The organism is Streptomyces sp. NPDC053474 (assembly GCF_044544845.1).
Lineage (GTDB): Bacteria > Actinomycetota > Actinomycetes > Streptomycetales > Streptomycetaceae > Streptomyces.
In genome coordinates, this window is the sequence record NZ_JBITXV010000006.1 from 112,571 (window position 1) to 169,353 (window position 56,783).

Consider the following 56,783-nt stretch of genomic DNA (forward strand, 5'->3'; position numbering starts at 1 on the left):
GATCGTCATCGGCGCCGTCATCGGGATCCTGGGGCGGCTCGTCGTCCCCGGGCGGCAGCGCATCGGCGTCCTGTGGACCATCGTCGTCGGCATCGTCGCGGCGCTCATCGGCACCGCCATCGCCTCGGGCCTGGACGTCGCCGACACCAAGGGCGTCGACTGGACGGAGTGGCTCATCCAGATCGGCCTCGCCGCGCTCGGCGTGGCGGCGCTCTCGCGGGTCAAGCTGCGGCGCTGACCGGCCCGGCACGCCCGCGGCCCCCCTTCCCGCCGGTCCACCCGGTGCCGACTATCCTGGGCGGACGGCCGACCCCGTACGCGGGGGACGGCCGCACGGCGGTGGGGCCCGCCGTACCCAACCGCGGTGACGACGCCGCCGACGGTCCCTGCTTGTGAGGACACGCGCCCGCACACTTCCGGGCGGCGCACGAGTGGGAGACGTACGACCGGATGACAGCACCGCGCGACCGGACCGCCGAGCCCGAACCCATCGACCCGGACCTCGACGTCCCGGCGCCCGCCGGGCACGCGGGACCGGCACCCGGCCAGGCGCCCGTGCTCGCCGCGGTGGCGGCGGGCGGCGCGGCGGGAGCGGCGGCCCGCTACGGCGCGGGACTGCTGTGGCCCACCGCGGCGCACGCCTTCCCCTGGACCACACTGGTGGTGAACGCGCTCGGCTGCGCGGTGATCGGCGTGTTCCTGGTCCTGGTCGCGGAGGCGTGGAGCGCCCACCGCCTGGTGCGGCCCTTCTTCGGCACGGGCGTCCTCGGCGGCTTCACCACGTTCTCCACGTACGCGATCGACATCCAGCGGCTGCTCGGGGACGGCCACGCCCGGATCGCGCTCGCCTATCTGGCCGCCACCCCGGCGGTGGCGCTCGTGGCGGTGTGGGCGGCGGCGACCACGACCCGCCGCGTGCTCTCCGGGAGGCGGCGATGAACTGGGTGTGCGTGCTCATCGGGGCCGCTGTCGGCGCGCCCCTGCGCTATCTGACGGACCGGGCCGTCCAGGGCCGCCACGACTCCGTCTTCCCCTGGGGCACCTTCACGGTCAACGTGGTGGGCTGTCTGGTCCTGGGCGTCCTCACCGGCGCCGTCACCTACGGCGCCGCCTCGCACTCCGTCCAACTGCTCGTCGGCACCGGCCTGTGCGGGGCGCTGAGCACGTACTCCACCTTCTCGTACGAGACGCTGCGCCTGGCCGAGACCGGCGCGCGGTTCCTGGCCGCGGCCAACGCGGCGGCCAGCGTGGCGGCGGGGCTCGGCGCCGCGGTCACCGGCGCGGCGGTCGCCCAGGCGGTCTGGGGCTGACGCCCGCGGGCCGGGCGGGGCCCCCCCTGTGAGCGCCCCGCCGATGGCCGGTGTCAGCAGGTACGGCCCACGTAGTGGGCGCCCTGGATCTTGTCGGCGGAGCCCAGCCAGGTCCTTCCGGGAGCGACGCACCGCTCGTAGTCCGGGGCCAGGGCGACCCTCACCTTGATCACCACACGGGAGCCGTCCGACGTGCAGTGCCGGTAGTAGGCGTCGGAGCTCGTCTCGTAGAAGCCGCACGGATCGGCGGCCGCCGGGCTCGCGGAGACGGTCACCACCCCGAACGACGTCAGCGCGAGAGCGGCCGAACCGAGGGCGCCGATCACCTTGCGACGGATACGCACCAGAGAACTCCTCAAGAGGAAGGGGCCGAAGAGGCCGGAGGAAGGGGGCCGGACCAGCCGCGCGAGCGGCCGCCGGACCCCGGTCGTCGGCCCCGAGGATCGCCGCCGCGCCCCGCGCCGGACGCCCGAACGCGAGGTGCCTCACCTGGAGGATCGTTTCCGCATGGGCCGTTCGAGTGATCGATGGGCTGGACGAGGAGCGGGTGTGGGCTCTGGCCAGGCCTCGTCGCGCGGTGGGGCGGATGCCCGCGGTGAGGTGAAGGCCGGTCAGCCGTACATCGCCACGCGGTAGAGCGTCGCCAGCGCGTCGTCGATGGGGTGGGGTTGCGGCTTGCCGGAGGAGTCGAGCCTGTTCCACCTCTGGAGGTTCACCGCGACCGCCATCCGCCGCTTGCCGTCGGCGCGGGTCATGGCCAGCGCCCCGCCACCCCAGACCGTGCCGCCATGGCCCCAGAAGGTGCTCTGGCCGGGGCTCTCCATCGGGTACAGGCCGAGGCCGTAGTCGATGGTCTTTCCCTCTTGGGAGACGACCGGGACAGTGCGCTGCATCTGCGCCAGTGACCACGGGCTGACGATCTCCCCGGCCAGCAGCATGCCGAAGAAGCGGTTGAGGTCCGTGACGGTCGATATCAGCGAGGCCGACGGCCCCACCCATGACATGTCGAAGACGCTGTAGTCGCGCGGCGGGTCGATCATGCCGAACCATGACTCGTAGAGCAGCGAGTGCGGCCCGTCGACGTGCGGTCCGGCGGGGAGTTCGGTGTCCCGGAGCCCGGCGCGCTCGATGATGTCCCGGGTGATGTACTGCTCGGCCGTGGAGGCGGTCACCAGTTCCAGGAGTTGGACGAGCAGCAGGTAGTTGGTGTTGGAGTACACGCCCAGTGCACCGCCCGGGGTGCCGACGGCGGGTGCGGTGACCCCCATCTCGATCAGTTCCGTGGGGGCGAACCGCGTGAACCGGTGGTCGTCCAGGCTCTGCGGCCCGGTGTCCGCGAGGGCGGGGAACGCCTTGAGGGAGGGGTAGGCGTACGGGAGGTACTCGGCGAGGCCGCTGGTGTGGTGGAGCAGCATCCGGACCGTGATGGCGTCCCCGCGCTCTCCGGGAACCAGCTTCGGAAGGTAGTGGCCGATCGGTGTGTCGAGACCGATCCGACCGGCCTCGACCTGCCGCAGGACCGCGGCGGCGGTGAAGGTCTTGGTGATGCTGCCGACCCGGTGGCGCAGGTCGGCGGTGACGGGGCGGCCGGTGGCGACATCGGCGACCCCGGCGGCGCCGCGCCAGACCTGCTCGCCGTCACACACCTCGGCGAACAGGCCCGGCACTCCGGCGCGGTGGACGGCTTCCATGGCGGCGTCCAGCGCCGCGGGATCCAGTGTGTTCCTCACGACATGCGTCCTTTCGCATGGCTCGGGCCGAGCTCCACGTCGGTCGCCCAACCCGGGTGACAGGGCATGCGCGGCACGGCGGCCCGCATGCTGCCGGGTCGCTCGGCACACTCATGTCCTCATTATGCACGCGGTGCGTGCAACACCAGGTGCATAAGTTAGAGTGAGCCCGACGAGAGGGGCGACATGGCAGGTCGAAGGCGCTGGTCAACCGAGGAAATCCTGGATGCGGCAGCGGAGTTGCTGCGCACGGGCGACACGGACTCGTTCAGCGTGCGCAAGCTCGCCGCGGCTCTGGGGACCGATTCCTCCAGCCTCTACCGGCACTTCCGCAGCAAGACCGAACTGCTGCGCGCGGTCGCCGACCGGATCCTCCTGGCCTCCATGGACGGCTACCGCCCCGAGGGCGACTGGAAGCAGCGCGTCACCGCCCTGGCCCTGCGCGTCAGAGAGGCGTTCGGCCAGCAGCCCCAGCTCGCCGCGGTCTGGGGACGGTACGCGTCAGGCGGCGCCGGATCCCGGCTTGTCGCGGAAGAAGTGCTGCAGGCCCTGCGCGCGTCGGGGCTGCCCGACGAGGAGATCCCGGCGCGCTACCACCGCCTCGCGGTGCTCATCGCCGCGCTGATCACCTCCGAGGCCGGAGTCAGCGCCATCACCCCGGAGGAGTACGAACAGGGCATGGAGCACTTCCGCGTCGCGGTACTCGGCGCCGACCCCGAGCGCTTCCCCGCCCTGGCCCACTTCGCCCGCGACGTCCGCCCCCTCGGCGCGGACCGCGGCGCCGCGTTCGAAGAGATCCTCGATGCCCAACTGGCCCACATCGAGGCCGCGATCCACCAGGGCTGATCCGCACCGCTCCCGCGCCGTCCGACCTCCTGGTCGCCGCCGACCGGCTCGCCGAGCGCGTCCTGCCGCTGGGCGGGGCCCCACGGCGTGGCCGATGGGTTTGTGGCTCCCGGCCGGTCCAAGCTGGTGACACCCCAGGAAAGGACAGCGCCATGTCGGAGCTTCTCGTCGACTTCATCACCTCCCTCGACGGCTATGCATCGGGAGAGGGATGGCCCGGATTCTGGGGCCTGGAGGGCCCGGAGTACCTCGCCTGGCTCGGCGAGCAGCCCCAGGCCACCTACCTGATGGGAGCGAACACCTACCGCCTGATGTCGGGCTTCGCCGCAGGCGAGGTCCCGGGTGGCCAAGCCGAGTTCAGGCCCGAAGAGGAGGCGTCCGTCGACGAGCTCACGCGAGCGCCCAAGGTGGTGTTCTCCTCCTCGCTCCAGGAGCCACTGACGTGGGCCAACTCCACGCTCGTCCGCGACGACGCCGTCGAGGCGGTCCGTGCCATGAAGTCGAGTGGCACGGGCCTCCTCAGCACCATCGGCAGCCTCAGCCTGTGCCGATCCCTGCTGCGGGCCGGACTCGTCGACCGCTTCCGGGTCGTGATGTTCCCGGTGATCACCGGGGCCACGGGCGAGGAACGCATCTACGACGGCTATCCGGACATGGCCCTGGAGATGACCGAGCACCGCACCTTCGACGGCCGCATCCAGCTGGTCGAGTACAAGCCCCGCGTGCTCGAGCACCCGCCGCTCGGCGCCCCTGCGTGACGTCGCCCCACCCGCCGCTGACGGGTCCGACGCGGGCGCTCACGACCCCGGTTCCCCTGGGGCGCCGACGGGGTCCGCGGTGGGGCCGGGCGCGTCCTGCGGGGCGGCGCGCAGCGTGCGGGCCGCGCCCGAGCGCGGCAGTGCGAGCGTGACCAGCAGGCCCGCGAGCATGCCCGCCGCCGTCAGGAGCACCACGAGGAACTCGCCGTCGGCGGTCGCCGTGCGCAGCGCGGCGCCCGCCTTGCCCTGGGTGCCGAGGTCGGCGACCACCGTGAACACGGCGAGCCCGATGGCGTTGCCGATGTTCAGGGCCGTGGAGGCGATGCCGTTGGCGACGCCCTGCTCGTGCGCGGGTGTGCCGGTGGCCGCGGCGATCCACATGGCCGTCCACACCACGCCCTGGCCCACGCCGGAGACGATGAGCCCCGGCACGAGGAGCGCGTAGCCCGCGTCGGCGTCGAAGCCGAGGGCGAGCACGGCCGTGCCGACGGCGCCGGTCACGAAGCCGGTCAGGAGCGTGGAGCGGGTGCCGAGCCGGGTGGCGGCGCGCTCGCCGAGCTGGGTGCCGCCGGCGATGGCGAGGGACGGCAGCAGGAAGCCGAGGCCGGTCTGGAGCGCGGAGTAGCCGTGGACGCTCTGCATCAGCACGGTCAGGAAGTACGGCAGGACGCCGAAGGTGGCCATGTAGACGAACGTGACGGTCATGCCGACGGTGAGGCTGCGGTTGCGGAAGAGGCGGAAGGGCATCAGCGGGTCGGCGCTGCGGGCCTCGATGGCCGCGAAGGCCGCCAGGAGCACCGCGGCGGCGGCGAAGGCGGCCACGACGAGCGGGTCGCCCCAGCCCAGTTCGGGCCCTTCGACCAGGCCGAAGACCAGGAGCGTCGACCCGGCGGTGACGCTCAGGGCGCCGGGCAGGTCGAAGCGGCGGCGCGCGCCGCGCGCCGGGTCGCGCGGGATGACGTACAGCGCGGCGAGCGCGATGAGCCCGGCGAGCGGCACGTTGACGTAGAACACGGCGGGCCAGCCGAAGCGTTCGGTGAGCGCGCCGCCGAGCAGGGCGCCGAGGGTGAGCCCGCTGGCGCCCGCGCCGCCCCACACGGCGAGCGCGCGGTTGCGCCTGGGCCCTTCCTCGAAGAGGTTGTTGATGAGCGAGAGCGTGGCGGGCAGCAGCAGCGCGCCCCCGACGCCTTGCACGGCCCGCGCGGCGATGATGACGCCCGCGCTGGTCGCGAGCCCGCCCGCGAGCGAGGAGACGGCGTACAGGCTCAGGGCGAGGACGAACATCCGGCGCCGCCCGAGCAGATCGGCCGCGCGCCCGCCGAGCAGCAGGAAGCCGCCCGCGAGGACGACGTAGGCGCTGACCACCAACTGCTGCGTCTGGCCCGGGAAGCCGAGGTCGGAGCCGATCTCGGGCAGGGCGACGAACACGATGTTCAGGTCGAGGGAGTAGACCGTCTGCGCGAGGGCGAGCAGCACGAGACTCAGGCCCAGGCGGCGCTTGTCAGACACAGGTGTGCCCCTTCAGTACGACAGTACGCGTGAATACGTACGATGGATGGTACGCATCCTTACGTACGATCGCTGGGGAGGGCAAGGCATAGTCCGCATATCCGCGTACGGAGGTACGGTGGGGTGATGAGCTACCGCCATCCCGAGCGCGACCAGATCCGCATCGACGACGTCCTGAGCGCCCTCGGCAATCCCCTGCGGCTCTCCGTGATCCGGCTCCTGGACGCGGGCGGGGACCACAACTGCACGAGCGTCCTCACCACGCTCGGCGTACCGGCCAAGTCGACCATGACCCACCACTGGCGCGTCCTGCGCGAGAGCGGCGTCATCTTCCAGCGCCCCTCCGGCCGCGAGAACCTGCTGACGCTGCGCAGGGACGACCTGGACGCCCGCTACCCCGGACTCCTCGACGCGGTGCTCGCCGGATCCCGCGCGGACGAACTGCTCGGCGCCTGACGCCATCTCCCGCGGGGCCTGCCGCGGGTAGGACCCCACCTCGCACCGCCCCCCGCCCGCGTCTTGGCGCAGGCTGCGCCCGGCTGGTGCCCGCTCGACCGAGTGCGCGCTATCTGGTCGGCGCGGACGTCACTGCGGTGCCCAGCGCACGGTCCGGGCGGTGGGCTGCGCTGGCACTCGCTGTGCTGACTGCCGCATCCGGTACAGGTACTGCACCTTGATGCAGAGGGCCAAGGGGTCGATCGGCTTCGTCAGGAAGTCGGCCACGCCGAGCTCCAGGGCCTGTCCGATCAGTGCCGTGCTGGTGTTGGCCCCCGTCACCAGCACGACGGGGATGGCGCGGGTCTGCTCAAGGCGGCTTAGGTAACGCGCGACTTCGAGTCCGCCGAGGTCTGGCATCAGTACGTCCAGCACGATCAGGGAGACGTTCCCGCGCAGGGTGGCGCGCAACGCCGCGTCGCCGGTGTCGGCACGCTCCAAGGGCAGGCGTAACGGAGCGAGCGCACTTTCCAGCGCGAACAGATTGTCTTTGTGATCATCGACCAGGAGCACTGTGGATTCCACGGTCATGACCCTTGCCTCGTGAGCAGATGACCGGTGCCTCGTGAGCAGATGACCGGTGCCTCGTGAGCAGATGACCGGTGTCAGCCTATGGCCCGCTCGCGGACGGCAGCCGGTTCGGCGGCCTGGATCACCCGTACGAGTGGTGCCCCATGGCCCCATGGGGAGGGCGCTTGTTGGCAGCCCTGACCACACGAGGCGGCCAGGAATTTCGGCTGCACAGGCGGCCAGGCTGCGGTAGAACCGGCTCATGGACGAGCAGCGGTTGCCCGGCGGCCGGACGGTGGGGGCGGTACGCCGTGGTGGCGCGGTTCACCGGGCCGTGCAGCCGTGGACGCCTGCGGTGCACGCGGTGCTGCGCCATCTGGAGGCGGTGGGGATGGACGGTGTGCCCAGGGTCCTGGGCATGGACGGGCAAGGGCGTGAGGTCTTGACCCATCTCGAAGGGGAGACGGCGGGGGAGGAGCTGCCCTGGCCTGCCTGGGTGTACTCGCCGCCCGCGCTGGAGGCCGTGGGGAGGTGGGCCCGGCGCCTGCATGACGCGACGGAGTCCTTCGTTCCGCCGCCGGACGCGCGCTGGCTCGCCAGGCAGCGGTGGCGGCCTGGGCTCGTCATCGGCCACCACGACGCCGCCCCTTGGAACGCGGTATGGCGTGACGGGGGCTTGGTGGGCTTCTTCGACTGGGACACCGCTGGGCCCTCGACGCGCGAGTTCGACCTGGCCTTCATGGCGTTGACGTGGGTCCCGCTGCACGCGCGCGGTTTCGCCGAGCGGACCGGATTCACCGCGTTCCAGGACCGGTCCCGGCGCCTCCATCAATTCCTCGACGCCTATGGATACGAAGGCGACCGGGCGGCGTTCGGGACCGTGGTGTCCACGCGGGCCCGGACCAACGCGGACGTCATCCGCCGCCTGGCCGCCGACGGCGATCCCGTCTACACAGCCCTGGAGCCGGTGGCCGGGGAGCTGGAACAGGCTGCCGTCGAAGTCGACGCGCTGCCCGCTTCCTTCTGGCGCTCGACCCGCTGAAGGTCTAGCTGGCGGCGGCCTCAAGGATGACCGCGGCGACTGCGTCGGGCTGCGAGACCATGACGGCGTGGCTGGCCCCGTCGATGAGCGTGGTCTTCGCACCCATCCGTTCGGCCAGCCACTGTTCCAGCGGTGTGCCGATGATCTGGTCGTTGCCCGCGACGATGAACCAGCTGGGGAATTCACGCCAGGCCGGAGGACCCGAGACGAACTCGAAGCGTGCCGCGTCGCTCGGCCCCTGCACCGCGGCCATGATCCGGGCCTGAACCGGATCGACGTCAGCGGCGAAGTACTGGGGGAACAGGTCCTGCGGCATGGTGAGCCGCCCCTGCGGGTCGACGTCGAAGTGCTTCGCCGACTCCAGCGGCTCGAACTGCTCGGCGTGCTGGGCGACGGTCTCGCCCTCGTCAGGCGCGAACGCCGCCACGTACACCAGTGCCTTCACGTTCGCAGCCCCGTGCGCGGCGTTGGTGATCACGCAGCCGCCGAAGGAATGGCCGACCACTACGGTCGGGCCCTCCAGGATGTCGAGAGCCTGCCGCACTTTGGTGACGTCGTCAGGGATGGACGACAGCGGCTGCTGCACCGCCACCACGTGGTGACCGGCGTCCTGCAGCTTCGGGATCACCCCCGACCACGACGAGCCGTCGGCGATGGCGCCGTGAACCAGCAGAACGTTGACCATGTGAACCTCCGGAACCGATGGAAGAAGCCCCCGCCCGGACTACGGAGCGCGTCCACGTCACCGACACGCACGACAACACGCTAAGCCGGTTGCCCATCCATCGCATTCCAGCCCGCCGGAACGCCGACGGCGTCGGGAGCGTCGAGACGCATCTCGGCCTCGGACGCGTACTCACGTGTCGGCGCCGCCTGAATCCATTCCCGTAGGTCTTGGGAGACGCTGCCGATCCAGTCGCGGTAGGCGCCGGTCCGAGTGCGAGCGTCAGGGAAGTCCTGGGCGCAAGCGATGCCCCAGCTGACTGGGTCGTTCACCCAGTCCCTGGCCCAGGTGGACTCCGCCGACTCCGCCCCGGGCCCGCGTCCGCCCCTCACAACAGTGCCTCCTCGTCGAGCAGGCTCAGCAGATAGCGCCCGTACCCGCTCTTGAGCAGTGGACCGCTCAGCGCGCGCAGGCGTGCGTCGTCGATGTAGCCGCAGCGCCACGCGACCTCCTCCACGCAGCCGATCTTCAGGCCCTGGCGCTCCTCGATGACGCGTACGTACTCCGACGCCTGGACCATCGCCGTGAACGTGCCGGTGTCGAGCCAGGCGGTGCCCCGGTCGAGGACCGTCACGGCCAGGGCGCCGCGGCGCAGGTACTCCTCGTTGACCCCGGTGATCTCCAGCTCGCCGCGCTCGCTCGGGCGCAGGCCCGCGGCGATGTCGACGACGCGGTTGTCGTAGAAGTACAGACCGACGGCGGCGTAGCGGGACTTGGGCTTGGCGGGCTTCTCCTCGATGGACAGGGCCGTGCCGTGCTCGTCGATCTCGACGACGCCGTAGGCCGTGGGGTCGGCCACGGGGTAGGCGAAGATGCGGCCGCCGTCGGGGGCGGTGTGCTCGCGCAGCTGCACGCCGAAGCTGCGGCCGTGGAAGATGTTGTCCCCGAGGATCAGGGCCACGGGCTCGCCGCCGATGAAGTCGGCGCCGATGAGGAAGGCCTCCGCGATGCCCCCGGGGCGGTCCTGCGTCCGGTAGGTCAGGCGGAGGCCGAGGTGCGAGCCGTCGCCGAGCAGCCGCCGGAAGTCGTCCTTGTCCTCGCGCGTGGTGATGACGAGGATCTCGCGGATTCCGGCCAGCATCAGCGTGGACAGCGGGTAATAGACCATGGGTTTGTCGAAGACCGGCATGAGCTGTTTGGAAACGGCCTGGGTGACCGGCCACAGACGGGATCCTGTGCCACCTGCAAGTATGATTCCGCGCATTGCTGACGGCGGGCCGGACGTGCTGCCGGACCGGCCCTTTCCTCCCTTCCTGTTCGGGGTCCCTACCGCGGTACCCCCGGCCGTGTGTATCTTTTCTCCATGCGGATTATTGTGACGGGCGGTGCCGGTTTCATCGGGTCCGAATTTGTCCGGTCCATGTTGTTGGCGCCGGGCGCGGCGCGCGACGTCCGTATCACGGTCCTGGACAAGCTGACGTATGCCGGAGTGCGGGAAAACCTGGACGCGGTCGCGGGCCATCCCCGCCACACCTTCGTGCACGGGGACATATGCGACGGCGCATTCCTCGACGAGGTGGTGCCGGGGCACGACGCGGTGGTGCACTTCGCCGCCGAGACCCATGTGGACCGGTCCATCACGGGCTCCGCCCCGTTCGTGACGACGAACGTCCTCGGCACGCAGCTGCTGCTCGACGCGGCGCGCCGGCACGGCGTCGGCCGGTTCCTGCACGTGTCGACCGACGAGGTCTACGGCTCCATCCCGGTCGGCTCCTGGTCCGAGGAGAGCCCGCTCGCGCCCAACTCGCCGTACGCGGCCACCAAGGCGGGCTCCGAGCTGCTCGCGCTCGCCTGCCACCGCACGCACGGCATGGACGTGGTGGTGACCCGCTGCTCGAACAACTACGGGCCGTACCAGTTCCCCGAGAAGGTCATCCCGCTGTTCATCACCCGCCTCCTCGACGGCGACAAGGTGCCGCTGTACGGCAACGGACAGCACGTCCGCGACTGGCTGCACGTGTCGGACCACTGCCGGGGCATCGAGCTGGCGCTGCGCCACGGCAGGGCCGGGGAGGTCTACCACATCGGCGGCGGCACGGAGCTGACGAACGAGCGGCTGACCGGGCACCTGCTCGCCGCGACCGGCTGCGGCTGGGAGCGGGTCGAGCGCGTCCCCGACCGCAAGGGGCACGACGCGCGGTACTCCCTGGACTGCACCAAGGCCGCCACGGAGCTGGGCTACGCGCCGCTCGTCGGCTTCGAGCGCGGCCTCGCCGAGACCGTCGCCTGGTACGCGGAGAACCGCTCCTGGTGGGAGCCGCTGAAGCGGCGCGCGGCCCTGCGGACGTCGGCGTAACCACCGCCGGGCCGCCGCCCCCGCCCGCCCGGTCACGACGGCATCCGGGCGGGCGCCCCCGCGGCGGCCAGCGTGCCCGTGATCCCGTCCGCGAGGCCGATCCGGGCGCGCCAGCCGATCTCCTCCCGGGCGGCCCTGACGTCCAGCCACACGTCCGACCGGTCGAAGCTCCGGGCGGGCTCGCGCCGCACGTCGAGGGCGCGGCCCGCCGCCCGCTCGAAGTGCCGGTGCAGCTCGTCGAGCGAGGTGGGCACGCCGGAGCCGATGTTCAGGGTCGTCGGCCCGGGCGCGGCCCGCAGCCGGTCGGCCCGCCGGTGCACCGCGAGCAGGGCGGCGCACACGTCGGCGACGTGCACGTAGTCCCGCCGGGCCCGGCCGATCAGCGTCAGCTCCCGGCCCGCCCGCACGGCCGCGGCCCAGTGCGGGACCACCCCGAACCCCGCGCCCGCGCTCTGCCCCGGGCCGTAGACGTTGGCGAGCCGGAGGATCACCGGCGCCGCCCACTCGGCGCTGACCAGGGCCCGCTCCTGGGCGAGCTTCACCGCGCCGTACGCCGTGACGGGCCGGGTGGGGGCGTCCTCCCGGTACGGCGCCCCGGCGTCGGGGTCGTAGACGGTCCCGCCCGAGCTCGCGAGGACCACCAGCGGCCGGTGGGCGGCGCCGCGCAGCCCCCACAGGAGCAGTTGCAGGTTCCAGTAGTCCTGCGCGGCGAGCCGGGGCTCCCGCTCCGCCCGCGCCGGTGTGACGCCGCCCGCCACGTAGAAGACGGTGGGCGACCGCAGCAGCGCGCGGTGCACCCGGTCGCCCTGCATGAAGGGGCGCCGCCGGGTGAAGGAGCACGTCCGCACGCCCGCCGCGTCGAGCGCGGCGCGCAGGTTCCTGCCGATGAACCCGCAGCCGCCGACCACGGCGACCGGCGCGGCCGCGGACGATCCGGCCGCACCGCCTCGGCTCGATGTCATGACGTGGCCCCCACATTCCTCGAAAACCGCTTCCTGATATTTCTTTCCGGGCGTGCCTGATCAACGGCTCCGGTTAATTCACGGGAGCCGGAAAGGGCTTCTCTTTAATTCTGGCCGCAGGTTGACAGCGCGTCGTACGGCGCTTAAAAATTGTGCCCGCATCCCCCTTTCTCGCGTGCTCTCCACGCGTCCGGCAGCCGTATTGACGAAGGAGGTCCGCCATGCGCGGAGCCATCATTGGATTCGGCACCATCGCCCTGGGGCACATGGTCGGCTATTCACGGGTCCAGGATTTATCCATTGCGGCGGTCGTCGATGTGTCGAAGGAACGGCGGAGCCATGCGGAGGAATCGTTCGGACTCCCCGCCTACAGCGACTTCGCCAAGCTGGTCGCGAACGAGGACCTGGACTTCATCGACATCTGCACACCGCCGAGCAGCCACGCCGCGTACTCGGCGCTCGGCCTCGCCCACGGACTGCACGTCCTGTGCGAGAAACCGGTCTTCCTGCCCGACGAGGACGGCTACGCCGGCCAGTTGAGCCGGATCCGCGCCAGCGACCGCGTCTACTACCCGTGCCACGTCTACAAGTACGCGCCCGTGCTCGCGGCGATGAAGGAGCGCATCGCCGCACCCGGCTTCGGCAAGGTCGTCGGCGCCCACTTCCGCACGCTGCGCGCCGGACACGCCAAGGGCGTGCCCGACTGGCGGCCGCACTGGCGGCGCGAGCCCGGCACCTCGCACGGCGGCATCCTGCGCGACCACGGCCCGCACAGCGTGTACCTCGCCATGAACCTGACGGGCCTGACCCCGGTGTCGGTGTCCTGTCTCACGGGGCGGCTGCGGGACGGCGCCGCGTACGCCGACACCGAGGACACCGCCCTGCTGCGGCTGCGGTGCGAGGACGGCGTCGAGATCGCGCTGCACCTGTCGTGGGCCGCCGGTCATCGCAGCACCGGATACTCGATCATGGGGACCTCCGGTTCCGTGGTCGTCGACGGCGACGACCTCACCTACGCGGCGGACGGCGACGTGGTCCGCACGTCCATCGAGTCCGGCTTCGACGACCCCTCCCACCAGGAGTGGTTTGAGCGGATGCTGCGCGACTTCACGGCGGTGGTCGCCGCCCCTGAGCGGGGCCGTGACCTCATCCGCGAGGCGCTGACCACCTCGTTCGTGATCGACGGCGGCTACGCGTCGGCGGCCGACGGCGGCCGGTGGGTCGACTGCCGCGTGCCCGAGGCGCTCCTGGCCCCTGCCTGACGGTTCGTCAAGTACGCCTGAGGGGACGTGCGGTGGTCCCGTGCCGGAGCACGGGACCACCCGCTAGCCCGCGCGGCGGGCGGCGAACATCGCCCGCACGTGCTGTTCGAGCCCCCGGTCCAGCTCGAACCCGAGCCACCGCCGACGCAGTCGCTCGGCGGCGAAGCAGGTCGCCCCGCTGCCCGCGAACGGATCGAGGACCAGGTCGCCCGGCTCGGTCAGGAGCTCCACGAACAACTCCGGGACCACCGTGGGCCACCGGTCCACATAGGGGTGCAGTGACGTTTTTGCCAGCGCCTTCTCGTACGCCTGGTCATAGACGCCCGACGTGTCGAACTCCAGCAGATTGCCCCGGACGAAGGGCTGCCGTGCCGGGTGCCGCAGCGCCGCGACGTCGTAGTGCACGTCGTGCGTGCGCGCCATGACCCAGATGGGCGTGATGGAGTCCGGGGCCCGTGCCGCGCCCTCCGGCTCCGGGTTGAGCAGCTGCGGGTTGTAGTAGTAGAAGTCCTGCACCAGGCGCCAGCCCGCCGCGGCCAGCGCGTGCACGGCACCGGCGTGCTGCACCGCCTTGCCCGGCGCGTCGGAGAGCCAGATGCCGCCCAGCTCGAACGCGACACAGCCGTCCGGGCGCAGCACCCGGTCGAACTCCTCGAAGAACGGCAGGATCCAGTCGAGGAACTCCGCGCCCGTGCGGTCCTCGTCAGCGATGAGCCGCGGCCCCTCGAAGGGCGGCGAACAGACCACCGCGCGCACGCCCGCGTCGGGCACCCCCTTCATCAGCGCGAGGCTGTCCCCCCAGTAGTAGGAGCCGTGTTCGGCCCCCAGAGCGCAGCGGTCTCCCGCCACGGTCGTCTGCTCGGTCACCACGGGATCCTCTCCCTTCCCTGTCGTCGTTGCGTACGGCGGCTGTCGGAGCGGCTCACTCCGAGGCCCAGGCGATCGCGCCCCGCTCCTCGGGGGCGACGGTCTCGCCGCTGTTGGAGTAGCCGCCCAGGTAGTAGCGGAGCGTCGCGCGCCCCGTGCACACCATCGGCTCCGCGCGCTGCACGAGGCGGTAGTAGAGCTTGTCGTCCTCGCTGACCAAACCGTCGGCGTCGGCCGCCGAGAACTCCTCCTCGAAGGGCACGTCGAGCAGCAGCTCCCGCGCGAGCAGCCAGGCGCTGGTGTCCACGGGCACCTCGAAGGTCCCCGGCCGGTCCTTGATGACGTTGGAGCCCGGCACGCAGATGCCCTTGGCCACGTAGTCCGCGTACATCCGCTCCGCCTCGGCGACGCTGTTCGCCCACGGCCAGCGCGGTTCGAGGTACGGGGCGCCGTCCTTGTCGAGGAGGCCGACCTCGCTGTACACGGCGCGTGCCGCGTGCGCGCGGGCCTGGTCGAGCAGGGACTGGAGGTGGTCGGGCGTCCATTCGTTGTCGTCGTCGAGGAAGGCGATCCAGGAGGAGTCGGCGAGCCGCACCCCCAGGTTGCGCAGGCGCGACGACCGGCCCGGACCCGACTTCTCGTGCGGCTCGCGCGGCACGTACCGGATCTCGCAGCGCGGGAACGCGTCCGTCACCTCGCGCAGCGCGGTCAGCGTCTCCTCGCTGTCGTCGATGAGGACGAGGTGGCGCACCGGCACGTCGGTCACCTGGGCGCGGACACTGCGCATGGCCCGCTGGACGAGCACCGGGCGGTAGCGGGTGAGGGTGACGACGGTGATGCCCTCACCGGGTCCCGCCGCCGAGGGCTTCTCGTTCCCTGTCACGTCAGGCTCCTCCCACCGGCGCCGACAGGGACCGCTCCACGCAGCCGTCGTCGGCGGTGATGTCGTCCTTGCAGACCTCGAGGAACGGGTAGTCGACCAGCTCCTCCAGCCGCTCGGTCACCTGCCACCCCGCGCGCGGCCGCTCCTGGTGGGGATGCAGCTTGCCGACGCTGCCCAGGCAGTTCCGGCAGGCCCGCAGCGGATCGGCACCGGTGAGGAAGCGGTGCAGGCGCTCCAGGAAGTCCGGTCCTTCCTCGATCCGCAGGCCGTCGACGTGCGGGTCCCAGCCGCCGTCGCGCAGCTGCCGGGGCATGAACACGCTCTGCGGGCAGCGGTAGAGCCAGCCGTCGTAGACCGTGTGCGAGTTCCAGAAGTGGGCGAGCTTGCAGGTGTCGAAGACGTCCCGCACCAGGCCCGGCGCGTCCGTGCCCGACTCCGAGTACACCGCGCGGAAGTGCCCGTAGTAGTTGACGAGCAGGGAGACCCCGTGGTCCCGGGCCAGCGCGCGGTACCGCTCGACCTCCTCGGGCGCGAGCGTCCGGCTCGGGTAGACCGAGATCTCCAGGGAGTCCACGGCCTCCCAGAAGCGCTCCGGCGCGCGGTGCAGGAGCGTGCCGTTGGTGGCCACGAGGATCGTGTCGGAGATCCCGGTGGCCCGCACCGCCTCGATCAGACCGACGACGTCCGGGTGCAGCAGCGGCTCACCGCCCATGATCTTCGCGTACGAGGCGTGGTAGCTCCTGGCGAGGACGCTCAGGGTGTCGTGGATCTCGGCGGGGTCGGCGTTCTCGCGGCGGTACAGCGGCGAGAGGTGGGCGCAGGACTGGCAGCGCATGTTGCACTGGAGGCTCGCGTTGACCTCGACGCCCTCCGGGTTGACCACCTTGCCGTCGGCCAGGCGCACGCTCATGCCCGGCCCCTCTCCGCCCCGTCTCCGAGCTGGTCGAGGTGGGTGACGACCTTCTCGACGGCGGTCGCGATCGCCGTCACGTCCCGCTCGGTGCCGAGCAGCGCCTGGTGGAGGAAGGCGAAGCAGGTGCGGTACGCGGCCGTCGCGGCGGGCAGGTCGAACCGGGCGGGGTCCAGGCCCCGCCGCGCGTCGTCCGAGCCGGGGGTGCGCGGGGACTTGAGCGGCACGTACAGCGGGTTGGCGTTCAGCGGTGCGTCGAGGGTCTCGAAGAACATGTTCAGCTCGGCGGACATGGCGTCCACCACGCGGTCGACGGGCACCGGGCCGAGCAGCTCCGCGTCCAGGCGGATGACGAAGTCGTAGTAGGTGCGCCGGGTCAGACCGGGCGGCGCGGGCAGCGTCGCCACGCCCGGGATCCGGGCGAGCAGCTCGGTGAGCGCGGCGGCGTTGCGCTCCCGGCGCACGCTCTGCTCCTCCAGGAACTCCAGCTGGCTGAGCGCGACCGCCGCGTGGAACTCGGACATCGAGTGGTTGTGGCCCTCGACCGCGCCGACGTCCTCCAGCTCCAGCTGGCCCGCGACCGGCCGGGCCGTGTAGCGCCGTCCGTTGGCGCGGTACTGCTGGAGCCGGTCGTGCAGCTCGGGTGACGTGGTGAGGACGACACCGCCCTCGCCGCAGGTGAGCACCTTGGTCTGCTGGAGGCTGAACACTCCGATCGTGCCGAAGGTGCCCACCTTGCGCCCGCGCCACTCCGCTCCGTGCGCCTGTGAGCAGTCCTCGATGAGGGGGATGCCGGTGTTCTGCGAGAGCTCCTGGAACGCGTCGACGTCGGCGGCCGAGCAGTAGGCGTGCACGAGCAGGATGGCCCGGGTCCGGTCGGTGACCGCGGCCTTCGCCGCGTCGGCCGAGATGCTCAGGGTGTGCGGGTCGACGTCCACCAGGACCGGCGTGGCGCCGAGCGCGTGCGCGGCCGACGCGCACGCCACCCAGGTCAGGCCCGGCACGATGACCTCCGTGCCGGGGCCGACGCCGAGGGCCTCCATGGCGATGGTGAGCGCGGCCGAGCCGTTGGTGGTGGGCACCGCGTACGGCGTCAGACCGGGGGCCGCGTGGTAGGCGGCGAAGGCTTCGGAGAAGCGCCGCTCGAAGCTCGGGGTGCCGGTGTAGACGCCGCTGACCGCCCAACGCCCGGACGTGGCAGCCGCGTTGAGCAGGGTCAGGGTGGACTCGGGCGCCTGCGGCCAGGCGGGCCAGGCGCCGTCGTGGACCGGGGCGCCGCCGAGCAGGGCGAGGGGTGAACTGCGTACCGCTGACATGTGTGTCCCCTTGGTCGTCAGGAACGGGGGTGCAGGAACGGGGGGGGGTACGGGAAGGGCGGTCGGACCGTTGCCGGGGGCGGGGCGGGGCGGGGCGGGGCGGGGCGGTCAGGCCCGGGCCGAGGCCGGGGCCGCGAGGATCTCCCCGCGGGCCGCCTCCACCTCCTCAAGGAGCTCCTCGGCGCGCGACGGCTCCCGTAGGAAGGCCACGAACGCCGCCATGCCGGTGTCCGAGAGCTCCCAGGTGGTGTCGAGGTCGTAGAACTGCCCCAGGTGGTCGGCGCCCCGGACGATCTCCATGCCCTTGGTGACGTGCCGCCCGCCCCGGGCCACGTCGACGTCGGTGCGGGTGGGCAGCGTGGTGAGCCGCTCGATCGTCAGCTGCTGCACCTCGCGCGACCCGAGGTGCGCGAGGAACGCGGTGGCCTCGGCGGGCGCCTGGCTGGTCCCGGTCACGAAGTAGCCGTCGACCGGGGTGTCCTCGCCGACGGGCAGGCCCGGGTCGATCAGGGGGAAGCGGAAGAAGTCGATGTCCGGCTCGCCGGGCGGGGTGTACTCGTCGGTCGCGTAGGCGCCCACGAGCGTCATGCCCGCCTCGCCGCGAAGGACCGCCGCGACGGCCTCCTCCTCGTCGTACGCCGCCGGGTCGCCGAGGAACCAGCCGCTCTCGACGAGGCGCTGCCAGAAGGCGAACACCTTGGTCACGCGCTCGTCGGTGTACGGCACGCGCAGCGCCATGAGGTCCTGGTGGAACGCGGGCCCGTTCAGCCGCATGTCGAGGTAGTCGAACCAGGCGGCGGCCGGGCAGCGGTGCCGGGCCCCGAGGGAGAACGGGGTGAGGCCCGCGCGGCGCAGCACGGCGCACGCGTCCGTGAGGTCCTGCCACGTCTCGACCGGCGTGCGGATGCCGAGCTCGGCGAAGACCGAGGGGCGGTAGTACACCGCCCACCAGTAGTGCGAGGTCGGCAGGAAGCACGACGGGCCCATGCCGCCGGTCATGGAGCTGAACCTCGGCAGGTACACATCGGCGAAGCCCTCCGCCCGCCACATCGCGGAGATGTCGAGCATCAGGCCCTGGTCCACCAGGGCGCGCATGCGGTTGCCCGCGAACCAGGTCATGACGTCCGGCGGGCTCTCGCCGGTGAGCCCGGCGTGCAGCAGGGCGCGCAACTCCTCGTGGTCCTGGACCGCCAGCTCGACCGGCGCATCGGGCCGCCGCTCGTTCCAGCGGGCGACGACCTCGTCCGCGAAGCCGCGCATGAGGGGCGAGGTGTGGTCGGTGAGGAAACTCAGGGGCATGTACGGACTCCTCGGGCCGGGGACGGACCGGACGCGGCGGCGAGGACGCGGCGGAAGACGTCGACCGCGGTGGACGCCTCGCGCGCGAAGTCGCCGAAGTCGTCCTCGATGGTGAGCCCGCCCCGGTGCCCCGCGGCGAGCAGGGCCGCCACGAACTCCTGCTGCGCGCCCTCGTGGAAGTCACCGCTGCCGCGCGGCACGGACGAGGTGTGCGCGTGCCCGATGGCCGGACCCGCGGCGGCCACCTCCTCGGCGACGGGCAGCTGCTCGCTCAGGATGTGGAAGCAGTCGGTGGTGATCCGCACGTCCGCCCCGGTGAGGCCGTCGACGACCTCCCGTGCCTCGGCGCAGGAGTTCACGAAGTTGGTCTCCGTACGGTTCAGGGGTTCGAGGGCGAGCGTCATCTCGCGCCGGGCGCACTCCTGGTGCGCCCGGGCCAGGAACTCCCTGAACTGCCGCAGGGCCCGGTCGGCGGCGAAGCCGGGCGGGATGGAGCGGGCCTGTCCGCTGCCGAGCACGACCGTGCGCACGCCGAGCGCCGCACCCCGGTCGCACAGGTCGCGGAACACCTTAAGGGCCGCCGCGTGGTCGGCCTGCGGGCCCACGACCCGGCATCCGTAGCGGCGCGGCAGGGGGGACGTCATGGCCTTGAAGGGCAGGCCCGCCGCGCCGAGGCGGGTGCACAGGGCGGCGAACTCATCGCCTTCGACACACAGCATGTCTCCTTTGATCTCCAGGTAGTCCAGCGGCAGCCGGGCGGCCTGCTCGGCCTCCGGGGCGCTGCGCACCACGCACCCGAGTTCCATGGCGCTCCTCATTTCTGCGTCATCGCTCCTTCCGCGTCATCGCCGCGTCGACAGCAGTGACCGCGTCGACCGGAAGACCGACTCGAAGGCCGCGAGCCCCTCGTCGAGGTGGTCCTCCGGGATGCTCAGCGGGGGGTAGATCCGGATCCGGCTGTCGTACGCCATGGCCAGGACGCCCTCGGCGAGGAGGTCCTGGAAGATCCGGCGGGTGACGTCCTTGGGCAGCGGCTGCCGGGTGCCGGGCTCGACGAGCTCCACGCCGACCATCAGGTCCACGGTCGCCGCGTTGCCCACGAACGGGAACTCCTCGGTCCAGGAGGCGAGGCGGCGCGCCACCGACTCCCCGAGCGCGCGGGCCCGTTCGGGCAGGCCCTCGTCGAGCAGGATCCGCAGGGTGGCCAGGGCGGCGGCGCTGGCCAGCGGGTTGCCGCCGAAGGTGGACGCGGCCGCGCTCGGCTGGCCGAAGGAGGTGCCCTCGACCAGCTCCGCGCGGCTGACGATCGCGCTGGCGGGGACGCCCGACGCCATCGCCTTGCCGAGCACGACGACGTCCGGGCGGACCTCGGGGTCGTGCTCGAAGGCGAACAGCGCGCCGGTCCTGCCGAAGCCGGTGATGACCTCGTCCAGGATCAGCAGGGCCCCGTGCCGGTCCGCGAGGCGGCGCACGGCCCGCAGATATCCGGCGGGCGGGATGATGTTGCCGTTCGTGCCCTGCACCGGCTCCACGATGATCGCGGCGATGTCCCCGACGGAGCCGTTCTCGATGGACTGCTCGGCGAGGTCCACGCAGGCTTGGCCGCAGCTGCTGTGCTCCAGCTTCAGCGGGCAGCGGTAGCAGTAGGCGTACGGCACCTGGTGGGAGCCGGGCGGGAAGGGGCCCGAGCGGTGCTTGCGGGGCCCGCCGTGCAGGCTCAGGGCCCCTTGGGTCTTGCCGTGGAAGCCTCCCCAGAAGCTGACGACCTCGTGCTTGCCGGTGGCGGCGCGGGCGAGCTTCACGGCGGCCTCGACCGCCTCGCTGCCGGTCGAGAACATGTGTATCTTGCCGAGCCGCTCCGGGAGTTGGGCGGCGAGCAGCTCGTAGTAGCGGGAGCGCGCGTCGGTGTAGAACGTGCCGACGGCGCACGCGCTCAGCTGCTCCCCGACCTCGGCCAGGAACCTGGGGTGGGCGTGGCCGATGTTGCACACGCCGACGCCGGTGAAGAAGTCGATGTACCGCTTGCCGTCCTTGTCCCACACCTCGGCGTTGCGCGCGCGGTCCACGACGAGACCGGACAGGTCCGTCATGGACTGTCCGCCCGGCAGCCGGTGGCTCCGCTCGAGTGCGATGGTGTGGTGGGTCGACGACGCGGGCATGGCGATGGGACTCATGCTTCCTTGGGCCTTTCTGCCACGATTGCGTCCGCTGCGCGGTGCCTCTCGCGCTATCGCTTTACGTTCCCTTGAAGTTCCGGGCGGCGGGTTTTGGGCCGCGCCTCAGCGGTTCTTGCCCGCTTCGCCGCCGAGTCCTTCGGGCGCGCACCGGGCGAAGACGCGCTGGAGGACGGCGATGTCCTCCCGTGCGTCGCGCGCATCGGTGAGCGGCGGTGTGCCCTCCACGACACAGGAATGGAAGGCCCGCAGTTCCTCGCGGAACGCCTCGTCGTACGAGACCTGGATCCGTCTTTCCACGAGTGCGCCGTCCTCCATGTGCTGGGCGACGACGGGAGTCGGCCAGTGCTTGAGGAAAGGCGAAGGGAACTGAATGCGCACCCGCTGGGCCGGGGAAAGCACCGCGATCTCTTCGAAGTAGTCGCGGACGTCGTCCAGATAGGTCCAGGTGTAGCTGGTGCGCAGGCCGCCCGGATGGGAGAGCACCGTCGTCACGGACGGGTAGCGGGAGTCCCGCGGCCAGATCTCCGTGAACAGCACGCCGTCCGGCTCTCCCACGAGGGCCCGCAGCGCGTTGACGTCGTGCACCATGCTGCCCAGGAACACGTCGTGGTAGACGAAGCGCAGGGCGTCGGGGACCGCGCCGACCGCCTCGTCGAGCAGCTCCTCCTGGGCCCGGTGGGCCCGCTCGGCGACCTGGCGCGGTACGTCGTCGAAGCGGCGTACGCCGTGCATGGAGATGTACTGGTCCTCGCTGGGGTGCAGGGTGTTGATCTGCGCGTACCGAGGCTCTTCGATGGTGCTGACCAGCTGTTTCCCATACAGGAAGCCGGGGTCGTAGCGCTTCATGTAGGCGACCATGAGGCGCACTCCGGCCCGGGTGGCGGCCGCCTCGATCTCGTCGGCCTCGCGGAGCGTGAAGCACAGCGGCTTCTCCACCAGGACGTGCTTGCCCGCTTCGACGGCGGCGAGGACCTGCGGCGCGTGACTGCCGCCGCTGAGCACGAGGACGGCGTCCACGTCGGTGTCGAGGAGCGCGCGGTGGTCCGTGAAGCGGCGCCCGGGCGGCACCCCGTACCGATCGCCGAGGGCGTCGAGGAGGCCGGGGGAGAGGTCGCTGAGCGCGGTGATCTCGAACTGGTCGGAGAGGCTCCGCAGATAGGGCAGATGCATGATCTGGGCGACGGTTCCGCAACCGATGACGCCCACGCGGACACGTTCTTTCTGCACGGCACCAACTTCTCTCGACAGGAGTGGAGGGGAGCGGCGGAGCGGGAAAGGGGGCAGCGCGAAAAGGCTGGTCCTGCTGTCCCGAAAAGGGGTGAAGCCAACGGCGCGCGGCGCCCGGAGGGACATATGCGATGACGTCTACTGGCTTACGTCACCGATGAAACTGGGCGGAATTCCACAAAGGTCTCCTCTGTGCCCGGACATCGTTCGGCTAACGAACCTGACTCAAATCCCCCGTGCTTGGGACGGCACCAAGGCACGTACACGGCAGGCGAGTTCTCGCGTGCCGACATGTGCTCGGCACGGCTCACACCCTTGGAACGACTTGGTGATACCTTTACATAGTCGCGTGTACACCACAAGGGGGTTGCCCATGTCTTTGGCACATGCCGAGGGCGGTGCCGCTTTACTCGAACTGGCCGTCAGGGCCGCGCGCGTGGCCGGTGACCTGCTGCTCGAAGGGGCCGCGTCGGGACCGCCCGAGGCGCGGGCCAAGTCGTCCCCCACGGACCTCGTGACCGCCTTCGACCGCGCGAGCGAGGAGCGCGTCGTCGAGGTCCTCAGCGCGGCCCGCCCGGACGACGGCATCCTGGGGGAGGAGGGCGGCGAGCGCCCGGGCCGCTCCGGGGTGCGCTGGGTGATCGACCCCCTGGACGGCACCGCGAACTTCGTCAGCGGATATCCGGCGTTCGTCGTGTCCGTCGCCGCCGAGCGCGACGGCCGCACCGAGGTGGGCGTCGTGCACGACCCGTCCCGCCGCGAGACGTTCACCGCGATCCGCGGCCGGGGCGCCGCCCGCGACGGTCGGCCGCTGTCCGTGTCCGGGCCCGACCGGCTCGAACAGGCCCTGGTCTCCACGGGGTTCAGCAGCGACCCGGCGGCGCGGGCCCGGCAGGCGGCCCTCGCCGCCCACGTGGTGCGCCACGTCCGGGACATCCGCAGCAGCGGCTCCGCCGCCCTCGACCTGTGCTGGGTGGCGGCGGGCCGCCTGGGCGCGTACTACGAATCCGGTACGCGCCTGTGGGACCGCGCGGCCGGAGTGCTGATCGCCGAGGAGGCCGGGGCCTGGGTCGGTGGCGGCGCGGCCGGGGAGCCGCCCGGCGACGCGCTGACGATCGCGTCCGCCCCGAAGGTGGCTCACGCGCTGTGCGCCCTGGTGGGCCATGCCTGACCCCGTGGAGTCCCCGGCCTCCGGCGTGCTGACGGCGCCGGACCCGGGTGCCGGGCGGGCCGTGCGGCACGGGTTCCGGCTGCTCGTCGGCTCCCACGTGCTCAACGAGACCGGGGCGGCGGCGACGCTCGTCGTCCTGCCGCTGACCGCCGTCCTGGCCCTGGACGCCTCGGCCTGGCAGACGGCCCTGATCGAAACCGCGTACTTCTTGGCCTACTTGGTGCTCGGGCTGCCCGCGGGCGCCCTCGTCGAGCGGGCGCGCCCGCGCCGCGTCATGATCGGCGCCGACCTGGTCCGCTGTCTGGCCCTCGCGTCGCTGCCGCTCGCCTGGGCGGCCGACGCGCTGTCCCTGCCCATGCTCTACGCCGTGGCGCTGCTGCTCGGCTGCGCGCAGCTGTTCGGCGACATCGCCGACCACAGCTATCTGCCGCGCCTGGTGCCCGACGAGCAGCTCGTCCAGGGCAACAGCACCCTCCAACTGGTGCGCTCCGGCGCCGAGTTGGGTGGCCCCGGGCTCGGCGGGCTCTGCGTGCAGTGGCTCGGCGCGTACTGGGCCCTCGCGGCGAACGCCGTCGGCTCGGCCGTCTCGGCGGTGCTGCTGTGGCGCATCAAGGTGCCCGAGCCCGAGCCGCCCGCGCTCGCGCACGGCCTGGCCCGCCAGACCTGGGAAGGCCTGCGCTTCGTGCGCCGCCAGCCGGTCCTGCGCATGATCGCGCTCTCCGCGGGCCTCAACAACCTCGTCTTCTCCGCCGCCTTCGCACTCGACGTGGTGTTCCTCAGCAAGGTCGTCGGCATCGCGCCGGGGCTCGTCGGCGTGCTGCTCGCCTCCGGCGCGGTGGGCGCGCTCGCCGGGGCCTGGCTGACGCCGCGCCTCGCCCGGCGCTTCGGCGACGCCCGCACCGTGGTCCTCGCGGTGCCCGTCGCCGCCCCCTTCCTGTTGCTCGCGCCGCTGACCCAGGACGACTGGCGGGTGCTGCTCTTCGCCCTCGCCCACATCGCCATCAGCGTCGGCGTCACCGTCTTCAACATCCTCCAAGTCACCTACCGGCAGCGGGTGTGCCCGCCGGGCATGCTCAGCCGGGTGTCGGCGATCTTCCGCTGCGCGGTGTGGGGGGCCGCGCCCCTGGGAGCCCTCGCGGGCGGGGCCCTCGCCACGCACCTCGGCGTCCGCCCCGCGCTGTGGACCCTCGCGGTCGCGCTGCTCGCCGTGGCGCCGCTCCTGCTCTGCTCCCCGCTGCGCCGGACGCGGGACTTCGACGTCAACTTCCCCACCCCGCACTCCAGTTGCTAGCGTGGAACAATGCAGAATCTTCCTGAAAAGTTCGATGAAACACGCCTATGGGAAGCTTTGCGGGCATTCGGGGTGTCCCCGTCGCGTGTCACCTACGCCCCGGTCGGATTCGGGGACTATCACTGGACGGTGACCGACGACGACGGCCGACCGTGGTTCGCCACCGTCTCCGACCTGGAGCACAAGGAGCACTGCGGGCAGGGCGCGGTGGCCGCGCTCAAGGGCCTCCGCCAGGCCATGGACACGGCACTGACCCTCCGGGAGCGCGACGGACTGCGCTTCGTCGTGGCCCCGGTGGCCGCCGCCGACGGCGGTCCGGTCCTGCCCCTGGACGCCCGGTACGCCCTCACGGTGTTCCCGCACGTCCCGGGCCGAGCGGGGGAGTTCGGGCAGCGCCTGTCCGAGGCCGAGCGGGACCAGGTGCTCGGCCTCCTCGCGGAGCTGCACGGCCGGACGCCGCCGGACACCACACCGCCCGCCGCGGTGGAGCCCCCTGGCCTCGACGGCGTCCTCGCGGCCCTCGACGCGTCGGAAGGGCCCTGGTCCGGCGGGCCGTTCGCCGAGCCCGCGCGGAAGCTCCTCCGCGAGCACGAGGCGATCCTCCGCGAGCGCCTGGCCGCCTTCGAGACGCTCGTCGCGCGCGTGCGCGGCCGGGGCGCGCCGCTGGTCGTCACCCACGGCGAGCCGCATCCGGGCAACCTCATCCTCGGCGAGGAGGGCTACCTCCTCGTCGACTGGGACACGGTGGGCCTCGCCCTTCCCGAGCGCGACCTCTCCCTGCTCTCGGACGACCCCGCGGCCCTCACCCGCTACACCGAGCTGACCGGGCGCACCCCCGACCCGGACGCCCTCGCGCTCTACCGGCTGCGGTGGAGCCTCCTGGACGTGGCCGAGTTCGTGGAGTGGTTCCGCGGCGAGCACCAGCGCACGCAGGACACCGAGTCCGCGTGGAAGGGCTTCACGGACACCCTGGAGCAGCTGGCGGCGGCGAGCGGCTGACCCCACGCCCGCGAACCCCGCGCTCGCCCCGATTCACCGGCCGCGCCGCTGGTCAGGCCCCATGAGAGGGTGTACGGACGGCCGGTGACCGAGCCGTGGGGACGGACGAGACAGGAGACAGGCAGATGAGTCGCACACCGGGCGCCCCGGAACCGGCGGAGGCGGAAGCGGAGGCGGCGGAGACGACGGAGGCGTTCGACCGGTTCGTCGCCCGGCTCGCGGCAGGACCCGTCGGGCCGGAGCACCCGGCGGACCCGGACGGCCTCGGACCCGAGCTGCCGTCGTGGCTCGCCCAGCTGGCCGCCGCCCTCTTCCGCGGCCAGGACGAACCGACGGCGCGGCGCTGGGCGCGGAGCGTGCACACCGCCCTCGGCCGCCTCGAAGGAGAGGTGCCCTTCGCCGTCGTCCACGACTGGCACGCCCACGCCGTGGCGCCGCTCCTGGCCGACGTGAGCACCCGGCGCGGCGGCGACGGCACGGCCCTGGAGTCCGTACGCCGCTTGCACGAGCGGGCCCTGGCCGGGGAGCGGGTGACGGAGGAGGAGTGGACCGAGGCGCTCGGCCCCGCCCTCACCCAGGTCTACGGCTACGCGTACGCGTACGCCGACGCCTACGCCACGGCCTCCGTCAACGCACGCGCGTACGCGATGGACAACGACTACGGCGAGGAGAAGGCCGCCGAGTTCGCCGCCATGTACGCGAAGCTCAACACCGACGCCAACGCCCGCTCCTACGCCGACGCCAACGCCCTGGCGCACACCCGGGCGCTGGCCGCCGCCTTCGCCGCGGCCGACGGGCGCGCCTTCGCGCGGGCCTATCCGTTCGCGTACGTCCACGCCTACGCGCTCGCCGACGCGGAGCGCGCGGAGCCGACCGGACGCGACGAGCGGTACCGGGCGGCGTGCGCGCGGCTCGCGGACGGGCTCGCCGCCGCCCTGGACCGCGCTGCGTAGGGGCGCGCGAGGACGCTCACGGACCCGTTGCGGAACGGACGAGGGGGCGGAGGCCAGAGCGGCCTCCGCCCCCTCGCGTCGTGCCTCAGGCCGTGGGCCGGTGACCCGCGATCGCGACGCGCTGGGCGTAGCGCGAGTACGGGAAGTAGTCCCAGATCGCGTGGTGCTGCACACAGCGGTTGTCCCAGAACACCAGCGTGTTCGGGGTCCAGCGGACGCGGCAGCTCAGCAGCGCGGTGTTGGTGATCTGCTTGACGATCATGTCGATGATCGCCCGGCTCTCGCCCTTGGAGAGCTGCTCGATGTGCGAGACGTAGATGCCGTTGATGAAGAGCAGCTTGCGGCCGGTGTCGGGGTGGCGGGCCACCACCGGGTGCGTGTTCACCGGCACGTCGTACTCGGGCGGCGGGGTGGCGCCCTCCCAGGCGAGCAGGCCGTTGTGCACGGCGGTCATCGGGTCCAGGAGCGCCTTCATCGCGGGCGACAGCATCTCGTAGGCGAGGTGCATGTTGGCGAACATGGTGTCGCCGCCGCTGCCGACCTCCGGGGTGCGCGTGACGTACAGCATCGAGCCGAGCGAGGGCCGCAGGTCGGCGGTGCCGTCGGCGTGCCAGCCGTGCCCGGCGACGTTCCGCGACTCCGCGTCGGCGCTGATCTCCAGGATGTGCGGGTCGGAGCCCTCGGGGGCGAGCGCCACCGGGTGCAGCTCGCCGAAGTGCCGGGCGAAGCGCTTGTGCTCCTCGCCGTTGATCTCCTGGTCGCGGAAGACGAGGACGTGGTGGCGCAGGAACGCCCGCTTGACCTCGGCGACCTGCTCCTCGGTGAGCTCCTTGGACAGGTCGAGTCCGGACACCTCGGCGCCGATCACCGGGGTCAGCGCGTCGACCGTGATGTGGTCGTAGACCTCGGGCGGCCGGGTGGTGATGGCCTTGATGGCGTCGAGCGCGAACTGTTCCATGGTGGTGTTCCTCCTGCGGATCGGATGAGTGGGCGGGGTGGTGCGGCGGGTCAGAGGCCGAGGTCGAGCAGCTCGGCCAGGATCAGGCGGCCGAAGGCGAGGCTGCCGTGGATCGCGTCGGTGGCCTCGCTGAACTCCGGGCGCTGGACGCCCGCCCCGTCGGTGACGCGGGCGCGCAGGTCCACGACCTCGACGCCGAGTTCGAGGAGCGCGCGGCGCACCACGTCCTGGGCCGCCATGAAGACCACCGGGTCGGACATGCCGGGCACCCGCTGCGGCGGCATCACGGAGACGACGCGGAGCCCCAGGTCACGCGCGTGGCCATAGAAGGCGAGGGCGTCGCGCACCGTGGCCCGGACGAGGTCGTCGAAGAGACGGCTCTCCAGGAAGCCGGGGACGAACGCGCCGCCGACGCGGTACACGTCCCAGTTCGCCGTCGTCGCGACGAAGTGCGCGCTGAAGCCGAACGTGCACACCAGCGGCACGGTGAGCTCGTCGAGCCCGCCGACGCCGATCTCCTTGAGGAAGCCCCGGTAGAGCGTGTCGGTCTCGGGCTTGCGGAAGGCGACGTCGTTCCCGCGCCGGTCGAAGAACTCCGCGTTGAACTCGCGCCCCGCGCCCACGGGACCGCCGCTGAAGGCGATGCCCGCGGCCTTGGCCGCACGGCCGATCACCCCCGCGTGCGAGTCGCCGAGCAGCAGGAAGCGGGCCGTGGCCGGGTCAGTGGGAGTTGTAGTAGTCGAGTACGGCGTCATCGCACCAGAAGTCCTCTCCGGCGTTCGGGGTGGTGGGGCGGTCGGCGGGCCGCGGCCGCTCGGCGGGGCGCGGGGCCCCGGCGAGGCCGTCGAAGAACCGGCCCATGACGAAGTCGACGCCCTCCGGCGTGACCGTGCGCAGGTTCGGCTCGAAGAACCCGGCCCGGAACGGCGCGCCGGTCACGATCTCGTACGAGGGGAAGTAGTCGACGTGGTCGAGCTCCTGCGCGAGCTGCCCGGCCACCGCGCGCAGGACGGACTTGGAGTACGTGGTGGCGGTGAGCGCGTGCGTGCCCGTCGCGGTCGCCGTCAGCGGGACCGGGGACACGGTCAGGAGCACCCGCAGCCCCGGGTTGACGCCCCGGGCGAGCTCGACGGCCCCGGCCAGGTCCCGGTACACCTCGGCGAAGGTGAAGTTGTGGAAGGCGTGCCGCTCGGCGTCGTAGGTGCCGCGCACGGTGCCCGGGCAGACCGGGTGGACCGTGCCGTCGACGCGGTCCAGCCACGCCTCCGTCAGGCCGAGCGTGAAGACGAGGCAGCTCGCCTCGGCGACCGCGCCCCGGATCGCCGCCAGGGTGTGCTCGCGCGCCCGCGCCACCTCCTCGGGCGAGGCGTGGCCCGTGGGCTCCACGGACGGGCGGAACGGGTCGAAGAAGCGGCCCTCGTCCTGCCACACCCCCGCGGGCGGGGCGCTCTCGCCCAGCGCCCACGACAGCCACTGCCGCAGCGTGGCGGCGGTGTAGATGTTGCCGGTGCGGAACGAGAACGCGCCGTACTGGCGGGCCTCGCGCTCGGCCGCGGTCAGGCCCGGCGGGGCCGGTTCGGCGTCGCGCCAGTTCATGCCGCGCTCCAGCAGGGCGCGGCCGATGTGCCGGGCGAAGCACGACCCGGCGGTGAGGATCACGTCGTCCTGCCCGAGGGCGAACTTGGGCGTCCACAGCTCCGCGATGTCCCGCGGGTCCGGCTCGGCCACGGCGGTGCGCCAGAAGGAGCGCGGCGGCAGCGATTGATAGGGGTTCATGAGGTCCTTCGATGGTGCGTCGGGCGGCGTCAGCAGGCCCCGGGGGCCGGTGTCGACGTGGCGTTGACGGTGTCGGCCACCGCCCGTACCCGAGGTGCCCGGACGATGTCGTAGTGCGTGGTGTCGAGCGGGTGGCACTCCCGCAGGGCGGGCAACCGCTCCTGCCACAGCCGCTGTTGACGCTCCGGCGCGCCGAGCGCGGGCAGCCCCGCCACCGGCCGCGTCGCCAGCCACAGCCAGGCGGGCGTCGCCGCGAGCACGGGCGGCTCGTGCTCCGCCATGCCCACGATGTTGGCCCGGCAGCAGCGCGCCAGGCGCTCCGCGTAGGCCGTCGCCCCGGCGCTCGCCCGCCCGGCGTCGCCGCCCTGGTTCAGCTCGTGGGCGAAGACCGCCTCCAGACGCGTGTCGTCGTACGCCTTGAAGTGCGGCCCGGCGTCCGGCGGCGGCGGGTCGAGCAGATAGAGCCCGGCGGCCGGGCGCCCGGCCGCCTCCGCCTCGGCGGCCATGGCCTGGGCCACCCAGGCGCCGAAGGACCAGCCCGCGAGCCGCCACCGCCACGTGCCGTGCGGGAAGCGCGCCTGGAGCGCGGCGTGGTACTGGCGGGCCCGCTCGGCGAGGGACCAGGAGGGCGGCTCGTCGCCGCGGAGCGCGGGGTCGGCGATCAGACAGACCGTCAGGCGGGGGTCGAGGGCCGACACCAGCGCGCGGTACGCCTGGATGTCGCCGCCGACCGGGTGCACCAGGCACACCACCTCGCGGCCCGTGCCCTCCTGCCAGACCTCCAGGGCGACCGGCTCCGTGGTGGCGGGCGCGGCCTCGCCGAGGTGCGTGAGCACTTCGTTGAGGCTCACCCGGTGGCTGAGCCGGGACAGCTCGATGTCGACGCCGAACCGTTCGTCCACCTCGGCGATCAGGTCGATGAGCGTGAGCGAGTCGGCGCCGTGGTCGTACAGCGAGGCGTCCGGGTCGAGCTCGTCGAGGCCGAGGGCGTCCCGGAGCCACCCGGCGAGTTCACCGACGTCTCCTGTGGCGCTCACCGGCGCGTCCCGCTCCGCGAGGGGCGGCGCGTCCTGGCGTACGGCCAAGGGCGCGTCGTCCGGCGGCGCGTAGAAGTCCCGCGCCCGCTCGATGTCCGTCGTGGAGACCAGGAGCTGCGGCAGCTGGAGGCGCAGCGCCCGCTCGAAGAGCCGCTGCCCCTCCTTGACCGCGAGGCCGCACGCGAGGTGGGCCTGGTGGCGGGCGTCCGAGCGCAGCGCGTCGCGCGCCATGCCGACCTCGCTCCAGATGTCCCAGTCGATGCCGATGCGCAGCGTGGCCTCGTCCGCGCCGGACCGGTGCCGGGCGAAGCCGTCGAGGAGGCCCGCGGACGCGGCGTAGTCGAACTGGCCGATGCCGCCGAACTGGGCCGCCATGGACGAGCAGTACACGGCGAAGTCCGGCCGGTGCCGCTCGATCAGGCGCTCCACGAGCAGCGCGCCGCCCAGCTTGGCCGCCGTCACCCACCGCGTCGCGGCGCCGTCACGGCGGGCGATCAGGCCGCCGCCCGCCGCACCGGCGGCGTGCACCACGCCGTCGACCCGGCCGGTGTGCCGCTCGATCCGGGCCAGGACGTCGTCGGCCGCGTCCTCGGCCAGGTCCGCCGCGACCAGGTCCACCCGGTCCGCCCACTGCGTCAGGTCGGCCGGAAGGCGTCCGCTCCGGGACAGCAGGACCACACGGCAGTCGGCGTGGGTGAGCAGCATGGCCGCGAGGGCGCAGCCGATGCCGCCCGTGCCGCCGAGGACCACATAGGTGCCGCCCGGCGCCACGGACAGGGCGGAGGGCGCCGCGAGCGCGGGCGCGGGCACCGGGAGCAGCGCCTGGCGCCACCAGTAGCCCTGCCGCAGGGCGAGCCGCCGCGGCAGGTCGGCCGTGGCGTCCGCGCCGGTCAGCAGGCCCGCGACGGCGCGCGCCCAGTCGGCGGGCGCGGCGCCGGGCAGGTCGAGCCAGCGGCCGTCGACGCCGGACTCCTGCGGCACGACCTCACCGGCGCCCGCGAGGAGCCCCAGCTCGGGCCGGTCCACGGCGCCCAGGACGGGCTGGGCGCCGTACGACAGCCACCAGGCCCGCAGCCGGAGGTGACCGGCCGCCTGCACGAGCGCGGCCGGAGTGTCCAGACAGGCCCACCGGGCGCGCTCCAGGCTCGCCCCGCCGACCGGTCCCTCGACGGCGAGCGGCAGCGCGTGCAGCCAGTCGACCCCGGCCCGGGTCGCGTCGCCCAGGGCGGCGAACAGCTCCCGCAGCGAGTCCGCGTCGGCCGGGTCCACCTCGTACACGTCGTCGGCGACGCGGGCGAAGGCGGCGGCCGCGTCGACCCGCACGACCCGCTCGTACGCCGCCTCGAAGACGCGCAGCGCCTCGGCGGGCAGCGGCCCGGTCGTCATGACCACGAGGAGGCCGGAGGTGGCGGGGCCGTCGGTGCGGGCGGCGCGGGCGAGGCGCACCCAGTGCGGCTGGTGCAGCCAGTCGGCCTCGGGCAGCCGCTGCGGCTCCGCGCCGGACTCACGGGATGCGGCGGCGCGCTCGAAGGCGTACGGGGTGAGGCGGAAGACCGGCGGGGGGAAGTCCCACGGCGCGGGGGCGGGGCCCTCGGGCCAGCGCACGGTCCGGCCGGACAGCCAGGCCTCGGCGAGCTCGGCGGCCGTGCGGCCCCCGGCGGGGCACGGCTCGTCGTCCGCGCTCACCTCGACACCGGACACCGTGCGCAGCCACGCGACCGCCGCGGCGGCGTCGGCGCACACGGCCGCGGCCCGCCAGCGGCGCGGCGTGCGGCCCGCCTGAAGGTGGCGCAGTACCTGCGCGTACGCCTCGGGCCGCGCCTCCAGGTAGGAGGCGACGCGGGCGGCGTCGGCGCGCAGGCCCTCCGCGCTGCTGCTGGAGAGCACCAGGCAGGGGACGGCGGGGGGTTCGGCGGCGGCCTCGTGCGCCTCGGCGGCCTCAAGGACCAGGTGCGCGTTCGTGCCGCCGATGCCGAAGCTGCTCACCGCCGCGACCCGGGGGCGGCCCGCGGGCCAGGGCAGCTCCCGCGTCGGCACGTAGAAGGGCGCGATGTCGGGGCCGAGCTTCGGGTTGAGCTGGTGGAAGTCCACGTTGGGCGGGATCACCCCGTGGTGCACCGCGAGCGCGGCCCGCACCAGGCCGACCACGCCCGCGGCGGCGCCCAGATGGCCGATCTGGCTCTTCACCGACGTCAGGGCGCACCGGTCGGAGCCGTCCAGGGCGAAGGCCTGGCGCAGCGCGCCGACCTCGACCGGGTCGCCGAGCTGGGTGCCGGTGCCGTGCGCCTCGACATAGCCGAGGTCGGCGCTGGTGCGGCCGCTGCGGCGCAGCGCCGAGCGGATCACCTCGCGCTGGCCCGGCAGCGAGGGCGCGCTGTAACTCAGCTTGCCCGAGCCGTCGTTGTTGAGCGCCGAACCCGTGACCACCGCGTACACGGTGTCGCCGTCGCGCCGCGCGAGCCGCAGCGGCTTGAGCACGACCACGCCGACGCCGCTGGCGCCGATGGTGCCGCTGGCGTCGTCGCTGAACGGCCGGCAGTGGCCGTCCTTGGAGAAGATGTGCTGCGGGCGGTAGCGGTAGCCGTCGGTGAGGAGCGTGTCGACGAGCACGCCGCCCGCCAGCATCACGTCGGCGTCGCCCTGGCGCAGCAGCCCGGCAGCCACGTGCACGGCCACCAGCGAACTGGCGCACGCCGCCTGGACGGTGAAGGCGGGACCCGTCAGGTCGAGGTGGTAGGCGACCTTGGTGGTGAGGAAGTCCTTCTCGTGGTGGAGGGCCATCTGGAAGCTGTCGGGCAGCCGCTCGGGGTCGGCCTCGCGCATCAGGCTCTGGTGGTACGTGTTCTCGCCGCACCCGGCGACGATGCCGACGCGCCGCCCCGCGGGGTCCGCGATCCCGGCGTGCGCCAGGGCCTGGACGGAGCTCATCAGGAGGTGGCGCTGCTGCGGGTCCATCAGCCGCGCCTCCTGGCGGCTGAGGCCGAAGTGCTCCGGGTCGAAGCCGAGGAGACCGGACATCTGGCTGCGGGCGCCGACCAGGCCTTCGGCGGCCTCGAAGTGCTCCATGCCGCGGCCCCCGGACCGCACCAGGTCCCAGAACGCCGCCAGGTCGTCGGCGCCGGGCAGCCGCACGGCCATGCCGATCACGGCGATCGGCTCGTCGGCCAGGCCCTCGGGCCCGGACTCCCCGCGCGCGGGCGCGGTGCTCGCGTCCGCCTCGGCCGCCCCCTGGTCGAGGAAGCGGGCCAGGCCGCGGATCGTCACGTGCTCGAACAGGTCGGGAATGGTGAAGTCGAGACCGGGCTCGGCGCCGCAGCGCAGATGGAAGCGCATCAGGTCCAGGCTGGTGGCCCCGGCGTCGAAGAACCGCTGCTCGGGCCCGACGGGACGGCCGAGCACCGCCTCGAACAGCTCGGTGAGCCGGGCCTCGCGCGCCGAGAGGACCGGCGCGGCCCCGCCCCGCGCCCGCAGCTCCTCACCGGGCGCGGTGAGCACCCCGCGGCGGTCCAGCTTGCCGCTCGGCGTGAGCGGAAGGCGCGCGAGCCGCCGGAAGCGGTCGATGCGCACGTGCGCGGGAAGCAGCGGCGCCAGATGGCGCGTCAGGTCCTGAGGCGACGGGACGTTCCCGGGGCACTCCAGGCACGCCACGAGCCGGGCGTCGTCGTCCCGGGCCACCACCGCGCCCGCGACGTCGGGGTGGCGCAGGAGCGCCGCCTCGACCTGGCCCAGTTCGAGCCGGTGGCCGCTCAGCTTGATCTGCTGGTCGTCGCGGCCCAGATAGTGCAGCAGGCCGTCGTGGTCGAAGCGGGCCACGTCGCCGCTGCGGTAGAAGGTGCCGAGCCCGGGCAGCTCGACGAAGCGCTCCGCGTTCAGGGCCGGGGAGTCGAGGTAGCAGGGGGCCACCGTCGGCCCGCCGATGAGCAGTCGGCCGGGGCAGCCCGGCGGCACCGGCTCGTCGGCCTCGTCGACCACGCGCAGCCAGAAGCCCGCCACGGGCGCGCCGATCGCCGGGCGCTCCGGCCAGTTCGCCGGGTCGCCCTCCAGGCACAGGGAGCTCACCACGTGCGTCTCGGTCGGCCCGTAGTGGTTGAACAGGCGCGCCCCCGGCAGTCCGGCGAACCAGGCGCGGATCGCGTCGGTGCACAGCAGCTGCTCGCCCGCCGTGATCACCTCGCGCAGGCGCGCGGGGAAGCGGCCGAGCCGCACCGCGTGCTCGGCGAGCACCTGGAGCGCCACGTACGGCAGGAAGAGTCGCTCGATGCCCGCGGCTTCGAGCTGGTCGAGCAGCGCGGGCGCGTCCTGGCGCCAGGCGGGCCGCACGAGGTGCAGGGTGCCGCCGCCGCACAGCGTGCTGTAGATCTCCTGGAAGGAGACGTCGAACGACAGCATGGAGAACTGCTGCGTGGCGGCGGGCGCCGTGAGGCCGCCGGTCGTGCGCTGCCAGTGGAGCAGGTTGGCCAGCGTCCGGTCGGACACCTGGACGCCCTTGGGGGTGCCGGTGGAGCCGGAGGTGAACAGGGTGTAGAGCGGCCGCGCGCCGTCGTGCGGCGGGAACTGCACCGCCGCGTCCGCGGCCGCCGGGCCCAGGACGACCTCGTGGCGCGGCAGCCCCTCCGGGGCGAGCGCGGCGAGCGCCGCCTCGTCGCCGGGCGTGACGAGCACGCACAGCGGCTCCACCTGCTCCAGGATCTGCCGCAGCAGTCCGGGCGGGTACGTCGGGTCGAGCGGCACCGCGGTCAGGTTGAGCCGGGCGAGCGCCAGGAGCGCCACCACGTGCTCGACCGACGGCTGGAAGTACAGCGCGACCTGGCACCGGCCCCCCACCGGCAGCGCGTGCCGCTCGCTCAGCTCGGCCGCGAGCGCGGCGGCGTGCGCGTCGAGTTCGGCGTACGTCACCGTGCGGTCCCCGGTGGCGAGCGCCGGGGCGTCGGGCGTGCGCCGCGCCTGCTGGGCGAAGCCCTCGGCGATGGTGGTGAAGGGCAGGGCGAGGGCGTCGGAGCGGCCCGGCTCCGGCAGGGCCCGGCGGTAGGGCGCGACCAGCTCGGCCAGGGTGGTGTCGGCGCCGTCGGCGAGCCGGTCAAGGGCGCGCCGGAACAGCTCGTCGAGGGCCGCCACTTGGGCGGCGTCGAAGTGGCCCGCATCGTACTCCCACAGGCAGTCGAAGCCGGTGCCGCGCTCGATGACCGACAGGGTCAGCGGGCACTTCGCCCGGTCCGGGACCGGCCACTCGGGGCGGGTCGCGCAGCCGGGCAGCGCGAACGCGTCGAAGTCGGTGTTCTCCAGGACGAAGAGGAAGTCGAACGGCGCGTCGCCCGCGCCCGCGCCCCGGTCCGCCAGGGCGTCGGCCAGGGCCACGTCCTGCCGGTCGAGGACCGCGCGCGCCGCGGCGCCGTGCTGGAGCAGCTGGGTGCGGAGCCGCTCGCCGGGCGACAGGTCCAGGGGCAGGAGCACGGTGTTGGCGAACATGCCGACGCTGGCCTCGAAGTCCTGCACCGGCCGGTTGGCCACGGGTCCCGCGATCCGGGGCCGGGCGCGGCCCGTGACCCCGTACAGGCTCCAGGCGTACACCCCGAGCAGGAGCTGGAAGCGGGTGAGGCCGAGATCGGCGCAGAGCCGGTCGAGCGCGGCGCGGCGGTCCGCGTCGAGCGTGGTGTGCAGCAGCCCCGCGCGCTCGTCCGCGCGGACCGGCTCCAGCGGCGCGCTGTCCGGCGCGGCGTCGGCCGACTCGGCGTAGTGCGCGCGCAGTTCGGCGCGCAGCGTCCGGTAGGCGTCGCGGGAGAACCACTCGCTCTGCCAGGTGGCGTAGTCGAGCGGCGTCGGCGCGGGCCGCGCCTGCGGGGCCGGGTCCGCGCCGTCGCGCGCGTAGTCGGCCGAGAGCTCCCGGAAGAGCACGTTGAGGGACCAGCCGTCGACCGCGATGTGGTGCAGGAGCAGCAGCAGGTCGCCGCCGCCGGGCCGGGGCAGCCAGCAGGCCCGCATCAGCTCGGGCCGCGCCAGGTCGAAGGGGGCGGCGAGGAACCGCTCGGTGAAGGCGCGGCGGCCGTCCTCGTCGCGCAGCGCCTGCGGGTCGGGCTCGGCCCACGGGTCGTAGGGCTCGGCCACCACCTGCCGCACCCCCTCGGGCGTGGCCTCGAAGGCGGTGCGCAGCGCCGGATGGCGCTCGACGAGGCGCCGCAGCGCGCGCCGCAGCGCCTCGGTGTCGACGTCGCCGTCCACGCGGAAGACCATCGGGACGTGGTACGCCCGGGACGCGGGGTCGCGCTGGTGGAGCAGCCACAGCCGCTGCTGCTCGGAGGTCGCGGGGGCGGAGCGCGCACCGGCCGGGGCGGGTGCCGCCGGGTAGGGCGAGCCGCCGGTGCCGTCCGCGCCGCCCGCCTCGACGGCGGCGGCAAGGTCGGCGAAGTCCGCGTGCAGGACCAGGGCCTGGGGCAGCTCGCAGCCCCAGCGGCGGCGCGCCTCGAAGCGCAGCCGCAGCGCCTTCAGGGAGTCGCCGCCGCAGGCGATCCAGCGGTCGGCGAGGCGCAGTCCCGCGAGGCCGAGGACCTCGCCCGCCAGGTCGAGCACCTCGCGCTCCAGGGCGGTGACGGCCTCGGCCGCACCGGGCTCATCGGCACGCCGCCAGGGCGCGTCGGGGCGCCGCAGCAGGGCCGCCTTGTCGACCTTGCCGTTCGCGTTGAGCGGCAGCGCGTCCACCAGGTAGGCGCGGTGCGGCCGCATGTACGCGGGCAGGCTCGCCGCCAGGTGCGCGTCGAAGTCGTCGTACGAGAGGTCGGCGCCGAGGACCAGATAGGCCAGGAGTTCGTTGACGCCGCTCGTGTCGCGGCGGGTGCACACGTACGCCTGGCGCACCGCCGGATGCGCCACGATCTGCCGCTCCAGCTCGCCCGGTTCGACGCGGAAGCCGCGGACCTTGACCTGGCGGTCGGCGCGCTCCACGTACGCGATGTGGCCTTCGGCGTCCAGGCGCACCAGGTCGCCGGTGCGGTAGTGGCGCGTGGAGCCGTCCCTGTGCCAGGGCAGCGTGACGAAGCGGCGGCCGGTCTCCTCGGGGAGGTTGCGGTAGCCCGCGGCGAGCGCCTCGCCCGACAGATACAGCTCGGCCACCTCGCCGGGTGCGGCCGCGCGGCTGCCGTCGGCCGCCACGAGCAGCGTCCCGGTGCCCGGCAGGGCGCGCCCGATCGGCACCACGTCGCCGTCGAAGTCGCGCGGGATGGGGTGGCACAGCGCGAACGTGGTGGCCTCGGTCGGGCCGTACACGTTGTGCAGACGGGTGCCGCTGTCGGCGTTGTCGCGGTACCAGCGGCGGATCAGACGGGCGTTGAGCTGCTCGCCGCCGGTGAGGAGCTGGCCGACGGAGGAGAAGCAGTGCGGCACCTTGTCCACGACGGCGTTGAACAGCGCCACCGTGATGAACACGATGTCGACGCGCAGCCGCTCCAGGGCGGCCGCGAGGGCCTCGGGGTCCTGGACCGTGGCGTCGCCGAGGATCACGCAGCGGCCGCCGGTGAGCAGCGGCACCCACACCTCGAAGCTGATCGCGTCGAAGGCGGGGTTGGACATGCAGGCGAAGCCGGCGCCCTCGTGGGTCTCGACGTAGCCCGGCCTGGCCAGGCGCAGTACGCCCGCGTCCCGGACCTCGACGCCCTTGGGCTGCCCGGTGGTGCCGGAGGTGTAGAAGACGAACGACACCGGCGCGGCGGGCGCGAGGGCGTCCGGCGCGTCCGGGCCGCCGTCGAGCAGCGCGGCCACCGGCAGCGGGCGCACGTCGTCGGGCAGCGCGTCGGGTGCCGCGCCGCCGTGGACCACCGCCACGCATCCCGAGTCGGTCAGGATGTGGCGGCGCCGTTCGGGCGGGCTCTGGGCGTCGAGCGGTACGACCACCGCGCCCGCGCGCAGCGCGCCGAGCATGGCGCAGACCAGTTCCCAGGAGCGCGGCAGACAGACCGCGACCGCCTGGCCCGGGCGCACGCCGTGGTGGCGCAGCGCGGCGGCGACGGCGGCACTGGCCGTGTCGAGCTCGCCGTAGGTGTGGGACCGCTGCCCTTCGACGACCGCGACGGCGTCGGGGTGGCGGCGGGCCCGGTCGAGCACCGACCGGGCGAGCGTGGGGGCCGGGGACGGCACCGGTGCGGCGATGGTCATTCCGCCTCCCGCGCCGGAGCGGACTCGGCGAGCCGCGGCTGACCGGTCCCGGCGATGCGGGCCAGTTCTGCCTCGATCCGCGCGGCGATCCGGAGGATCTCGGTGGACTCCAGCATGCCCCAGTGGTCGCAGGCGATCGACTCCACCTCGAAGTCGCCGTCGGCGCGCTCCCGCCAGAAGGCGCGCACGTCCGCGAGGAAGTCCTCCGTCGCGCCCTCGACCGCCTGGAGGAAGACGGTGCGGGCCGCGGTCGGCAGCGGGTCGTAGGCGACCGCGGTGGTGCGGTTGTGGTTGTAGATGTGGAAGTACTGCTCGATCTGCCGGTCGTCGATGCCCGGGTACATGCCGTTGAACTTCACCAGCTTGTCGCGGAACTCGGCCATGTCGACGGTGGCGATGGTGTCGCGCTGCTCCGCGTCGCCAGCGCCCTGGGCGTCGAGCAGCACCACGCTGACGTCCTTGCGGCCCGCGTCGGCGAGGAGGCGGCCCATCTCGTGGGCCACGAGACCGCCGTAGGACAGGCCGGTGAGGATCAGCGGCCCGCCGGACAGCGGCTCGATGAGCTTCAGATAGGCCTCGGCCATGGCCTCGACCGTGGGCAGGAAGGACTCCCCGGGGTTCACGCCAGGGGACTGGATGCCGTGGACGCCGATGTGCTCCGGCAGCGCCTTGGCCAGCGAGAGGTAGCAGAAGGCGGTGCCGCCCGCCGGGTGGACGCAGACGACGTGCGCGGCGCCGTCGCCCGCGCGGAACCGCAGGAGGTTGCTCGGCGGCGCCCCCGAGGCGCCCCGGCGCAGCCGTCCGCCCAGCTCCTCGATGGTCGGGTGCAGCATGACGTCCCGGACCGACAGGGTCTCGCCGAAGGCCTCGCGGACGGCGTGCACGAGCTTGATGGCGGAGACGGAGGTGCCGCCGATGTCGAAGAAGCTGTCGCGGATGCCGATGTCCGGCTGGAGCAGCAGCCGCCGCCATATCTGATAAAGCGTCAGTTCTATGTGGTCGCGCGGGCTCGCCAGATTGACCTGGGCGGGCCGGTCGGCGCGGGCCCGCTCCAGGAGCGCGGCGCGGTCGAGCTTGCCGTTCTGGGTCTGCGGAAGGCGCGGCACCTCGACGAAGACGCCCGGGACCATATGGGCCGGAAGCCGTCGCGCCAGGGCCGCGCGCCACTCGGCGGCCGGGCGCGGGGGCGCGTCGCCCACGCCGACGGCGGCCACCAGCTGCGGCTCGCCCGCGCCGTCCCGGTCGGCGATGACCGCCGCCTCGGACACGCCGGGCTGGTCGAGCAGCGTCGCCTCGATCTCGCCCAGCTCGATGCGGAAGCCGCGCAGCTTGATCTGGTGGTCGCGGCGGCCCGCGTACAGGAGGTTGCCGTCGGGCAGCCAGCGGACCAGGTCGCCGCTGCGGTACATGCGCGCGCCGGGCACGAACGGGTCGGCCACGAACCGCTCGGAGGTCAGGCCGGGGCGGCCCAGATAGCCGCGCGCCAGGCCCGCCCCCGCGATGTACAGCTCGCCGACCACGCCGACCGGCACCGGCCTGAGCCGCTCGTCGAGCACGTACGTACGGGTGTTGGCCACCGGCGGGCCGATCGGGGCCTGGCGTTCCAGGTCCTGGGGGGTGAGGTACGCCGTGCAGTACAGGGCGGTCTCGGTCGGGCCGTAGCCGTAGAGGATGCGCAGGCCCGGCAGGACCCGGGTCATGCGGTGCAGGCTGTCCTCGGGCAGGGGTTCGAGACCGGTGATGAGGTAGCGCAGGGACAGGCCCGCGAGACGCTCCTCGGGCGCCTCGCAGATCCACTTGACGTAGGCGGGCGGAAGCAGCGCCTCCACGACGCGGTGCTCGCGCATCCAGGCGAGGAGCGCCTCGGGGTCGTCGCGCACCTCCTTCGGCACAAGGTGGAGGACGCCGCCCGAGGTGAGCGGGAGCAGCAGCTCCTGCACCGAGGCGTCGAAGGCGAAGCCCGGCCACATCGCCGAGGCCTGGCCCGGCGTCGCGTCGAACCGCGTCAGCCAGTAGTCCAGGAGGTTCAGGATGCCCCGGTGCGTCGCGGCCACGCCCTTGGGGCGGCCGGTGGAGCCGGAGGTGTAGATGACGTACGCCAGGTCGTCGGGGCGGAAGCCGCGGCCGGGCGCGTCGTCACGGAGCCCCTCGGCCTCGACGGCGGTGAGCGGCAGCCAGGCCTCGTCCGGCGGCGCGGCGTCGTTGCTCAGGACGAGCAGGGCGTCGGCGTCCGCCACCATGCCCGCGAGCCGCTCGGCGGGCAGCGCCGGGTCGAGCGGCAGATACGCGCCGCCCGCCTTCAGGACGCCCAGGATGCCCACGAGCAGGTCCACCGACAGATGCGTGTGCAGGCCGACGACGCGGTCGGTGCCGACGCCGCGCGCCATCAGGGCGTGGGCGAGCCGGTTGGCGCGCCGCTCCAGGGTGGCGTAGTCGAGCGCGTCGCCCGCGTGGACCACGGCCGTCTGGCCGGGCCGCTCCCGCACCTGGGCCTCGAAGCGCTCCACCAGACCGGCGGGCGAGCCCGGGGCGGCGGTGTCGTTGAAGTCCACGAGCACCTGGCGGCGGGCGTCCTCGTCGAGCACGGTCAGCTCCGCGACCGGCGTGCCGGGCCCGGCGGCCAGCTGCTTCAGGACGTGCCGCAGCTGACGGACGTACCGCTCGGCCGTCCCGGCGTCGAACAGGGCGGTGGCGTAGTCGAGCGTGCCCGTGAGCCCGCCGTCCTCCTCCGCCAGGGTCAGGGTCAGGTCGAACCTGGCGACCGTGAGCGGCGTCGCGAGCGGCGTCGCGTCGAGGCCCGGCAGCGCCCACACGCCGTCCTCCGCGCCGTCCCGCCAGTCGAAGAGGACCTGGAACAGCGGGGTGTGCGCGAGGCTGCGGGCGGGCTTGACGGCCTCGACGACCTGCTCGAACGGCAGGTCCTGGTGGCGCTGTGCTGACAACGTTGCCGCGCGGACGCGCTCGATGAGCCCGCCCACCGTCAGGTCGTCGGACACTCCGATCCGCAGCGCCAGGGTGTGGGCGAAGGAGCCGACGAGCCCTTCGAGTTCGGGGCGGCTCCGGTGGGTGGTGGGCGTGCCGATCACCACGTCGGACTGGCCCGCGGCGCGCGCGAGCACCAGGGCCCAGGCGGCCAGGACCGTCATGGACAGCGTCGCGTCGCCGCCGACGTCCTTGAGCGCGGCCGTCAGCTCGGCGTCGACGTCGAGCCGCACCCGCCCGCCGCGGAAGTCCTGCTCGGCCGGGCGCGGCCGGTCGGTCGGCAGCTCCAGGAGCGCCGGGGCGTCCGCGAGGGCCTGGCGCCAGTAGGCGCGCTGCCGGGCCGCGGCCCCGTCGGGCGCCGTGTCGGCCAGCCACTGCCGCTGCTGGGCGGCGTGGTCGGCGTACGGCACCGGCAGCGGCGGCAGCGGGTCGGGCGCGCCCTCGCGGAAGGCCGCGTACAGGGCGCCGACCTCCCGGGTCAGGACGCCGAGGGACCAGGAGTCGGCCACGATGCGGTGCGCCGTGAGCATCAGGACGTGCCGGTCGGCGCCGAGCGTCACCAGGCGGCCGCGGATCAGGGGGCCGTGCGCCAGGTCGAACGGGGCCGCGGCCTCCTCCCGGAGCAGGCGCGTGAGTCCGGCCTCGGCGTCGGCCCTGCCGGTCAGGTCCTCGGCCGTGAGGGGCAGGCTCCCGCCGGGCGGGCCGATCTCCTGGACCACCGTGCCCCCGTCGGCCACGAGGCGCGTGCGCAGCACCTCGTGGCGGGCGACGAGCGCGTCCAGGGACCGGCTCAGCGCCGCCCGGTCCAGGGCGCCCCGCAGCTCCACCGCCGTGGGCATGTGGTGGGCTTCGCTCGCGCCCGGCATGTGCGACAGGAACCACAGCCGCTGCTGTGCGGAGGACGCCGCCAAGGGGGCGGCGCGGTCCGCGGTCGGGAGGGTCACGGAAAGGGGGACGTCGCTGTTCGCGGACAAAGCTAACTCTTCCACTCTGCGGGTGGCTTGTTCACGGTGGTGAGGGGAGTGGTGACGGAAAGGCGCGGAGATATCACTCAGCGAGGTCGTCCGAGTATCCCGACAGTTCCGAATTCGCAATCGGATCCATAACGCGTCGGGTCTTTGGGCCCAAGGGACGCCGATCGTAAGCGAATTCGTTGCGGTGCGGCCCGATATGCCGTCTGACCTGCTGTGTGGCCTGGATACCTCCGGACACGTGGGGAGCCGTCAACGGGATGATCGATCAGTCGTTGAGGGTCTGTCAATATGGCTGCGCCTGTCCTGCCCTGCCGCTAACGAGTGGTATGGGAAAGGTCATAGACTTAGGCGCGGGTATTGCCTGGAGGGGCCGTTTCCGGGCAGATTGGGCCACCGGCCGCGTGCCAGGGGCACCGACCCGCTCTCGCTGTGGGCGCCAACCGCCGCGTGCCGGGTCCGCCGCCCGGCCGCCGTGCCCGTGGCCCCGTGAGGGCCAACCCCGCCGACCGGCCCCGCTCTTCGACGCCCGGCCGCCGCTCAGCCGTCGCCGGGCCCCGCCCCCGGCGCGCCGGGCGGCGGAGCCTCGGTCGACGCCGCGCGCCGCAGGTGCTCGGCGAGAGCCACCGCCGCGGGTGCCGCGGCCCGGTCCCCGACGCCCCACGCCAGCAGGAGCCGCCGCCGCGACCAGCCGTCCTGGAGCGCGCACACGTCGAGCGGCCGGTGCGGGTCAAGGGCGCGGCGCGGGACGACGGCGAGCCCGACCCCGGCGGCCACGAGCGAGACGAGGGTGCTCAGACCGGCGACGCTCGTGCGGTAGCGCACCACCGGCGCGTGCGGGCCGAGGTGCCGCTCGATCCAGCGGCGCAGCGAGGACTCGGCGTCGAGCCCCACGAGCGGATGCTCGGCGACCTCGCTGTACGTCAGGGCGGTGCGCCCGGCGAGGATCCCGCCCGCCTGGCCGATCACCACGAGGGAGTCGTCGCCGAGGGGCTCCAGGACGAGCCCGCTGTCGTGGGCCTCGTCGTCGACGACGACCCCGAGGTCGGCCTCGCCGTCGGCGAGCATCCGCAGGGTCCGCGGGGTCCGGCTCTCGGACACCGTGACGTCGGTGTCCGGGTGCGCGCGCAGGAACGACACCAGTGCCCGCGGCACCAGGCCGTGCATCGCGGACCCGCCGCTCAACAGGGTCAGGGGCGCGGCGGGGGAGCGGGTGTAGCTGGCGACGGCGCTCTCCAGGCGCGCCGTGTGCGTGAGCACGTCGCGGGCGTGCCGGGCGAGGGCGGTGCCCGCCGGCGTCGGCCGCACCCCGCGCCGCCCCCGGATCAGCAGGGCCACCCCGGCGTGCCGCTCCAGGGAGCGCACCCGGGCGCTGGCCGACGGCAGGCTCAGATGCATCCGCCGCGCACCCGCCGTGATCGACCCCTCCGCCACGACGTGCAGAAAGAGCCGGAGGTCGTCCAAGTCGTAGCGCACCTCCGCGAGCCTATGGCACAGGCTGAGGCACAGTGTGTCGAATACGCATTGTGGGCCCGCCCCTGGCCGCGTGATGCTCGGCGGGTGTCCGAGATCCTGTTGGCCCTCATCGCCGGAGTCGCCGCCGGCACGCTGAACGCCCTCGGCGGCGGAGGCACGTTCGTGGCGCTGCCCGCGCTCGTCGCGGTCGGCGTGCCGCCCGTGACGGCGAACGCCTCGTCGACCGTCGCCCTGCTGCCCGGCACCATGGCCAGCGCCTGGGTGTACCGCCGCGACGTCGCACCGGTGGGCGAGACCTCCACGACGGCGCTGACCTCGGTCAGCGCCGTCGGCGGCGGCCTCGGCGCGGGACTGCTCCTGGCCCTGCCCGCGGCCTCCTTCGACGCGGCCCTGCCGTGGCTGCTCGCCTTCGCCACCGTGGTCCTGGCCTGCGGCCGCCGTCTGGCGCGGGCGCTGAGCGACGCCACGGGGCGCCCGTTCGGCCTCGGCTCCACGGCCGTGCTCGGCGGGCAGTTCCTGCTCGCTCTGTACGGCGGATACTTCGGCGGAGCCGTAGGCATCATGATGATGGCCCTGTGGAGCGTCGGCCTCGGCCTCGACACCGCGGTCAGCAACCCCATGCGGACCGTCCAGATCGCGGCCATCTACCTCACCGCGGCCGTCCTCTTCCTCGTCCGCTCCGACGCCCTGGAGACCCCCTGGCTCCTCGCCGCCATGCTCACCGGCGCGGTGACCGGCGGCTTCACGGGAGCCCACGTCGCCCGCCGCCTGTCCGCGCGCGTGCTGCGGGGCGTCATCCTCACCACCGCCGTCACCATGACCGTCCTGTACTTCGTCCGCAGCTGGGGCTGACCGAGGTGGCCGACACGACCGGAGGCGCCGGGGCCCGGCTGCTCCTCGCGTACGAGGCGTACGAACTCTCCGAACTCGCCCGCGCCGCCGTGCCGGTCGGCCCGCGCGAGCTGCGCCCCGATGGCACGCCCCGGGTGCCGGGCGCCGCCCTTGCCGACGCCGCGCACGTGCTCGCGGCCGCACGGCGGCTGCTCGAAGCGGCCGTCGTGTACGAACGCCTCGGCGGCGCCGCCTGGCAGCTCGTCGGCGACGTGCTCGGCGTACCGGCACACACCGCGAGCGAGCGGTACGCACCGGCCGAGGCCCGGTTCCGCGCGGGCACCCCCGAGGCCCCGGAGCGCTGGTGGCGCGCCCACGTGCGGCGGGCTCCCGGCGAGGCCGCGCGCGACCTCGACGACTGGGTCCTGCGCCACGCCGACGGCGAAGCGGACCCGGGCCCCGCACCGGTCTCCGGCGGCCTGCCCTAACGCCCTTGGCGGGCCAGGGCCGTCAGCCCTCTGAGGCCGCCCCGCAGGGCCAGCGCGTGGTTGACGCGGAAGACCGGCCGGGCCATCGGCATCCAGCGTCGGAGCGCGGCCTTGCGGACGGTGACGTGCTGGGTGAGCGTGGCGACGCAGCCGTCGTTCCCGTCGGGGGCCACGGTCCAGCGGACGCTGCCCGCGATGTCCCCGTCGAGCGCGGCTTCGAGGACGCGCGCGGCCGGGTCCTCCGCCACGGCCGTCAGCGTGGCCCGCAGCGCGTACGGGAGCGCCGATCTGATGACGACCTCGCACTTCCGCTCGCCGGTCCGCCGCACGGAGCGGAAGGCGGGCCACCACGTGGGGTAGGACGGCACGTCGGCGAGGAGCGCGTACAGGGCGTCCGGCGCGAGCGGGGCGCGCCAGGTGCCCACGAGGCGGATGTCGTGGCGGTTCACGCGGTTCTCCCGGTCGGGAGTGGGGCGCAGGGCGGGGGCAGGTGGTCGCGGGTCCTGGCGAAGAACGCGCCCGTGCCGAGCAGCCACATGGCGAGGAACCAGGCGGGGCCGAGCAGCAGATGACCGTACGGAGTGACGCCGGGCGTGAAGGCCGCGGCGACCGCGACCTGGGTGGGTCCGTATCCGGGCAGGAGCTGGAGCCCGTCCTTGTCGGCTCCCGCGTTGCTCATCGGGTTCTGGAGCATGGTGTCCAGCAGGCTGGCCATGATGATGACGAAGAGACCGGCCAGCTCGTTGCGCAGGAAGGCGCCGAGCAGGATGCCGATGCCGCCGTAGCTCACGGCGGCCGCGAACAGGCCGAGCGCGAGCAGGACGGGCCGGACCGGATCCCAGTACCAGCACACCACGGCGGTGGCGTACACCGCGATGAGCGCGGAGGCGGCCGCCATCGCGACGACCTTGCCGAGCAGCAGACAGGAGCGGGGGTAGCCCGCGAGCGCGAGCCTGCGGTCGAAGGCGAGCGCCTTGAAGGTCGTCATGAACATCATGAAGCCCACGATGAGCGTCACCGTGTTGACGGCCCCCGACACCATCGTCAGGTGGTTGCCGTCGACGGTCACGGTCCGTCCGGCGGCGCGCAGCAGGAAGCGCAGCCGGTCGGGCGTGACGAACCAGTGCTCAAGCGTCAGCCAGAGCGGGATGTACCCGACGACGAGCACCAGGGCGAGCCGGTTGCGGGCGTGTTCGAGCAGCGCGAAGGCGGCACCCGTGCGGAAGGCCTCCCCGGTCCGGCTCATCGCGCCGCCCCCGGGACACCGGCCGGGCGGCCCTGTGCGCTCCACGGCGTCGCCACGCCGTCGCGCAGCCGGTGCACGACGTCGAGGCGCCCGGCGTCCCAGGCCAGGTGCGACACGACCAGGACGCAGCGGCCCCGGTCGCGCAGCCGGGTCGCCACGTCCCAGAAGCGCAGGTACGTCTCCCAGTCGAAGCCCTGGTACGGCTCGTCCAGGAGCAGCACCCGCGGGTCGTGCAGGAGCGCGAGGGCCAGGTTCAGCTTCTGCCGGGTGCCGCCGCTGAGCAGGCCCACGCGGGTGTGCCGGTACTCGGCGAAGTGCAGCTCGTCGAGGAGTTCCTCCGCGCGCCCCGGCCCGTCGACGCGGTAGGCCGTGCGGAACAAGCGCAGGTGCTGGTCGACGGTGAGCGCCTCGTTGAGCACCGCCTCCTGCGGGCAGTACCCCAGCGAGCCGCGGCGCTCCACCCGCCCCGCGTCGGCGGCGACCTGCCCGCACAGGATGCGAAGGAGTGTGCTCTTGCCCGAGCCGTTCTCCCCCACGACGCCCGCGAGGGTGCCCGGTTCGAGGCTGAACGACACCCCTCTCAGGACGCGGCGCGAGCGATAGGCCTTGTGGACGTCGCGCACGCGCAGGGCGTACGGGGCGGTCGGCACGGCGATCTCCTCCTGCGGGGTGGGCGGGTCAGGGGCGCGCGGCGGTGCAATCGGCCTCAGCGCCTGCGGCGGGACAGGCAGGCGACGAGGGACCGCCACTCCTGGCGCACCTCGCCGGGCAGCCGCGCCGCGTCGAGCGCGGCGAGGGCCGCCGCCACATGCCGGGCGGCGGCCTCCTCCGCGCGCTCCCGGCCGCCCACGGCCTCCAGGAGGCGCATGACCTCGGGGACGCGGTCCTGCGGCAGCGGCACGAGGTCGAGCAGCTCCGCGACCCGGCGGCCCTCGGGGGAGTCCGCCGTCGCGGCGAGCACCAGCGGCAGCGTCTTCTTGCCGCGCACCAGGTCCGCGCCGACGGGCTTTCCGGTGAGCGCGCCGTCGCCCCACAGGCCGAGCACGTCGTCCAGGATCTGGAACGCCACGCCGAGGTCGCAGCCCGCCGCGCGCAGCGCGCGCACCACCGGCGGCGGCGCGTCCGCGAGGACGGCGCCGAGGGCGGCCGCGCAGCCGAAGAGCGCCCCGGTCTTGCCGCGCGCCATGCGCGCGTACCGGCTCGTCGACACCTCGCGCAGCGCGCGCCGCTCCAGGGCGAGGTCCTCCGCCTGGCCCTCCACCATCTGCTCCACCGCGACGATGAGGTCCTCCATGGCGGCCGGGCGCCCGGCGCCTCGGCCCGGAAGACGGTGGCGACGGCCTGGACCACGAGGGCGTCACCGGCGAGCACCGCGGCGCCGGTGCCGAACCGGGCCCACGCGGCGGGCCTGCCGCGCCGCTCGGCGTCGCCGTCCATGATGTCGTCGTGCAACAGGGAGAGCTGGTGCACGAGTTCCACGGCCGTACCGGCGACGGCGGCGAAGCGCTCCGGGGCCCCGACGGAGCGCACCGAGAGCAGCGCGAGCGCCGCGCGCACGCGCTTGGCCACGTGCCGCACCGACGTGGGGGACTCGTCGGCGTCCCACCCCAGGTGGTAGCGGCAGACGGCGGCCGTGGCCGGGTGCAGCCCGGCCACGGCCGCCCGCAGCGGGGGATCGACGAGCGCCGCCCCGCGCCGCAGGAGCTCCTCGCCGTCCGCCCCGGGTGCGGACGCGCGCGGCGGGCCGGTGTCGTACAGCGACGTGTCTGTCATGGATCCTCGCCCGCCCGTCGTTCCCGCACCGGTCTCGGTCCCTCCGGTCGCCTAACGACGACAGCGATCACCGGTTGTGACGGTTCGCGCTACGGAGTGACGGTCCGGCGGGAGCGGGCCCGACGGCGGGCGTACGGAGCGACGGTTGACGTAGGCGGAGCGTAGGCGCACGGGCCGCGCGGAGCGCTCCGCGCGCCAAAGGGCGAGCCGCCCGGCACGGTCGCGACGGCGGAATCGGATTCGAACGGGGCCCGGCCCCGCGGCGGGTCTCGGCCTCAGCCCCGCGGCCTGCGGGACGCGGTTCGCGGCACGGCACGCGCCCCGGGCGCGCGGGCACCGCTGCGCACACGGCCGCCCGGGTGCGCGTCCGGCCCGGCACGGTGGCCCGAAGTGCGCGCCGCGGCAGCCGGAATCGCTCGAATGCTCCCGTCCCGTACGGCTCCGTAGCGCCTGGTTCTTCCCAACATCCTGTCGGCTCGTTCGCGCCGCGCGGGGGTTTCCGCGGCCCCCGCGGGCCTTGAGACTGTGCGCCCGGCGCTTGCCATCGGCAGGCGCGGCGGCGTCGGAAGGACGGCGGACAGGCCATGGTCGGAAATCTGAGGTCCCTCGCGGGCGAGCCCGGTGCGGTCCCCACCCGGCCCGCACCGGACGGCGAGCCGGAGCGGAAGCGGATCCTCATCGAGCTCACCGGCGAGCAACGCGAGGCGCTGCGCGCCCAGTTGGAGCTGTACGGCGATGAGGCGAGCGAACTCGTCCTGCTCGCGGGCGGGCTCGAACTCGGCACGTTCAGTGTGCGGGCCAAGCCCCGCCTGTACTGACGCGGAACCCGCAGCCCGGCACCACCCCCGCACCCCGCCCGCGCGTCCCATCGGGAGGAACCGTGAGTGTGCTGTCCGTCCCGCGCCTCTTCTTCAAGGGGAGGGCGTCGTGGAACCCGGCCACCGGGAACAACAACGACCAGTGGCCGCTCTACGACTTCACCCGCGCCGAGCTGAACTGGGAGTTCCTGAACGATCCGGCGCAGGAACCGCCCATCGGCATCACGCCGGACAACGTCCGCGAACGGTTCCCCGCTTGGGCTCGCACCCTGCGCTGGTACCAGCCGGTGGACGACCAGGGGAGGCCGACGCCGGGCTGGTGGCAGAACCCCGGCGAGTGGGGCTACTTCGGCGGCATGGAGTGGTGTCTGCACGACACCGCCCGGCCCGACGACCCCGGGCCCGGCGCGTCGACGGACACCCGGTTCACCGGCGGCCAGCTGGAGCCGGGCGGCCCCGTGATCACCTCCGACCCGCTGGTCCACCACCCCGAGGACCCGGACAGCGGCGGGATCATCGACATCGTCGGGGACGCCTTCCCGCACAGCACCTTCCCCACCCCGGGCCGCATGGTCGACAACAACCCGGACGCCTGGTGGGGCAGTTCCTTCTACCTCAAGCGCTTCCAGGTCGGCTCGCGCATCGCGCCGCAGTGCCACCTCAGCGGGGACGTCGCCCCGGGCTCGTCGATGAACTCCCGGTGGCTGAGCCTGGCCCGCAACCTCAACGCCGACGGGCAGCTCCAGATCGCGGGCGTGGGCGGCGCGGTGCTCCAGGCCTGCATCCCGGGCGACCCGAAGACGCTGCGGATCGCGTCCGGCACCTCGGCCCTCCTCGACGCGCTCCGGGCGGCTCTCACCCAGCGGGGCGTCCAAGGCCTCATGGTGCGCCTCACCGCGTACCGGACGCTGTACTTCACAGCCGCCGAGTTCGAGCACTGCGACAGCATCAGCGACCCCCAGGAACGGACGACGGCCCAGTACCGGCGGCTCACCGAGCTGTGGGACCGCGAGCTCAGGGAAGGGCGGACGCCGTCCCAGAACCCGTGCGTGTCCACGGTCCTGGGGACCGTCGGCCTCTGGCACGACGGCGAGATGCCGACCAGCGCGCCCGGCGGCCGGTGCCTGCTGCCGTCACGGATGTTCCAGTGCGCGTACGAAGGCCGACAGGAGAAGCACGGAACGTCCCCACGAGGGACGGCCCTCCAAGGGTGGTGCGCCCCGGCGGTGGCGGAGACCCGGCACACCCGGGACGCGGTGTACGTGAGCCTCGACCTCGGCAACACCCTTCCCGAGATCGACTCCCTGGGGGAGAAGGCGAACCTCGGCGACCTGCGGCTCGTCGTACGCGACGGACAGGGGGTCGCGCACGCCGTCGGCGACCTCCCCTTCGACGCCTACCGCACCTCGGCGTACGAGACGACCGCGGGCATCGTCGACATCAAGGCCGCAGCGGAGGTCGTTCCGCTGCTCGACACGGGCACCCTGGAACTCCACTACGCCCCGGGCGGCGACCCGGTGGCGCTGCTCACGGAGAGCACCGTCACCGCCGAGACCGACCAGCGCAGCGTCTATCTGGACCAGGGCGAGCCTGGAACGATCACCGTGCAGGTCCGGGAGCGCGGAGCCATACCCCGGCGGGACGTGGAGCTCGTGGTCCAGCAGTACGTGCCCGACCCGCCGCAGCCGTGCGCGGAGGGCGGTGCCTGGCGCAAGCCGGACGGCGGCGCCTACCAGGAGGTGCTTGACCTCACGACCCAGACCGTCACGGTGTCGGCGGGGATCGGTGAGGCCACCGTCTCCTTCCGGCCCGTGCGCTCCGGCTGCGCCACCGTCGCGTTCTTCCCCGTCGAGCGCTACGGCCCGGGGACGCCGCCCGCCGCCATCGGCCCCGCGCCCGCCGCGGACGACGGCTCGGGGGTGCCCTACGGCATCTCGTGGGCCTCCTACGCCTGCGTGCGCGTGCTGCCGTTCCACGACGACCTGCCCCGGCAGTTCGCCGACTGCTGGAACGCGGGGTTCTCACCGCGGGACGCCTGGGACTTCCTCTATCGGAAGGTCCTGTACGTCCACGACGTGGTGTACCCGGTGATGAAGCACTACGCCCACCTCGACCTGGGCGACAAGGAGTCCGTGGACCGCAACATCGACCAGATCGTGGCCCTCGCCGAGCGGGACCTGTTGCACTCCACCCTCTACATGCCCGTGACCCGCGAGCTCTCCGAGGGGCAGCGGCGCGTACTGAAGACGTATCAGGGACTGGTCGGCAAGGGCTGGCCCGCGGAGCGCCTTGGGGAGTGGCGATGACGGGAACGAGCGCGGGCACCAGGGTGGGCGAGATCGCGGCGTCGGAGGTCGTCGCCGCCTCGGTGGAGCGCGGCCGCGAGCTGTTGCGGCGGCGGGACGCCTTCGTGCGGCAGTTGAGCCCCTTCGACCGCCAGGCCCGGCTGTGTCTGCGCGCCGACGTGCTCGACGTGACGCTTGAGGGCTACCTCGACTACGTGGGCAACCAGGCCCTCGACTGGACGGACGACGAGCTGGCCGCCCTCACCCGCATCGTCGAGGAGATCGACGGGCTCTTCAAGCCCTGGTCCTTCCAACTGCCCCCGACCATCGCCTTGGTGAAGACCTCCGGCCAGGAGGAGGGGCGCGCGGCCTACACCCGGGGCGAGGACACCATCGTGGTCCCCGCGGGCAAGGTGGAGACGCTGCGCCTGCCGTCCCCCGACAGCGACCCGCTGTTCGCCGCGCAGAACACCACGAGCCTGCGGGACCTGCTCGTGCACGAGCTCTTCCACCTGGTGAGCAAGAACAACCGGGAGCTGCGCGCACGCCTGTACGACCTCGTCGGCTACACCCTGATGACCGCGCCGGTCCAGCTGCCGTCCGTGCCCTGGCCGGAGGCGACCTCGCCCACCACCATGCCGGAACTGAAGATCACCAACCCGGACACCCCGCTCCTCGACGTCCGGATCCGGCTGAACGTGCCCAAGGGGCCCTACGAGGGTCCGGCGCAGGACCTGGTCCCGCGCGACCTGGTGCCGGTCCTCATGGCGGACGGACCGTACGCGGGCGGCAGCTTCTTCGGCTATCTGCGGTGGTACTTCATGGCGGTCGAGGACCAAGGAGGGGGGCGGTGGGCGCCCGTCACTGGGGACGACGGGCGTCCCCTGACGTACCTCATGCCGTTCAGGCCCGACGACAACAGGACCCTGTGGGACCAGTACCTGGAGAAGGTGGGGCGCAACACCGCCTCGGAGCTCTTCCACCCGGACGAGGTCATCGCCCAGAACGTCGTCTTCGCCGCGCTGCTGCCGACCCCCGGCCTGCTCGCCGGGGTCGGCGACGTGCTCAGCAGGTAGCCGCCGCACCTCGCCGGGAGGGAGACCCCGACATGGCCCAGACCGATCCGCCGCCGATCCACACCATCGAGGCGCTGCGCGCGGAGCTCCAGGACGCGCTGGCCCTGGAGTTCACCACCATTCCCGCCTACCTCTCCGGGTGGCTCACCATCAAGGACCGGCGGACGAGGTTCCCCGACGTCACCCGGATCGTCCAGAGCGTCGTGATCTCCGAGATGCGGCACATGGCCATCGCCGCGAACGTGCTCACCGCGGTGGGCGGCCGACCCGAGGTCACGAAGGCGGCGCCCACGTACCCCTGCCAGATCCCGGACTTCACCCGGGCGGGCCTGGTGCGGCTGCTCCCCTGCGGCGACGACCTCTGGCGGCTCGGCCTCTTCATCGAGCAGCCCGACCCCCTGCCGACGGACACCCGGGAGCGGATCCGCGGCGCGATCGACCTGGAGTCGCCGCGGCTGCGCACCGGCGGCGGGCTCGACCTGATCAAGGCCCTGCCGAGCCCCATCCCGCTGCGCTTCGAGTCCATCGGGGACTTCTACAACGCCCTCATCGACGGCATCCGCTACCTGGTGGAGCAGGGGAAGGAGGAGGACGTCTTCCACCCGGAGACCATCACACGGCAGTACACGCACTTCGGGGGCCAGGACAACATCGGCGTCCGCACCTCCGCGGAAGCCGTCGCCCTGCTGACCGACATCATCCACGAGGGCGAGGGCGACCCGCACCGCATGTGGGACGACAACGGCGAGCTGTCCCACTACTACAAGTTCGACGAGCTGGCGCAGGGCCGCCGCTATCTGCCGCAGGACAAGCCCTGCCACCCCACGGGCCCGCGCCTCACCCTGCCCGTGGACACCGACATCGTGCGCGTCCTGCCCGATCCGCAGATGTGCAAGTACCGCAAGGGCTCCCCGGAGTGGCGGGCGGCGGACGACTTCAACCGCTTCTACGAGCGGCTCGTGGCGAACCTGGAGACCGGCCTCACGGGCCACCCGCAGCAGGTCGACAGCGCCGTGGGGCAGATGCACCAGCTGGAGGTCCTCGCCGACGAGGTCCTCGCGTGCCGGATCACCGAGGGCGAGTACGCGGGGTACTACGCCGGGCCCACCTTCGAGTGCAGGCCCTACACCGACCAACCCGTCAGGCTCCCCGAACCGGAGGCGTGAGGACGCCGCGTCGGCGGCCGACCGGACCCGCCCTCGCGCGGTTCCCGCCATTCGCCCCGCCGCGCGGTGCGGCGACTACCGGACAGCTCCGGTGCGCGCGCACCCGGTGGCGCGCGTCCGGCGTCGCCCGACGCGGGACGCAAGGGTGGGAAGCACGCTACTTGACGGGAGCCGGGCGGACATGGGGATGAGACAGGGGCCCTCCCGCACCCCTGAGGGAGGGCAGACGGCCCGTGGGCACGGTCGTACTCTCCACCCCCATGCGAATCACACACCTGCGGCGTTTCGGCCTCGCCGCGTTCCTCGCCTTCTGTCTCGCGCTGCTGGGCCTCGGGCAGACCGCCCGGGCCAGTGGCGCGGCCGCCGCTGACGTCACGTTCAGCGCCGACCAGGCCACGGTCACTCCGGGGTCGACGGTCAACCTCACGATGACCTTCACGAACAACCAGGCGACCGACATCTGGTTCGTCTACCAGACGATGCAGCCCACCTGGGCCACCACCCAGCGCCCCGACCTGAAGTACGCCTTCGGCGCCTGCACCGGCACCGGCGTCACCTGCAGCGGCACCGGCACCCAGCAGCTGGGCTTCAGCTACTCCGTGCCCGTGCCGCCCGGCCAGGCCCGCACCGTCACGCTGCCGGTCCAGATCGCCGCGGACTCGGGCTGCGACGGCAACATCGCCTTCGACTCGTACGTCTACTACGAGTACAACGACGGCCAGGGCAAGAAGGACGGCATCTTCACCACGCCCACCACCCGCGTGCGCTGCGCCACCCCGCCCGGCGCCTGATCCCGCTACCGGTCCGCCACCCAGCTGCCGTGGAAGCCGAGCGGCACCCGGCCGGGCAGCCGGACACGGGCCAGCGGGCGGCCGGTGAAGTCCTGGGCCGCGAGGACCACCAGGTCGGTCGCGCCGCGATCGGGGTCGTTCACATAGGTGAGGACGTAGCCGTCGTCCTCGTCCCGCGCGCCCCGGCGCGGCACGAACACCGGCTCGCTCGCCGCCGCGCCCTCCGGGAGGCGGTGCGTCTGCCTCGTGCCGCGCAGCATGTCGTGCTTGACCAGGTGATTGGCCGACTTCCCCGCCGGGGGCACGCCGTCGACCGTCAGGTACGCGCGCCACATCTCCGCCGCGCTCACCGTGTACCCGAAGCGGTGCCTCCGGGACACCAGGGACTCGTTGACACGGGGGAACTCCTGCGGCAGGTCGTCGACGCGGGTGCCGTGGACGCGGCCGCCGCGCAGGTCGATCCGCCAGCGGTCGAGCGTCGGCGTCCCGGTCGCGGAGGGGCCGCCGCTGCCCCGGCCCGCCGCGTGGAAGGGGGCGGGCATGGAGGTGAAGTCCACCACCACCTCGTCGCCCTGGTCGTAGGCGTTGAGGGTGTGCGAGAAGTAGACCGGGTCGACCTCGAACCAGCGCGTGGCGCCTCCGGCGCGCGGCATGACGCCCACGCGCGGGGGATGGCGCTCGTTCCAGACGTACGGCACCAGCGCCCCCGCCTCGGCGGCCGCCGGGTCGAACGTGATCGGCACGTCCACGATCACCACGTGGTTCCGGGTGAGGGCGAAGTCGTGCATCATCGGCGCGTCCGCCACCGGGATCCTGGTGGTCCGCGCCACCCGCCCGGTGCCGTCGATCACCAGGTGCCGCACGTGGTCCCAGGTCGGGTAGTACGTGACCGCGTGCAGCTCGTCGGCCGCCGCGTCGTACTTCGTGTGCGCGGTGAACGAGCCCTTCAGGGTGTGGCGGAAGTCGTACGGACCCGCCGTGCCGAGCTCCCCGTCCAGCTCGTACGGCAGCGGCCCGCCCTCCTGGAGCGCCAGGATCCGCCCCTTGTACGGGATCACGTGCGTGTTGCACGCGAAGTCGTCCGGCGGCACCCGGCCCGGGTACGGCTCGCCCAGCTTCTCCGCGACCCTCAAGGAGCGCACCCAGCGGTTGCGGTACCACTCGGCGCGCCCGTCGCGCAGCCGCACCCCGTGCACCATGCCGTCGCCGAGCATCCAGTGGTGCGCCCGCGGGTCCTCTAGGCCGAGCGCGTTCGGGCCGGTGCGCAGATAGCGGCCGTCCAGGTCGCGCGGCAACCGGCCGGTCACCTCCAGGTCGAACGCGGTCAGCTCCTCCGTGACCGGCGTCAAGGCGCCCTCCAGGAAGGGGAGATGGCCGCCCTCGGCCGCGCGGCCGGTCGCCGCCTGTGCCGCCGCCGCGTAGTGACCGCCTCCGTAGCCGCCGACCACGCTGCCCGCCGCCGCGAGTGCCGCCCCCTGAAGGACCCTCCGCCGCGTGTGACTGGCCATCATGTCTCCCTGTCGCTCGTCGAACCGCTCAGCCGTGACACGGACAAGCCTCCGCCGACGGGGGCTCCGGGGCAGTTGGCCTAGGGCCCGGGACGGGGGTGGTGTTGAGGCCACCTGGCCTGGGGCGGGGCGGGCGGAAAATACTCACGCGCGTGCGTTCCCTCTGAGCGCCGCTTGCTGCACGCTCTCCCCACGCACGGCACGCACCGACCACGTCCGCACGGCCGCACGTCCCAGGGGGGCATCGCCATGGACCGGAGACGCTTCGTCGGCGGCGCGCTGGGCGCGGCGGCCGATGCCGCCCTGCTGCGGGTGCCGCAGGCCGGGGCCGCCGCGCGGGCCGACGGCTGGCGGCAGGTCCCGGTGCCCGGCGCGGCGGAGCTGGCGGGCCTGCGCTCCGTGGCCGCCGCGGGGCCGCGCCTGGCCTGGGCCGTGGGCACGGAGGGCCTCGACCGCGGCACGTACGGCAGGCCGCTCTCGTACCTCTGGAACGGCACCGACTGGTCCCGCACGGACACGGCGGGCCTGCGCTTCAACGGCTTCCTCATGGACGTCGCGGCCAACGCCTCCGGCGACGCCTGGGCCGTCGGGCTCGACCGCGAGAACAGCCTGTGGCACCTGTACGCCTGGGACGGCGACGGCTGGGAGCGCGTCCCCTTCCCCGGCGACGGCACCTCGGGCACCACCGTCCACGGCCTCACGGTCGCCCCCGACGGGGACGCCTGGGCCGTCGGCTCGTACGAGAACGGGCCGCGGACGATGCACTGGAACGGGCGGCGCTGGCGCTGGCTCCGCCCGCTGCCCAGCGGCAACACCAGCCCCGCGGTCGGGGTGCGGCGCACCCGCCGCGGGGACGTCTGGATCCACGGCAACGGAGTGTGCGCCCGCTGGGACGGCGCCTGGCACGAGATCCCGGTCGAGG

General features: G+C 73.4%; 47 protein-coding genes and 1 pseudogene (2 of these 48 running past the window's edge). 21 read left to right on the forward strand and 27 right to left on the reverse strand.

Features of this window, described 5'->3' with window-relative positions; genetic code table 11:
• The 3 genes from ACIG3E_RS15905 to crcB form a co-directional block, all read left to right on the forward strand.
• Positions 1–238: the 3' portion of a GlsB/YeaQ/YmgE family stress response membrane protein gene (locus ACIG3E_RS15905; protein WP_138963637.1), read on the forward strand. Its footprint begins 26 nt before the window's first position; only the last 238 of its 264 coding nucleotides appear in the window; the start codon falls outside the window, past its left edge; its stop codon occupies positions 236–238.
• A gap of 212 nt (positions 239–450) precedes the next feature.
• Positions 451–939: a fluoride efflux transporter FluC gene (locus ACIG3E_RS15910; protein ID WP_399616038.1), complete on the forward strand. Its 489-nt coding sequence runs from the start codon at positions 451–453 to the stop codon at positions 937–939.
• Positions 936–1,310 (forward strand): fluoride efflux transporter CrcB, encoded by a 375-nt coding sequence (gene crcB, locus ACIG3E_RS15915; protein ID WP_399616040.1) that lies wholly within the window; start codon positions 936–938, stop codon positions 1,308–1,310. Before ACIG3E_RS15910 ends, crcB begins: the two co-directional genes overlap by 4 nt.
• A 53-nt stretch (positions 1,311–1,363) precedes the next feature.
• Here the strand turns inward: crcB and ACIG3E_RS15920 are convergent, their stop codons facing one another.
• Both ACIG3E_RS15920 and ACIG3E_RS15925 read right to left on the reverse strand, forming a co-directional pair.
• Positions 1,364–1,636, reverse strand: a complete 273-nt coding sequence (locus ACIG3E_RS15920; RefSeq protein ID WP_399616764.1) for a DUF6355 family natural product biosynthesis protein — start codon at positions 1,634–1,636, stop codon at positions 1,364–1,366.
• Between the two features lie 285 nt (positions 1,637–1,921).
• Entirely contained in the window at positions 1,922–3,001 is a 1,080-nt protein-coding gene (locus ACIG3E_RS15925; RefSeq protein WP_399616766.1) for a serine hydrolase domain-containing protein, read from the reverse strand.
• Between the two features lie 225 nt (positions 3,002–3,226).
• Here ACIG3E_RS15925 and ACIG3E_RS15930 point away from each other — a divergent pair, with 225 nt between their 5' ends.
• Complete coding sequence (locus ACIG3E_RS15930) at positions 3,227–3,886, forward strand: TetR/AcrR family transcriptional regulator (protein ID WP_399616042.1); 660 nt, start codon at positions 3,227–3,229, stop codon at positions 3,884–3,886.
• 152 nt (positions 3,887–4,038) lie between these two features.
• Positions 4,039–4,644 (forward strand): dihydrofolate reductase family protein, encoded by a 606-nt coding sequence (locus tag ACIG3E_RS15935; protein ID WP_399616044.1) that lies wholly within the window; start codon positions 4,039–4,041, stop codon positions 4,642–4,644.
• A gap of 39 nt (positions 4,645–4,683) precedes the next feature.
• On the opposite strand, the gene ACIG3E_RS15940 is transcribed toward ACIG3E_RS15935, so the two are convergent.
• Positions 4,684–6,153: an MFS transporter gene (locus ACIG3E_RS15940; protein ID WP_399616047.1), complete on the reverse strand. Its 1,470-nt coding sequence runs from the start codon at positions 6,151–6,153 to the stop codon at positions 4,684–4,686.
• A 126-nt stretch (positions 6,154–6,279) separates the two neighbouring features.
• Here ACIG3E_RS15940 and ACIG3E_RS15945 point away from each other — a divergent pair, with 126 nt between their 5' ends.
• On the forward strand, positions 6,280–6,609 hold the full coding sequence (locus tag ACIG3E_RS15945) for an ArsR/SmtB family transcription factor (RefSeq protein WP_399616049.1): 330 nt from the start codon (positions 6,280–6,282) through the stop codon (positions 6,607–6,609).
• Between the two features lie 129 nt (positions 6,610–6,738).
• Here the strand turns inward: ACIG3E_RS15945 and ACIG3E_RS15950 are convergent, their stop codons facing one another.
• Positions 6,739–7,179 (reverse strand): two-component system response regulator, encoded by a 441-nt coding sequence (locus ACIG3E_RS15950; RefSeq protein ID WP_399616050.1) that lies wholly within the window; start codon positions 7,177–7,179, stop codon positions 6,739–6,741.
• A 241-nt stretch (positions 7,180–7,420) separates the two neighbouring features.
• Between ACIG3E_RS15950 and ACIG3E_RS15955 the strand changes: the two genes are divergently transcribed.
• Positions 7,421–8,200, forward strand: coding sequence for a phosphotransferase (locus tag ACIG3E_RS15955; protein WP_399616051.1), 780 nt, complete (start codon positions 7,421–7,423; stop codon positions 8,198–8,200).
• Positions 8,201–8,204: 4 nt separating this feature from the next.
• Here the strand turns inward: ACIG3E_RS15955 and ACIG3E_RS15960 are convergent, their stop codons facing one another.
• Positions 8,205–8,885 (reverse strand): alpha/beta fold hydrolase, encoded by a 681-nt coding sequence (locus ACIG3E_RS15960; RefSeq protein WP_399616053.1) that lies wholly within the window; start codon positions 8,883–8,885, stop codon positions 8,205–8,207.
• Positions 8,886–9,252: 367 nt separating this feature from the next.
• Positions 9,253–10,128, reverse strand: coding sequence for a glucose-1-phosphate thymidylyltransferase RfbA (gene rfbA / locus ACIG3E_RS15965; RefSeq protein ID WP_399616055.1), 876 nt, complete (start codon positions 10,126–10,128; stop codon positions 9,253–9,255).
• 99 nt (positions 10,129–10,227) lie between these two features.
• Here rfbA and rfbB point away from each other — a divergent pair, with 99 nt between their 5' ends.
• The gene (gene rfbB, locus ACIG3E_RS15970; RefSeq protein WP_399616057.1) at positions 10,228–11,220 is read left to right on the forward strand and encodes a dTDP-glucose 4,6-dehydratase; all 993 of its coding nucleotides are present in this window, start codon (positions 10,228–10,230) and stop codon (positions 11,218–11,220) included.
• Positions 11,221–11,252: 32 nt separating this feature from the next.
• On the opposite strand, the gene ACIG3E_RS15975 is transcribed toward rfbB, so the two are convergent.
• Entirely contained in the window at positions 11,253–12,182 is a 930-nt protein-coding gene (locus tag ACIG3E_RS15975; RefSeq protein ID WP_399616058.1) for an NAD-dependent epimerase/dehydratase family protein, read from the reverse strand.
• A 221-nt stretch (positions 12,183–12,403) separates the two neighbouring features.
• Here ACIG3E_RS15975 and ACIG3E_RS15980 point away from each other — a divergent pair, with 221 nt between their 5' ends.
• Complete coding sequence (locus ACIG3E_RS15980) at positions 12,404–13,444, forward strand: Gfo/Idh/MocA family protein (RefSeq protein ID WP_399616060.1); 1,041 nt, start codon at positions 12,404–12,406, stop codon at positions 13,442–13,444.
• A gap of 63 nt (positions 13,445–13,507) precedes the next feature.
• Here ACIG3E_RS15980 and ACIG3E_RS15985 read toward each other — a convergent pair whose 3' ends face one another.
• From ACIG3E_RS15985 to ACIG3E_RS16020, 8 genes are all read right to left on the reverse strand, one after another.
• Positions 13,508–14,311 carry a DNA-methyltransferase gene (locus tag ACIG3E_RS15985; protein WP_399616062.1) on the reverse strand — a complete coding sequence of 268 codons (804 nt, stop codon included), beginning with the start codon at positions 14,309–14,311 and terminating at the stop codon, positions 13,508–13,510.
• A 55-nt stretch (positions 14,312–14,366) separates the two neighbouring features.
• Positions 14,367–15,194: a glycosyltransferase family 2 protein gene (locus ACIG3E_RS15990; RefSeq protein ID WP_399616064.1), complete on the reverse strand. Its 828-nt coding sequence runs from the start codon at positions 15,192–15,194 to the stop codon at positions 14,367–14,369.
• 1 nt (position 15,195) lies between these two features.
• Positions 15,196–16,104, reverse strand: coding sequence for a radical SAM protein (locus tag ACIG3E_RS15995; RefSeq protein ID WP_399616066.1), 909 nt, complete (start codon positions 16,102–16,104; stop codon positions 15,196–15,198).
• Positions 16,101–17,420 carry a DegT/DnrJ/EryC1/StrS family aminotransferase gene (locus ACIG3E_RS16000; RefSeq protein ID WP_399616068.1) on the reverse strand — a complete coding sequence of 440 codons (1,320 nt, stop codon included), beginning with the start codon at positions 17,418–17,420 and terminating at the stop codon, positions 16,101–16,103. Before ACIG3E_RS16000 ends, ACIG3E_RS15995 begins: the two co-directional genes overlap by 4 nt.
• 108 nt (positions 17,421–17,528) lie before the next feature.
• Positions 17,529–18,719: an ABC transporter substrate-binding protein gene (locus ACIG3E_RS16005; RefSeq protein WP_399616070.1), complete on the reverse strand. Its 1,191-nt coding sequence runs from the start codon at positions 18,717–18,719 to the stop codon at positions 17,529–17,531.
• The gene (locus ACIG3E_RS16010; RefSeq protein WP_399616072.1) at positions 18,710–19,537 is read right to left on the reverse strand and encodes a sugar phosphate isomerase/epimerase family protein; all 828 of its coding nucleotides are present in this window, start codon (positions 19,535–19,537) and stop codon (positions 18,710–18,712) included. The genes ACIG3E_RS16005 and ACIG3E_RS16010 overlap by 10 nt, the downstream gene beginning before the upstream one ends.
• Before the next feature lie 24 nt (positions 19,538–19,561).
• Positions 19,562–20,893 (reverse strand): aspartate aminotransferase family protein, encoded by a 1,332-nt coding sequence (locus ACIG3E_RS16015; RefSeq protein WP_399616074.1) that lies wholly within the window; start codon positions 20,891–20,893, stop codon positions 19,562–19,564.
• A gap of 105 nt (positions 20,894–20,998) precedes the next feature.
• Complete coding sequence (locus ACIG3E_RS16020; RefSeq protein WP_399616076.1) at positions 20,999–22,123, reverse strand: Gfo/Idh/MocA family protein; 1,125 nt, start codon at positions 22,121–22,123, stop codon at positions 20,999–21,001.
• A 373-nt stretch (positions 22,124–22,496) separates the two neighbouring features.
• On the opposite strand from ACIG3E_RS16020, the gene ACIG3E_RS16025 reads away from it, so the two are divergent.
• From ACIG3E_RS16025 to ACIG3E_RS16040, 4 genes are all read left to right on the forward strand, one after another.
• Complete coding sequence (locus ACIG3E_RS16025; protein ID WP_399616078.1) at positions 22,497–23,294, forward strand: inositol monophosphatase family protein; 798 nt, start codon at positions 22,497–22,499, stop codon at positions 23,292–23,294.
• A complete protein-coding gene (locus ACIG3E_RS16030; protein WP_399616080.1) occupies positions 23,287–24,585 on the forward strand; it encodes an MFS transporter in 1,299 nt (432 codons plus the stop codon). Before ACIG3E_RS16025 ends, ACIG3E_RS16030 begins: the two co-directional genes overlap by 8 nt.
• A gap of 129 nt (positions 24,586–24,714) precedes the next feature.
• A complete protein-coding gene (locus tag ACIG3E_RS16035; protein ID WP_399616082.1) occupies positions 24,715–25,584 on the forward strand; it encodes a phosphotransferase in 870 nt (289 codons plus the stop codon).
• A 125-nt stretch (positions 25,585–25,709) separates the two neighbouring features.
• Positions 25,710–26,537, forward strand: coding sequence for a SpcZ (locus ACIG3E_RS16040; RefSeq protein ID WP_399616084.1), 828 nt, complete (start codon positions 25,710–25,712; stop codon positions 26,535–26,537).
• An 85-nt stretch (positions 26,538–26,622) separates the two neighbouring features.
• Here ACIG3E_RS16040 and ACIG3E_RS16045 read toward each other — a convergent pair whose 3' ends face one another.
• The 6 genes from ACIG3E_RS16045 to ACIG3E_RS16070 form a co-directional block, all read right to left on the reverse strand.
• Complete coding sequence (locus ACIG3E_RS16045) at positions 26,623–27,495, reverse strand: TauD/TfdA dioxygenase family protein (protein WP_399616086.1); 873 nt, start codon at positions 27,493–27,495, stop codon at positions 26,623–26,625.
• A 50-nt stretch (positions 27,496–27,545) separates the two neighbouring features.
• Positions 27,546–28,250, reverse strand: a complete 705-nt coding sequence (locus ACIG3E_RS16050; protein ID WP_399616088.1) for a hypothetical protein — start codon at positions 28,248–28,250, stop codon at positions 27,546–27,548.
• Positions 28,216–29,271 (reverse strand): GSCFA domain-containing protein, encoded by a 1,056-nt coding sequence (locus ACIG3E_RS16055; RefSeq protein ID WP_399616090.1) that lies wholly within the window; start codon positions 29,269–29,271, stop codon positions 28,216–28,218. The genes ACIG3E_RS16050 and ACIG3E_RS16055 overlap by 35 nt, the downstream gene beginning before the upstream one ends.
• 29 nt (positions 29,272–29,300) lie before the next feature.
• Positions 29,301–38,450: an amino acid adenylation domain-containing protein gene (locus ACIG3E_RS16060; RefSeq protein WP_399616092.1), complete on the reverse strand. Its 9,150-nt coding sequence runs from the start codon at positions 38,448–38,450 to the stop codon at positions 29,301–29,303.
• Positions 38,447–42,376: an amino acid adenylation domain-containing protein gene (locus tag ACIG3E_RS16065; protein ID WP_399616094.1), complete on the reverse strand. Its 3,930-nt coding sequence runs from the start codon at positions 42,374–42,376 to the stop codon at positions 38,447–38,449. Before ACIG3E_RS16065 ends, ACIG3E_RS16060 begins: the two co-directional genes overlap by 4 nt.
• A gap of 567 nt (positions 42,377–42,943) precedes the next feature.
• A complete protein-coding gene (locus ACIG3E_RS16070; protein ID WP_399616096.1) occupies positions 42,944–43,879 on the reverse strand; it encodes a LysR family transcriptional regulator in 936 nt (311 codons plus the stop codon).
• Between the two features lie 84 nt (positions 43,880–43,963).
• Here ACIG3E_RS16070 and ACIG3E_RS16075 point away from each other — a divergent pair, with 84 nt between their 5' ends.
• A complete protein-coding gene (locus tag ACIG3E_RS16075; protein ID WP_399616098.1) occupies positions 43,964–44,731 on the forward strand; it encodes a sulfite exporter TauE/SafE family protein in 768 nt (255 codons plus the stop codon).
• Between the two features lie 5 nt (positions 44,732–44,736).
• Positions 44,737–45,198: a hypothetical protein gene (locus ACIG3E_RS16080; RefSeq protein WP_399616100.1), complete on the forward strand. Its 462-nt coding sequence runs from the start codon at positions 44,737–44,739 to the stop codon at positions 45,196–45,198.
• On the opposite strand, the gene ACIG3E_RS16085 is transcribed toward ACIG3E_RS16080, so the two are convergent.
• The 5 genes and pseudogenes from ACIG3E_RS16085 to ACIG3E_RS16105 form a co-directional block, all read right to left on the reverse strand.
• Positions 45,195–45,647 carry an SRPBCC family protein gene (locus tag ACIG3E_RS16085; protein ID WP_399616102.1) on the reverse strand — a complete coding sequence of 151 codons (453 nt, stop codon included), beginning with the start codon at positions 45,645–45,647 and terminating at the stop codon, positions 45,195–45,197. The two genes, ACIG3E_RS16080 and ACIG3E_RS16085, sit on opposite strands and share 4 nt — an antisense overlap.
• On the reverse strand, positions 45,644–46,444 hold the full coding sequence (locus ACIG3E_RS16090) for an ABC transporter permease (RefSeq protein WP_399616104.1): 801 nt from the start codon (positions 46,442–46,444) through the stop codon (positions 45,644–45,646). Before ACIG3E_RS16090 ends, ACIG3E_RS16085 begins: the two co-directional genes overlap by 4 nt.
• Entirely contained in the window at positions 46,441–47,094 is a 654-nt protein-coding gene (locus ACIG3E_RS16095; RefSeq protein ID WP_399616106.1) for an ABC transporter ATP-binding protein, read from the reverse strand. Before ACIG3E_RS16095 ends, ACIG3E_RS16090 begins: the two co-directional genes overlap by 4 nt.
• Positions 47,095–47,150: 56 nt before the next feature.
• Positions 47,151–47,738: a polyprenyl synthetase family protein gene (locus ACIG3E_RS16100; protein ID WP_399616108.1), complete on the reverse strand. Its 588-nt coding sequence runs from the start codon at positions 47,736–47,738 to the stop codon at positions 47,151–47,153.
• An 89-nt stretch (positions 47,739–47,827) separates the two neighbouring features.
• Positions 47,828–48,217: pseudogene (locus ACIG3E_RS16105) on the reverse strand (polyprenyl synthetase family protein); the annotation flags it as partial.
• Between the two features lie 584 nt (positions 48,218–48,801).
• Between ACIG3E_RS16105 and ACIG3E_RS16110 the strand changes: the two are divergent.
• The 5 genes from ACIG3E_RS16110 to ACIG3E_RS16130 all read left to right on the forward strand — a co-directional run bounded on the left by ACIG3E_RS16110 (position 48,802) and on the right by ACIG3E_RS16130 (position 54,353).
• Positions 48,802–49,035, forward strand: coding sequence for a hypothetical protein (locus tag ACIG3E_RS16110; RefSeq protein ID WP_399616110.1), 234 nt, complete (start codon positions 48,802–48,804; stop codon positions 49,033–49,035).
• A gap of 62 nt (positions 49,036–49,097) precedes the next feature.
• Positions 49,098–51,341: a hypothetical protein gene (locus ACIG3E_RS16115; RefSeq protein ID WP_399616112.1), complete on the forward strand. Its 2,244-nt coding sequence runs from the start codon at positions 49,098–49,100 to the stop codon at positions 51,339–51,341.
• Entirely contained in the window at positions 51,338–52,396 is a 1,059-nt protein-coding gene (locus ACIG3E_RS16120; protein ID WP_399616114.1) for a hypothetical protein, read from the forward strand. The genes ACIG3E_RS16115 and ACIG3E_RS16120 overlap by 4 nt, the downstream gene beginning before the upstream one ends.
• A gap of 32 nt (positions 52,397–52,428) precedes the next feature.
• Positions 52,429–53,562 carry a ferritin-like domain-containing protein gene (locus tag ACIG3E_RS16125; protein ID WP_399616116.1) on the forward strand — a complete coding sequence of 378 codons (1,134 nt, stop codon included), beginning with the start codon at positions 52,429–52,431 and terminating at the stop codon, positions 53,560–53,562.
• Between the two features lie 260 nt (positions 53,563–53,822).
• Complete coding sequence (locus ACIG3E_RS16130; RefSeq protein ID WP_399616118.1) at positions 53,823–54,353, forward strand: hypothetical protein; 531 nt, start codon at positions 53,823–53,825, stop codon at positions 54,351–54,353.
• Between the two features lie 5 nt (positions 54,354–54,358).
• On the opposite strand, the gene ACIG3E_RS16135 is transcribed toward ACIG3E_RS16130, so the two are convergent.
• Positions 54,359–55,861, reverse strand: a complete 1,503-nt coding sequence (locus ACIG3E_RS16135; RefSeq protein WP_399616120.1) for a carotenoid oxygenase family protein — start codon at positions 55,859–55,861, stop codon at positions 54,359–54,361.
• Between the two features lie 249 nt (positions 55,862–56,110).
• Between ACIG3E_RS16135 and ACIG3E_RS16140 the strand changes: the two genes are divergently transcribed.
• Positions 56,111–56,783: the 5' portion of a hypothetical protein gene (locus ACIG3E_RS16140; RefSeq protein ID WP_399616122.1), read on the forward strand. It continues 452 nt past the right edge of the window; only the first 673 of its 1,125 coding nucleotides appear in the window; its start codon is at positions 56,111–56,113; its stop codon lies off the right edge, out of view.

Bases quoted from the DNA above. Each gene is read 5' to 3' on its own strand.
- ACIG3E_RS16025 (WP_399616078.1), top strand. From the start codon at position 22,497: ATGTCTTTGGCACATGCCGAGGGCGGTGCCGCTTTACTCGAACTGGCC.
- ACIG3E_RS15910 (WP_399616038.1), top strand. From the start codon at position 451: ATGACAGCACCGCGCGACCGGACCGCCGAGCCCGAACCCATCGACCCG.
- ACIG3E_RS16060 (WP_399616092.1), bottom strand. From the start codon at position 38,450: ATGACCATCGCCGCACCGGTGCCGTCCCCGGCCCCCACGCTCGCCCGG.
- ACIG3E_RS16110 (WP_399616110.1), top strand. From the start codon at position 48,802: ATGGTCGGAAATCTGAGGTCCCTCGCGGGCGAGCCCGGTGCGGTCCCC.
- ACIG3E_RS15995 (WP_399616066.1), bottom strand. From the start codon at position 16,104: ATGAGCGTGCGCCTGGCCGACGGCAAGGTGGTCAACCCGGAGGGCGTC.
- ACIG3E_RS16100 (WP_399616108.1), bottom strand. From the start codon at position 47,738: ATGGAGGACCTCATCGTCGCGGTGGAGCAGATGGTGGAGGGCCAGGCG.
- crcB (WP_399616040.1), top strand. From the start codon at position 936: ATGAACTGGGTGTGCGTGCTCATCGGGGCCGCTGTCGGCGCGCCCCTG.
- ACIG3E_RS15925 (WP_399616766.1), bottom strand. From the start codon at position 3,001: ATGGAAGCCGTCCACCGCGCCGGAGTGCCGGGCCTGTTCGCCGAGGTG.
- ACIG3E_RS15975 (WP_399616058.1), bottom strand. From the start codon at position 12,182: ATGACATCGAGCCGAGGCGGTGCGGCCGGATCGTCCGCGGCCGCGCCG.
- rfbB (WP_399616057.1), top strand. From the start codon at position 10,228: ATGCGGATTATTGTGACGGGCGGTGCCGGTTTCATCGGGTCCGAATTT.
- ACIG3E_RS16090 (WP_399616104.1), bottom strand. From the start codon at position 46,444: ATGAGCCGGACCGGGGAGGCCTTCCGCACGGGTGCCGCCTTCGCGCTG.
- ACIG3E_RS16005 (WP_399616070.1), bottom strand. From the start codon at position 18,719: ATGCCCCTGAGTTTCCTCACCGACCACACCTCGCCCCTCATGCGCGGC.
- ACIG3E_RS16030 (WP_399616080.1), top strand. From the start codon at position 23,287: ATGCCTGACCCCGTGGAGTCCCCGGCCTCCGGCGTGCTGACGGCGCCG.
- ACIG3E_RS15960 (WP_399616053.1), bottom strand. From the start codon at position 8,885: ATGGTCAACGTTCTGCTGGTTCACGGCGCCATCGCCGACGGCTCGTCG.
- ACIG3E_RS15955 (WP_399616051.1), top strand. From the start codon at position 7,421: ATGGACGAGCAGCGGTTGCCCGGCGGCCGGACGGTGGGGGCGGTACGC.
- ACIG3E_RS16055 (WP_399616090.1), bottom strand. From the start codon at position 29,271: ATGAACCCCTATCAATCGCTGCCGCCGCGCTCCTTCTGGCGCACCGCC.
- ACIG3E_RS16010 (WP_399616072.1), bottom strand. From the start codon at position 19,537: ATGAGGAGCGCCATGGAACTCGGGTGCGTGGTGCGCAGCGCCCCGGAG.
- ACIG3E_RS16125 (WP_399616116.1), top strand. From the start codon at position 52,429: ATGGCCCAGACCGATCCGCCGCCGATCCACACCATCGAGGCGCTGCGC.
- rfbA (WP_399616055.1), bottom strand. From the start codon at position 10,128: ATGCGCGGAATCATACTTGCAGGTGGCACAGGATCCCGTCTGTGGCCG.
- ACIG3E_RS16120 (WP_399616114.1), top strand. From the start codon at position 51,338: ATGACGGGAACGAGCGCGGGCACCAGGGTGGGCGAGATCGCGGCGTCG.
- ACIG3E_RS15980 (WP_399616060.1), top strand. From the start codon at position 12,404: ATGCGCGGAGCCATCATTGGATTCGGCACCATCGCCCTGGGGCACATG.
- ACIG3E_RS15930 (WP_399616042.1), top strand. From the start codon at position 3,227: ATGGCAGGTCGAAGGCGCTGGTCAACCGAGGAAATCCTGGATGCGGCA.
- ACIG3E_RS15945 (WP_399616049.1), top strand. From the start codon at position 6,280: ATGAGCTACCGCCATCCCGAGCGCGACCAGATCCGCATCGACGACGTC.
- ACIG3E_RS16015 (WP_399616074.1), bottom strand. From the start codon at position 20,893: ATGAGTCCCATCGCCATGCCCGCGTCGTCGACCCACCACACCATCGCA.
- ACIG3E_RS16000 (WP_399616068.1), bottom strand. From the start codon at position 17,420: ATGTCAGCGGTACGCAGTTCACCCCTCGCCCTGCTCGGCGGCGCCCCG.
- ACIG3E_RS15935 (WP_399616044.1), top strand. From the start codon at position 4,039: ATGTCGGAGCTTCTCGTCGACTTCATCACCTCCCTCGACGGCTATGCA.
- ACIG3E_RS16050 (WP_399616088.1), bottom strand. From the start codon at position 28,250: ATGACGCCGTACTCGACTACTACAACTCCCACTGACCCGGCCACGGCC.
- ACIG3E_RS16135 (WP_399616120.1), bottom strand. From the start codon at position 55,861: ATGGCCAGTCACACGCGGCGGAGGGTCCTTCAGGGGGCGGCACTCGCG.
- ACIG3E_RS16040 (WP_399616084.1), top strand. From the start codon at position 25,710: ATGAGTCGCACACCGGGCGCCCCGGAACCGGCGGAGGCGGAAGCGGAG.
- ACIG3E_RS16130 (WP_399616118.1), top strand. From the start codon at position 53,823: ATGCGAATCACACACCTGCGGCGTTTCGGCCTCGCCGCGTTCCTCGCC.
- ACIG3E_RS15950 (WP_399616050.1), bottom strand. From the start codon at position 7,179: ATGACCGTGGAATCCACAGTGCTCCTGGTCGATGATCACAAAGACAAT.
- ACIG3E_RS16045 (WP_399616086.1), bottom strand. From the start codon at position 27,495: ATGGAACAGTTCGCGCTCGACGCCATCAAGGCCATCACCACCCGGCCG.